This is a genomic window from Pseudomonas sp. BN515, assembly GCF_029873155.1.
In the GTDB taxonomy this organism is placed as follows: domain Bacteria; phylum Pseudomonadota; class Gammaproteobacteria; order Pseudomonadales; family Pseudomonadaceae; genus Metapseudomonas.
Map to the genome: position 1 here is coordinate 213,171 of NZ_SSOH01000092.1, position 55,865 is coordinate 269,035.

Genomic DNA, 55,865 nt, shown 5'->3' on the forward strand with positions numbered 1-55,865 from the left:
AGCACCTCCAGCAAGGTCGGGACGATGGTGTAGAGGGTCCAGTCCAGCAGATCGGAAATGGCGCTGCCGCCACGCTCCACATCCCGCGCTACACCGCCGGTGCGACGGCTGAGGTGGAACTTCAGGCTCAGCCCATGCAGGTGCTGGAATACCTTCAGGGTGATCTGCCGCGAAGCGCGCGCCATCACGCGGGCGAACACCACCTGGCGCAACTCGGTGAACAGGGTGACGCCGATGCGCGAAGCACCATAGGCCAGCAGCAGCGCTATTGGCAGCACCACCAGGCTGGGCTCGACGTTGAGCTGGTCGACGATCTGCTTGAGAGCGATGGGTACGTAGAGGTTGGCCAGCTTGGCCGCGACTATCAGGCCCAGGGCCAGTGCGATGCGGCCCACGTACGGCCGCAGGTACGGCAACAGGGTGGCGATCACCGCGGCATCGCCACGGGAGCCAGCCTTGCGCGCGATAGGCGCTGAGCCGTCGTTCTTGCTGTTGATCGCGTCCTGCGGCGTGGGGTTGTTGTCCAGGGCTGCCATCGCCCACCTGCCTTCTGTTACGGAGATGTGGCGACCTTACTCCAGCGACGGGCGCATCGCGACGTCTCCCGGCTGATACGGCTTATTGGTGCGGCTGATACCGGGGCGCTTCCGGGAAATCACGGTCACGCCATCGGCGGCAGGCGGCGCTTGACCGGGGTCTTCTTGACGATGGCGGTGTTGGTTTCGGCGTAGACGTTTATGCGGTCCAGCAGGGTGTCGAGCTGTTCCATCGAGCGCACGCACAGGCGGGCGATGAAGCAGTCGTCGCCGGTCACCTTGTCGCATTCGGTGAACTCCGGAATGTCCTGGATCTTGCGTTCCACCACCTGCAACTGGCCGGGCAGGGGGCGGATGCGGACGATGGCCTGGAACTGGTAGCCGAACGCCTTCGGGTCCACGTCCACCGTGTAGCCGGTGAGCACGCCGCGTTCCTCCAGCTTGCGCAGCCGTTCCGCCACGCTGGGGGAGGAGAGGCCGCTGATCTGCGCCAGCGCCTTGAGGGAGCGGCGAGAGTCTTCCATCAGTGCGGAAAGCAACAACTGGTCGATATCGTCGGTCATGGATGCCTCGTTAGGTAAACGGACGAAAGTGCCTTGATAGTAAAGGTAGATGGTTAATAAGGCCTTCGCTTTCGCATGGAGTCGCCCCGATGTGGCTCGGCATACTGTGCCCCATGCAGAGGAGCCCAATCATGGACAAATCAATTCATCGCGGTTCGTTGGAAATGGTCGCCGCCATGCTCATTTCCGGCACCATTGGCTGGTTGGTGATGCTGTCGGGACAGTCGGTGCTGGATGTGGTGTTCTGGCGCTGCCTGTTTGGCGCAGCGACCCTGCTGGTCATCTGCGCTTTCATGGGCTTCCTGCGCCCCGGCATCCTGACCCGCACCACCTTCCTTCTGGCGGTGCTCAGCGGCGTGGCCATCGTCGGCAACTGGGTACTGCTGTTCGCCTCCTATTCGCGTGCGTCCATCTCCATCGGCACGGCGATCTACAACGTCCAGCCGTTCATGCTGGTGGGTCTGGCGGCGCTGTTCCTTGGCGAGAAGATCACCGCGCAGAAGCTGGCATGGCTGGTGGTGTCCTTCGCGGGGATGTTGGCCATTGTCAGCGCCCACGGCGGGCAGGGCGAGAGCGGCGGCGACTACCTGGCGGGCATCGCCCTGGCGCTGGGAGCGGCGCTGCTTTATGCGATTGCAGCGCTGATCATCAAGCGGCTGAGCGGGGTGCCTCCGCACCTGATCGCGTTGGTCCAGGTCACCACCGGCGTGCTGTTGCTGGCGCCCATGGCCAACCTGTCGAGCCTGCCCCAGGGCAGCGACACCTGGTTGATCCTGCTGACCCTCGGGGTGATCCACACCGGCGTGATGTACGTGCTGCTCTATGGCGCGATCCAGAAACTGCCGACTGCCATGACTGGCGCGCTGTCGTTCATCTACCCGATCGCGGCGATCTTCGTCGACTGGTTCGCCTTCGGCCGACACCTCGAACTGCTGCAGTGGGTGGGCGTGGCTGCCATTCTCGTCGCGGCGCTGGGCATGCAGCAGGGCTGGGGCTTCAACCTGCGCCGGGCGGCACAGGCCCAATCGTAGGTTGGCGCCAAGCGAAGCGCGGCCCAACGATGGGTCCGATTCCCGCATCGTTGGGCTTCGCTGCGCTCAATGCAGTTCTTTCGAAACCTGGCCGAACTGGCGATCCGCCGTGCTCAGGCGCTCCAGTTCGCGGCGCACCATGTTGGCGAACGCCGAAGGCTTGAGGTGGTAGAGCTCGGTGGCAACCCAGGCCAGCCAGCGCGGGCCCATGGCCTCGCGCTGCGCCAGCAGGCGCAACGCTTCGGCCAGGGCCTGCTCGGCATGTTCCTGGTGGAACTGCCGGCGGCTCTGGGGATCAGTCGACTTGCAGGCCGACATAGACGTTCTGTACGTCGTCGTGGTTGTCCAGGGCTTCGAGGAAGGCTTCCACTTCCTCCAGCTCGGCGCCGGACAGGCTGACCGGGTTCTTCGCCTTGTAGCCCAGGTTGGCCGACTGCACGGTGAAGCCGAATTCCGGCAGGGCCTTGCACACGGCGTCCAGGTCGGTCGGGTCGGTGTAGAACAGGGTGGCGCCGTCTTCGGCGGCTTCGAAGTCCTGGGCGCCGGCTTCGATGGCGGCCAGTTCAACGTCCGCGTCGGCGCTGGCCGGCTCGGCCTCGATCATGCCCAGGTGGTCGAAGTCCCAGGACACGGAGCCGGAGGTGCCGAGCTGGCCCTTGCGGAACAGCACGCGCACTTCGGCAACGGTGCGGTTCACGTTGTCGGTCAGGCACTCGACGATCACCGGCACGCGGTGCGGTGCGAAGCCTTCATAGAGGGTGCGGTCGTAGTTGACCACTTCGCCGGAAAGGCCAGCGCCTTTCTTGATGGCGCGCTCCAGGGTGTCCTTCGGCATGGAGGCCTTCTTGGCCTGGTGCACGGCGAGGCGCAGCTTGGGGTTCATGTCCGGATCGGCGCCGTTACGTGCGGCGATCATGATCTCTTTCACCAGCTTGCCGAAGATCTTCCCTCGGGCGTTGGCGGCGGCTTCTTTAGGTTTGGCTTTCCACTGGGCGCCCATGTCGGCTCTCTCGCAGGTTCGGATTGGAGACGGGCGACGATTCTACTGGGGCGGCGGGGGAGGCTGCCAGTTGGCTCGTCGGGTTGGCGCGCGCCGGATGCGGGGCGCTTATCTGTGGGAGCGATTTCAATCGCGAATGAATTCGCTCCCACAAGGCCTAGCGATGCCGCTGATACCGGCCGATCAGTACCGCCTGGGCGAGGACGTGGCCGTCCATCGAGTGGATCAGCATCGCCTTGGTGGGACGGCGCATGTCGGGCAGCGTCTTGTCCAGGGCGAACAGCTTGTGGAAGTAGCGGTGATTGCCGATAGGTGGGCAGGGGCCGCCGTATCCCGTGCGTTGCCAGTCATTCAACCCTTGCAGGGTGCCCGGTGGCAGGGCGTTGTCCTGCACGCCTTCAGGCAGGATGCCGGCGGTGGGCGGCAGGTTGTAGAGCACCCAGTGGGTCCAGGTCATCTTTGGTGCGTCGGGGTCCGGAGCGTCCGGGTCGTCGACGATCAGCACCAGGCTGCGGGTGCCTGCTGGCGGTTCGGTCCAGATCAGCGGGGGCGAGAGGTCGCGGCCGTCGCAGGTGTGCAGGGCGGGAATCGTCTCGTTGTGGGTGAATGCGGTGGAGCCAAGTCGGAAGGTCATGGCCGTATCTCCCAGGTTGCCAGGTGGATTCAGCAGCTGACCGCAACGGCAACGGCCATTCCGCCGCCATTGCTACCTCAAAGCATAGTGAATCGCGTCTGGCGGACGGATGGGGCGGATGGGGCGAGAGGGTCTGCCTAGACTGTTCAGGCACGGCTTCCGTGCTCGCGAGGGCTCCGGCCCATCCACCTGAAGGTTCGACACGGCCATGCTGCAGGCGGTTCTTCTCGACATCAGCGGCGTCTTGCATGTGGACGACCAGCCCCTGCCGGGCGCGCTGCAAGCGGTGCGCCTGCTGCAGGCGCGGGGCGTGCCATTGCGCCTGATCACCAATACCTCGCGCCAGGGCCGGGCGGCGCTCCATCGGCAATTGACGGCGATGGGCTTTGCCGTGGACCCCGAGCAGATCTTCACCGCGCCGCGAGCCGTGCTGCGGCATGTACGGGCCCAGGGCCTGAGGCCGTATTGCCTGATCCATCCGGGGCTGGAGGAGGAGTTCGCCGACCTGCTGGACCTGCCCGATCCCAACGCGGTGGTTCTTGGCGATGCGGAGCTGCGCTTCGACTATGCCCACCTCAATCGCGCCTTCCAGTTGCTGGTCGAAGGTGCGCCGCTGATCTGCATGGGTGACAACCGCTACTTCCGCAGTCAGGGCGCCCTGCACCTGGACGCCGGCCCCTTCGTGCGGGCGCTGGAGTACGCGGCGGGAACGTCGGCGCTGGTGCTGGGCAAGCCTTCCGCCGCCTTCTTCGCCAGTGCGCTGGATGAATTGGGCACCAGCGCGGCTTCCACATTGATGATCGGCGACGATGTGATCGCCGATGTACTGGGTGCCCAACAGGCCGGGCTGCCCGCCTGCCTGGTGCGCACGGGCAAGTACCGCGCGGGCGACGAGGCACAGGCGCCGTCTGCCTGGGTAGCGGCGGATCTGGCGGAAGCGGTAAAACACTACTGCTGAGCCGGGCGCCGCATGGCGAATCCGCGCAAGGCCCGCTGTAATGGTGATGTGACGCTGGATTGCCATTATGGATAGACTGCAATTCCCCATGAACGATCATCGCCAGGTGTCGTCCGAAGTCCTGGCACGGCCGGAGTCCGCATGCAGCCGCTGTACTCTCTCAAGGCGTCAGAGAGCGCCAACGATGAGCGATTCGATGGTCTGACCCGCCTGGCCCGGAGCCATTTCGGGGTCATGGCCGCATTGCTGACGACAGGCGTCGGGGAAAGCCAGCAGGTTCTGACTTGCGATGGCCTGGCTCTGGGCAACGCCTCCGGGCTCTATCCCCTGGACCTCGCCTGGCGCCGCACCGACACGGTGCTCGTGGTGCCCGATGCCCATTGCGATGAACGCTTCCGCGATCACCACCTAGTGGTGGCGTTGCCCCACGTGCGCTTTCTCGCGGCTTGTTCGCTACAGGCTCCAGACGGGGCGATACTCGGCACGATATGCCTCCTGCACGACCAGCCTCGCGAGCTGGACCCGACCCAGCAGCAGGTGCTTCGCGAGCTGGCCGGGATTGCCGCCGGCCTGCTGGCGCGGGAGCAGGCGGACGCTCGTCTGGAGCGGGAACTGGATGCGCTACGCGTGAGTGAAAGGCGCATGGCCCTGGCCATCGCCGGAAGCGGCACCGGAATCTGGGACCGCAACGCTGCCACGGGCGAAATCCACTACTCCAACGGCTGGAAAGCACTGCTGGGCTACGCCGAGCACGAAGTGGGCAACCGCATCGAGGAAAGCTACACGCGCGTCCATCCGGCGGACCTGGAATACGTCAAGGCGACCATCCAGGCCCACTTCGAGCAACGAACCGAGTCATACGAGGTTGAGCATCGCCTGCGCTGCAAGGACGGCAGTTACAAGTGGGTGTGCAGCCGGGGCAAGGTGGTCGAGCGTGATGCGGCGGGCAAGCCATTGCGCATGATCGGAACGACCACTGACATCACCGCCATGCGCTTGATGTCGGAGCAGGTGCAGCAGACCGCCGCGCTGATGACCGACCTGACCAATGAGATTCCAGGGATGGCCTTCCAGTATCGGCGCCTGCCGGATGGCAGATCCTGTTTCTCCTACGTCAGTGCTGGGGTTCGGGACATCTACGGCTTGACCCCGGATCAACTGGCGGCCAACGAAGACGCATTGCTGGAGATCATCCACCCCGACGACCTGTGCCGATACCGCGCGTCCTTCGATGACTCGGCGCGCACGCTGGCGCCCTGGCACCTGGAATACCGGGTGCGATTGCCGGGGCAAGGCGACTCCTGGCGGCAGGGCGATGCACGCCCCAGGCGGCTGGATGACGGCAGCGTGGTCTGGCACGGCTTCATCACTGATGTGACCGAGCGCAAGCAGATCGAAGCCGAACTGCAGGTGTTCGCCACCACGGACTCCCTGACCCTGCTGTCCAACCGTCGGCACTTCATGCAGCAGCTCGATGCCGAGTTGGCTCGGGTGCAGCGTACGGCAGGCCACTGCGCGACGATCCTGATGTTCGACCTGGACCACTTCAAGGCGATCAACGACCGCTGGGGACATTCCGTGGGCGACCAGGCGCTGCGGCATTTCGCGGCGATTCTCTGCTCGCAGCTGCGCAAGACCGACGCAGCGGGGAGGATGGGGGGCGAAGAGTTCGCGGTGGTGCTGAGCGATGCGAGCATTGACCAGGCCGTGACGTTTGCCCGACGCATCCAGAGCGAACTCGCCAAGGCACCCGTGCTGCACGCCGAGGCCCGAATCTCCCTGGCCGTCAGCGTCGGCATCGCCGCCATCAATGCCACGGATGTGAACACCGAAACCACGTTGTCGCGTAGCGACATGGCGCTGTACCGCGCCAAGCGGGGCGGCCGCAATAGAATCGAGTGCCATTGACGCGAGCTGATCGGGCTGGATGGTTCGAGCCCGTTTCCCTTCTGAAAAGCGGTCGCCGTTTCTGGATTGAATGCACCTCGACGTAGTCATGGGTCGCCGGCCAGGTCTGTGACGATTCGATTACTCGGGCTAGCAGGATGAAGCTGATCCGGTAGGGTGCGCCGTGCGCACCAACGGTTTGAAGTGGTGCCGAAGCCGATCCCGAGATCGGTGCGCACAGCGCACCCTACGGCCCAGATCAGGCAAATGGGGGCGGCCTTGTGCACGGGGGAGGATTCGCCCGCTGTTTCCGCAGCGAGTTGCTGCCGGAGTGGGGAACCCGAGCGCCGTACCGGGTAACAAAGCCTTATCCAGGGCGCAGTAGGGTGAAGAACCGACCCGCGCGCCGCCAATTGCCACGGAGAGTGCACAGGATGGGGCGGAATCGCGCATCATTGGGCGCAGTCAGTTCGAGGGAGGTTTCCATGGAGGTCATGTCATCCGTTCTGCGTCTTGCCGCGCTGTCGCTGGGAGTGGCACTCGCCAGCACCGCGGTCGCCAGTGAAGAGACGCAGTTGGTGGAGTCCATCAATGCCTATCGCAGCCAGGCGCAGCCCTGCGCCGGCCAGGCCTCGATGGAGCTGCCTCCGCTCAAGCCCGATCCGCGTCTGATCCTGCCGGCCGGCAGCATCGGCGACCTGCAACAGGCGCTGACGCGCACGGCCTATCCGCTGGTCAACGTGCAGGCGGTCAACCTTTCCGGTCCGCGCGATGCGCAGGCGGCGATGAAGGCCTTGCAGGAAAGCTTCTGCCAGGTGGTGCTGGACCCGCAGTTCGTCGATGTCGGCGTCAGCCGCGAGGGCCAGGACTGGCGCATCGTGCTGGCGCGGCCGCTGCTGGCTGGTGGCCTGGGCGACTGGCAGGTGGAAGGGCAGAAACTGCTGGAACAGATCAACACCGCTCGGGGCCAGGCTCGCCAGTGCGGCTCCCAGTCCTTCTCGGCCGCAGGGCCACTGACCTGGAACGCCACCCTTGCCGGTGCCGCCCAGGAACACACCCGCGCCATGGCCAACCAGAACTTCTTCGACCACAAGGACCGCGACGGCCGCACCCCCGGCGACCGCGCCGAACTGGCCGGCTACACCGCCCAGCTGATCGGCGAGAACATCGCCGCCGGCCTGGATAGCTCCAGCAAGGTAGTGGAAGGCTGGCTGGCCAGCCCCGGCCACTGCGCCAACCTGATGAACCCGCAATTCCGCGAACTGGGCGCCGCCTACGCGGTGGACCCGAAAAGCGATGCGGGCATCTACTGGACGGCGATGTTCGGGGCGCAGTGAGCGCGGCGAGGCGATCAGTTAAGGCCGTTCTTGACTCGTTCGCCGAGAATGTAGGCCTTGTCCCGGTCGGGGGCGACCACGACCGGTAGCAGCGAGTAGCTGCCTTGCGGATAGTTGCCGCCACCACCGGCGCCATACTGGATAACCAGCGTCACCTGATAGCGGCCGTTTACTCCTTCCTCTCTCAGCTCCGAGCCATCGGGCGCTTGGGCTATCCAGGCGGTGATGGGGATTTCCGGGTCGCCGTGGGGCTGGAAGGCACTCGCCATCTCACCGTCATGGATCCGAACAACAGGCTCTCCGTCGCCTTCGTATTCGTAGGTGCCCTTGATCGGCGCCGGAAGGCTGGGACTCACGCTGTAATCCACACCATTGACCGTTTTGGTGAGCAGGCCGTTGGCTGCCGGGGCTGGGGCTTCCGTGCTCTCAGGCGCGGGTTGGCTGGCGGCGTTCTCTTGCTCGATCTGCGCCAGTATCTCGGCCGCCTGAGCGTTCACTTCCTCCTCGATTCCCATCTCCTGAATCATCGCCTGGTGCTGGGCCATCAAGGCGGCCACCTGGGCGTCTTGTGCAGCGCTATCCGCACTGGCTGTCGGCAGGCTGGACTCGGTTTCGACTGATTCAGGCGGAGCGGGCTCGGAGGTGGTTGGCACATCGGTCGAGATCGAGTGGATCGGCTCCATGGCGGGAACCGATTGCTCGCTGCGGGTCAGCGTCGGAGCAGCCTGCTCTGCGGCTGGTTGCTGCTCTGCCGGCACCGGCGGGGTGGACTGGGCAATCGCCGGCTTGGGCGCGTTCTCTTCCGGATAAGGCGTGGAGAACAGGACTTTCGTCACCTTGCCGTCAGCGTCCGCTTCGACGATCTCATGTACATAAGCGCCATCGGCGGACTGGCGGATACGGTAGGGCGCGACGCCGAGGAACAGCACGGAACCATCGGCTTCGAGGGTGCCCAGCCATTCGACTCCATACAGGTTGCTGATCAACTGGCCCGGCCTGGCGCCGGGGCGAATGGTTCGGCTGAACAGCACATCGCCAGCGGGGCTTCGCGCCGTTTCACGAATTTCCTGGCCGGGCTTGCTCCAGGAAAGTTCGTAGCCGGGTATGTCCTGCTGTTGGGGCGTGAAGCGATGACCCACGAGAGAGGCGTACGCGCCCCACACCGCTGGGTCTGCGTTGACGCGGATGCTGAAGTCCGCTGGCGGTATCGCTTGCATGAAGCCGGACTGGGGCGGCACGGGCGCACACGCGGTCAACAGGCAGACCGCGAACCAGAGGGCAAGGCGGGATGCCGCACGGGCGCGGAGTACGGCCAATGGCGATGTCGTGATTTTCATTGTTGTTATTCGCTCCTGTCCCTTATCGGTCGTGCTCCACGGCAACCCGGTGTTTTTACCGGAAGCCTAGACGGATGGACAGCAGGCGCGCGGCCGATCGGACCCACAGTGCGGGGCGCGGCTGGCGCCCCTTCTCGGGCATTCGCCGAATTTTCAGTCCTGGTCGAGATGGGCTCCGAAGCCCCTCTGACCTTCGGCGAGCTCTGCGCGAAGGGTGAGGGCAGGAATCTCGTAGTCGCCTGCGTTCTGCTTGCGGTAGGGGATGGGGGCCGTCTGCCAGAGGTTATCCAGGCGCTGGCCCAGTTCTTCACGTACGGCCGCGAAGCGCGCTTCGTCCATGCGGCTGGTCCGGTAGACCAGGAACGGCGGCAGCACGTCGAAGCCGGGGTAGTGCAGTACTCCGTGCTGGATGGGGAACAGCAGGTCATCCATGGGGCCATTGATGCCGCGAGGGCTGTAGTGGGAATCCCAGCCACCCGTGGTGACGATCAGCATGGCGCGCTTGCCGGCCAGGTTGCCCTCGCCGTAGCGGTTGCCCCAGCGGCTGTCGGAGTGCTCGCCCACGCCGTAGGCGAAGCCATAGGCGTAGACCCGCTCGACCCAGCCCTTGAGGATCGCCGGCATGGTGAACCACCACATCGGGAACTGCAGGATCAGCGCATCGGCCCAGCGCAGCTTGTCCTGCTCGCGGGCGATATCGTCACTCTGCCGGCCATTGGCGAAGGCCTGCTTCGAATCCCCGGACGGGGAGAACGGGGCGGTGGGCTGGTAGTCGAGGTGGTCATCGGCATCCAGCGTGGCCTTCCAGCCCATGGCATAGAGATCGCTGACTTGCACCTGGTGGCCGGCGGCTTCGAGGCGTTGTACGGCGAAATCCTTGAGGGCGCCGTTGAGGGAGCGGGGTTCGGGGTGGGCGAAGACGATCAGGACATTCATGGGGAAAACCTCCAGTGCGGGATGGGCGCAGGATGGTGATTCACCAGGTATATTGGAAATGAATATCCAGTATTCCAGGTATTTCAATGAATAATCTCAGGCGTCTGGACCTCAACCTGCTGGTGACCCTGGACGTGCTGCTGGCTGAGCACAACGTCACCCGCGCGGCGGAGCGGCTGAACTTCTCCCAGCCCTCGGTGAGCGTGCACCTGGCCAAGCTCAGGGAGATATTCGACGACCCGCTGCTGTTGCCGGGGCCGCGCGGCATGCGTCCCACCGCCCGTGCCGAGGAACTGCGTGAGCCCCTGCGCCAGGCATTGGAGGCCCTTGAGTTGGCAGTGGCGCCGGCCAGCGCCTTCGATCCCGCCCAGGCGCAACAGACCTGGCGTGTCGCCGCGACCGACTACGGGGAGTCGTCCATCCTGCTGCCGGCCATGGCGGGGCTGCGGGCACGGGCACCGGGGACCCGAGTGGCGGTGGTGGAAATGGTGCCGGCACGAATCGCCCGGCAGGCGGAACAGGGTGAAATCGACCTGGCTTTCCACACCGTCGAAGGCTCGCCGCCCAACCTGCGGCGCCGCACCCTGTTCGCCGAGCGCTATGTGCTCGCCGGCCGCGCTGGCCATCCGGCTTTGAAACGACGACCGACCCTAAAGCAGTTCTGCGCGCTGGAGCAGGTGATCGTCTCTCCCGATGGCGGTGGCTTCTTTGGCATCACCGACGAGATGTTGGCCGAGCGGGGTCTGGAGCGGCGGGTGGTGCTGTCGGTGCCGCATTTCCTCTTCCTGCGCTCGGTGCTGGAGACCACCGACCTGGTAGCCATGCTGCCTGAGCGGCTGGTGCGCGGCAGCCACGCGCTGCAAGTGGTCGAGTCTCCCGTGGAGGTGCCGGGCTACGAGATGGCCATGCTCTGGCACGAACGCTCCCACCGCGACCCGGCGCATCAGTGGCTGCGGGAGCAGATCGTTCAGGCGGTGTGAGACTTGTAGGAGCGAGCTTGCTCGCGAACCTTCTGAGCCGATCTTTCGCGAGCAAGCTCGCTCCTACACAAATCCTCGAAGGCAGAAACGACAACGGGAGCCCTAAGGCTCCCGTCGAGGTGAATCATCAGTGCGGCTGGTTCAGAGTCAGGCGCATGTGACGGTTCACATCCTTGTACAGCAGGTAGCGGAAGCGACCAGGGCCACCGGAGTAGCAGGCCTGCGGGCAGAAGGCGCGCAGCCACATGAAGTCGCCGGCTTCCACTTCGACCCAATCCTGGTTCAGGCGGTACACCGCCTTGCCTTCCAGAACGTACAGGCCGTGTTCCATCACGTGGGTTTCAGCGAAGGGAATCACGCCGCCCGGCTCGAAGTTCACGATGTTCACGTGCATGTCGTGGCGCATGTCGCTCATGTCCACGAAGCGGGTGGTGCTCCAGCGGCCTTCGGTATCCGGCATCACCTTCGGCTCGATGTCCTGCTCGTTGGTGACGAAGGCTTCCGGCAGCGGTACGCCGTCGACTTTCTGGTAGTGCTTGCGAATCCAGTGGAAGCGGGTGTGCTGACCGGTGGTGTTGCGCACCTTGTAGTCGGCACCCGGCGGGATGAAGGCGTAGCCACCCGGCAGCATGGTGTGGACCTGGCCCTGCAGGGTCAGGGTCAGTTCACCTTCCACGATGAACAGCACGGCTTCGGCGTTTACGTCCTGCTCCGGCTTGTCGCTGCCGCCGTTGGGGGCGAGTTCAACGATGTACTGGGAGAAGGTTTCAGCGAAACCGGACAGCGGGCGGGCGATGACCCACATGCGCATGTTGTCCCAGAAGGGCAGGTGGCTGGTGACGATGTCACGCATCACGCCCTTCGGGATCACGGCATAGGCTTCGGTGAACATCGCGCGGTCGGTGAGCAGCTCGGTCTGTGCCGGGTGCCCGCCGTGCGGCGCGTAATAGGTGGATTTGGCCATGGGGTATTTCCTCATTGTTGTCTTGCTGCCTGGCGCGCGGCGCCGGGTCGAACAATTCGTGCAGATCGGTGCGCCACCGGGGGCGCTGGCCGTCGCTGGGAACCACCATATCCAGCGATGAGTTCATGCACAAATTAAATGTTGGAATCCGCCGTATTCGGTTTTCAAATGCGAGATTGGCACCGCTCAGGCCCGTGTGTCCTGGGCCAGAACCCGTGAAAGCACGCGAGCGAGTTCCTTCACCATTGGGTCTGCTGCGGGGCGGTGCAGCAGCGCCACCTCGAACACATCCACTGACGGCAAGCCGGTGTTCTTCGGCACCACGGCGTGGCCCGCCGTCACCGCGCGCAGTGGCAGCAGGCCGATGCCCATGCCGTCGGCAATGGCCGACTGGATGCCGGAGAGGCTCGAACTGGTGAAGCTGATGTGCCACCGCCGGCCCACGGCTTCCAGGGCGGCGATCATCTCGTCGCGGTACACCCCGCGCGGCGGGAAGGTAACGATGGGCAGCGGGTCGAGGTCGATGCAAGGGTTCTTCGCGCTATCCACCCAGCGCGTCTTCTCCGGCCAGCAGGCCACCGCCTCGCGGCTGTTCTGGCGTTGCTTGAGCAGTACCAGGTCCAGCTCGCCACGGTCGTAGCTGGCGGAAAGGTCGCGGCTGAGGCCGCTGGTGACCTCCAGCTTCACCTGCGGGTAGCGCCGGTTGAAGGCGGCCAGCTGCTCGGTGGTGCGTCCGCTGGCGAAGTCATCCGGCACGCCGATACGCACCGTCAGCGCCACCGTGGCGCCGGACAGCGCCTCGACCATCTCGTCGTTCAGCGCCAGCAATCGCCGCGCATAGCCCAGCAGCGTCTCGCCGGCATCGGTGGGCAGCACGTCGCGGTTGCCGCGCTCCAGCAGGCGATGCCCGGCCATCTCTTCCAGGCGGCGGATCTTCTGGCTGATGGTGGATTGGGTCGAATGCAGGCGCGTCGCGGCGGTGGTGAAGCTGCCGCAGTCGGCCACCGTGACGATGGCCCGGAGCAGGTCGAGGTCGAACAGGCGTGTATTCGATTTGTCACTTTCGCTCATGGCGGTATCGATTTTATGAATGTCGATTCCGCTTTTATCAGCTCGCTTGAAGCCCGGCAATGTATTGGCCGACGGTAATGCAAAGGGCCTGGACGCAGTTGTGCGTGGAGGCCCTTCTGCAAGCTGAGGCTCAGCGGTTTTCCAGGCGGCTCAGCGAATGGCCGGCGACGAATATGGAAGCGGCGAGCAGCCCCAGGTCCTTGAGGATGAACTGGCCCGGCGCAACGCTGATGCCGGGGAAACCCACGCTGGGCTCGATCACGCCGGGGGTCGAGAACATGAAGCTCAGCGTGGTGAAGAACAGCCCGGCGGAGAGGGCGCCACCCACCAGCGAAAGCTTCGGCGACAGCAATCGCCCCGCAATCAGGAGGCCGATGGACACCTCGAGGAAACCGAGCAGGGTGGAGAAAGTCCGCACGCTGAAGAGGTCGTACAGCCAGCCCAGCAGCGGACTGTTACTCACGAGGGGTACCAGCCCCTCTGCTTCGTACTGCGTGAACTTCATGCCGCCGAACCAGAAGTAGATGACGGCGAGGGCGAAGTAGATGCCATAGGTTCCGATTGCGGTGGTGAAAGCCCCGAGGGACAGGTTGTTCGACTGAGCGGTGTTGGCATTGCTGGTGATGTTCAAAGTATTCATTTGTCGTGCTTCTCGTAACTTGGCTAGGGGCGTCCCGACGCAACTGGCTAAGCGGCCGGGGGACGATGGATCAACGTGCAACCTGCGTGAAAACAACCGAGTCGTTGTTCCGTGCCCCTCAGGCCAGGGGGCGTCAGTTACCGACCACATTCGAGCCGTTGATGGGTTATCTCCCGCTGACCCCACGCGGTATGCGTTGGGCGTGGAGATAGTGTTGCCTCGCGCGCCTAGCTTTTGGGTTCAGAAAGTACGAGTTTTGATGCAGATCGTCTAAATGCAGCGGCGGGATGTGCTGGGCCATCCGCCGGAATGAAAAGAGTCAGGCGGGCCCGGGACATCGTGGTTTTGGAGGGGATGTTTCGAGGCAGCGGGCTACGCACAGCCCGCTGCGTGACTTCTATTGCGTCCTTCAGGGACGGCCATCGGCCGACGGTGATCAGAGATCGGTGCTCTGACTCCAGGGATCGCTGCTTTTCGCGCGCCGGTCGACTTGGCGGCGGTCCTGCTCGAAGCGGATCGACTGACGACGATCAGTACCCTTGCGCCGATCACCCCCTCCACGGGTATCGATTTTGAACACCGCTTTACCTCGGGAAGAAGGCGCTGCTGCAGTTGGCGCAATGGGCTCAAGGTTGAGTTCGTCGGGGTTCAGTTTGTCGTCAGTGTTCATCGCTGTGCTCCGGTGGATCGACTTCTGAACAGAGGGTAGATCGGGGTTTTTCCCCGTACTTGGGGGATGGAACGAGCGGGCGAATTGGACGGCCGATGGGTTCCATCAGCGTGTTCGGAACAACTCAGTTGAGTCGCAGCTTGAGCAATTGTGGAACCTTGGCCAGCAGGTACAGACCGAATCCGCCCAGCAGGAAGAGCCAGAGGCAGGTGGCGTACAGCACCAGTACGTGTCTGCTGGAGAGCTGATAAAGCGCGCGTGCTCCGCGGCCGTGTGTGATGGATGGAAAGCCTTCGGACCATACGAAGGTCGCCAGGCCGAACATCGAAACAGCGAGTGCGCCTCCAAAGATCAGGCAGCCATACCACTCGAAAATGGCGACATCCTCGATATCGTCGCTGGATATCGCATGGCTGATAACTGCAATGACCGTAAACAACAGGGCAAGGTTGAAACCCACCGCAGTTGCTCCATCCTGCTTCGTGGCAAGTCCCGAACCTGACGGCGTGAGGTGGACCAGGAGATCAATGCCGTCCAATCCGGGAAGCAGGCCAAGGGCAAAGCCCAGTGTTGTGGCGGCGAATACGTAGATGTGCAGTTTGCTGGCGATCATCCTGGTCCTCCGCTGTTGCTGCTACTGCGTGGATTGGAGCGGTAGCTCATTTCCAGCTTCGCACGATGGCTTTTACATGGCGGGAAGGGATTTGCGCCTGCACCTTTCCGGGCAACCGCAGTACCAAGGTGTCACCTAGCGACCAAACAACCCGGACATCTCTCAGTGAGCACGACTGATCCAGAGCTAGCGCATCAGGAGCAGGCTTTTCGCAGTAGCTACTGTCCAAGGCGATTTCGCTCGCGTCGTAACTGCCAAGCCCCAATCCTCCAATGACTCGTTCCGGCATGGTGGTTAGCGCTCCGCTATAGAAGGTGATCGCTAAAGCCAATGGAATCGAAAAGCAGAGCAGATAGTTGATGCCACCAAATGCCGCCATGCTATAGCAGCCAATAACGACGCTGAGAATGAATGGAATGAGGACGAATCCAACTGTTTGCAGCTTGCCGGTGAGCAGGCCACCAAACACTGAGTCGGATTGGGGAAGGGCACTGAAGGCAACCAGATAGACGATGAGAAGTGCGATGTAGGTTGAGTACAGGTAGTGGAGAAAACTCCATTTCGGCAGCTTGAATTTCTCCTGTACCGCAATGCCGAAAGCCATGGCTATCAAAGCTGGAACGATCAGGTATGCGATACGCAATGATGAGCCAAAGGTCAGGAAAATGCTGGAGGCTGCCAGTGAGTTGGTGGCGTGGGGAAGCAGAAAACACAGTGCGACCAGCCAGTAGGCATTGCGCTCTTTCTCGTCCTCGGTGGCCCCTACCCGGCGTAAATAGCCCTTGATCGACTTGTGGTTCACAAAGAACTGAACGGTGAGTACGCCGGGGGCTGCGATACCGGCGGCCAACAACCCCACAACGCAGAATCCGATCAGTGCGGCCGACAGCAGCAGCGAGGAGAACTGGAACAGGTCGAAACTGGGGTAGAAATGATTGGCGAAGAAGTAGGCAAGGAAGATGGAAAAGCCTACGAAGGGGGGAAGCCATTTGATCAATTGCGGGAAATAGCGGGTTGCGTACTCGCTGGTTCTAGCGACGTAGCGGTCAAAAATATCCTGCTCCTGCTCCTGCTCCTGCTCCTGCTCCTGCTCCTGCTCCTGCTCCTGCTCCTGCGGTAGATCTACGCGCGCATCCATGTGCCGCTCCCTTGGCTCTGGTTATGGCGCGAATGGTAAAAGGCCATCATTCGGTCCGCTAGCCTGATTTGTGAACATCGGTATTCCGTTCGCAGGAAGAGGTGGAACGGGTTCCAACGCGTCCCTAAATCGGCGCCTGGCGGGGTACTGGCCCATGGCTAGACTCATCAGGCACACGCCTCGTCGTCCGGGAAGTCTGGCGTGCATTCGTCACTGTGGCCGGGCCCTTAATGGGGAGGAGGCGGGTGTGGACAAGCATCCATTGGCGGGCATCTCGCGGCGCCATTTCCTGGGCGGAAGCATGGTGCTTCTGGGCGGTGGACTGCTGGCAAGGTCGGCGTTCGCGCAGCAGGGTTGCCCCATTACCCAGGGCGACATCCTCGGTCCCTACTACCGCTTCGGCGCACCCTTCCAGTCACGGTTGGCCGGGCCCGAAGAACCGGGTGAGCGTCTGGTGGTGACCGGCACCGTGTTCAGCGCGGACTGCCGCACGCCGGTACCGAACGCATTGGTGGAGGTCTGGCAGGCCAACGGCGCCGGCCTCTACGACACCGAAACGCCCGGCAACTACACCGACAAGGGCAACTTCCGCCTGCGCGGCATGCTCTACACCGATGCCCAGGGCAAGTACCGCATCGAGACCGTGATGCCGGGCCGCTATCCCGTGCCACCGAACCTGCCGGGGCTGGAGAAGTACGGCGGGATCATGCGCCCCGCGCACATCCACTTCCGGGTCATGGAGGCGCTTCATGTGCCCGTGACCCTGCAGCTCTACTTCAAGGGCGACCCCTTCATCGCCGGCGACCCCTGGGCCCACGAGCGGACCACCAACACCATCGAGCTGGAGCAGGACGGCGAATTGCGCAGAGGCGTGTTCGACATCGTGCTGGCGCGGGGCTTTGCGTGACCTCGCCTAGCGGATGTGGCCTCCGAGGGTAGCTCGTAGGATGGCGTGGAGCGAAGCGATACCCAGCAATGGAACGCTATGGATTTCGTTCCTCGTGGTGCGCCCGATCCATCCCACTGGCTCGCCCATCACCGCTGCAACGCGCTTCGATCTGGAACCGCGCCTTGCCCCGCGCGGACGGCGTTGGCTCTGAAGGATCGATGGGTTTCCGGCTGAGTTTGTCGAGGTTCGGCTTGTCGTTCGTGTTCATCGCTTCTCACTCCGGTGGGGCGCCAACAACCAGAGGGTAGATCGGCGATTGCTCCCTCACCTGAGGGATGGCATGAGCGGGCGAAAGGGCCTGCTGATGGGCATTTGCGCGTTCCTGCGATACCTCGTAACTCCGGCTGTAGTCTGGGTTTCGCCACACCCTTGAGTTGGCTGTTCGGGTGCTCGATTGCCGCCAGAAAGTTGCACTTGCGTAGTAATCCTTATTGCACCTATTGCGTTCTTTGGTAGCGGTTTTGCTTCGTGCGCTTGACGCGTGTGACCTGTCATTACAATTCTTGCCGCCGAAAACCCATCGGAAATAACAATAACTATCCAGCAATGCCCTCCTGTGGCTGCGGAACAAGGAGTTCTGTGATGCTTGGTTACTACGCGCAATACAGCAAGGAATACATCACCACCCTGATGATCGTGACCACGCTGTTTTTTGCCCTGCCCATATTCGTTGCCCCGCTAGCCTGGGCCAGAGCCATGCGCTGGACCATTCCGGAGCATCAGCACCTGGCTATTTATTTTGGCCGATGCCTTGGCGCCTTTATCCTCATCGTTGAAATAACCATGTTGCGCTCTGTCACGACTGGCACCAGTTATAGCTATGCCTTCGATATTCTTTTTCTGGTGTTCACGCTGATGTTTGTCGTGCATGTATATGGCGCAATCAAACGCATCCAGCCGATCACCGAAACATTGGAGATAGGCTTCTGGATGATCCTCTTCGTGCTCAATGTCTTGTTCTATCCGGCTGCCACTATCACACTTTGATCCGTGTGGCCTGCAAGTCGCTCTACAGATTCGTAGGATGGGTAGAGCGGAGCGAAACCCATCACCCTTGTCGCGGTGGGCATCGCTCCGCTTGCTGAGCACCGCTTCAGATCAGCCGATCACAAGCGGCGTGCGCTGGAGCAGGTCCGGGCAATCGCCCAGATACAGCCATGCCTTGCCTTGCCAGTACAGCACCTCGATATCCCGTGCCTGCCACTGGATTACCTCGCGGTGAGGGCCTCTGCCGTCGAAGCGTTCCTCTTCCCGTAGGCGAGGAATCACCTCGCGGGTGAGCCATTGGCGGATGCAGCGATTTTCCGGGTGGTAGTAGAGGATCAGCACGGCATAGACGCCGGACTCGCTGATCAGCAATTCCTGCTCGAAGTCGCCATGGCTGTTGCGCATCCAGACGCGCTGCAACTGGTCTTCATCCAGATTGCGCGACACCCGTTCGGGCAGCGGTGCGTGGTTGATCAGCCGAGCAAGGTCGCTGGCGGAAAACCAGGGCTCTTCATCCAGCAGCACCGCGCGCAACTGGCGCTTGTGGCGGATGAAGGTGGCGGGCATCAGGACTTCGGCGTGTGGGGGAGGGGCGGGGTGAAACTGGGGGAACTCGGGCATATCCATTACCTCTGCTAGGTCTCAATCAGCTTTCTTAAGGCTGTGGCGCCGGGAGTTAAGAAACCCCACCTAGAGGGCCGGACGTATTTCCCTTTCGGGTTTTGTATTAGTCCACTCCCGGCAGAACAGAGGTTTTGTGCGGGCGCGAGTATGCCGCAGGCACAAAAAAGCCGCTGAGCTTTCGGGAGCGGTCTGGCCGCTAGGTGAGTAAGCGTTTCTTAGGCGCCGGGGACAGAGGCTATGGGCGGAGCAGGGAAGCGGCAATGCAGTTGCAGCGTGGGATTTGGCTGATTGGGATGGAGGACTTCGAGATGGCTGATTAGGTTGGTGGATGAAAATATCCACCAACCTTGTTTTTTGTGCAAATTAACTTATGGGGTTCTTGCTGATTTAATTAGATTTGATATTTGTTCCATTCCGTCGAAGGTTGAGGGGATCTTGCTTTCGTCGCTTACAAGTCCTGAAAATATGATGTTTTCAAATTTTTCCAATGAGCCGGCGTTGTTTGATTTTATTTGCTTTGAGTACTCGCTGTAGCTTTGGATGAATGCGCAAAGCGTTTTTCTGAGCTCTATTTGTAGTAGTTGGGATTTTGTTGATTTGTAATTTAAAAGAAGGATTCTAAAGAAATAGATTAATATCAGGGTTGCTGATATTGATGGTATGGCTGTAAAAATAAATATGGTCTTTAGTATTTCTGGTTCGTTGCGGAGGAGGATGACGATTATTATTTCGATTGCGGGGGGTAAAAGTATAAGGAAGCCAAATAGTATTAGCCAGGCTGAGGTTTTTTCCCTTTCCTTGTTTTTTTCTTTGGAAAGATTGTCGAACCCGTTGTATAGTCCTACAAAATTAAATGCTGTTTCATATGTGTTTAGGGTTTCCTTTAGTCCGTTTATTTTTTCCTCTCTTTCTTGAAGTTCTCTTTTCCAGCGTGCTTCTGTTTCGCCCTCTTCTTTTTTTAGTTTTGCAATATGTTTAATTGTTTTTACGTGCTCATCGCTGAAGAGTTCTTTTAATATAGCGATTGGCATCTTGTTTCTTGCGAAATCAATTATTTCAAGTGCTGATTTTGATATTTCATCTCTGTGGTCAAAAATTGTTTTGTCCAAGGATTTGATTATCTCTGGCGAAAGATTGCCAGACATTTCCATTTCAATTGTGAATCGATAAAGAATGGCATAAATAATGTCTAGGGATTCTTTGCTGTTTTTGCTTGAAGGGGCGGAGAGGTATTCTATTAAAGTTTCTCCAATTTGCTCTATATTGCGTTGGCAGTTTTCATCCCACTCTGGAGTGGAGGCTTTCATAGCGCCGAAAATATAATTAATCTGGTTGGTTTGGCTTTTTTCTAGTTCTGTTGATGGGTTTTTTGTTGTGAGGTGTTCTAGGAATTCGTTAATAGCTCTTCGTGTTTCTGCTTTTGAAAAATAGTCTTTCATTCTCTTTGTTCTTTTTCCTTTGTTGGAAGAAAAAGCCCCGCACAAGGCGGGGCTTCGTCTTTCTTCGCTACCCCGAACTTCCATTTCAGGCAAAGCGTTTATGTTTTCCTAATGTCTTGACCCTTCCTGCACCAGCAAAAACTGAAACGTGCTAATCGGAAAACCCCGCGCTAGAGGAGTTGTGATCGCCAGGTTGAAATGAGATGTGCAACAAAAATCGAAATTTGCCCGAACTGTTCCACCAAATATTGAAACGACGGGGGGAAGTCGTTAGGAGCAAGAGGCTGTGTGGAGAACCAGCTAGAGCTAGGGAAACCCAGAAGAGGACCTCCCGAATCTGATGAGATACGCCGAGGCCGAAGGGAGAGAAATGCAGCAGGAAGAGCAGACGTGGTGAGCGCGAATGAGAATCCTGGTGTAGGAAAACGGAGAGAGTTGAGCCCCGCCAAGGATCCTAGGTAATAGCGTTGGCTAGGTGTTCTACGTCATTACGGCGAATCAAGGTGAAGTTCAGAATTCCGCCGCATTCACTGGGAGGAACTGCTTGGAGTACACCTGTTCTTAAGTAGTAATGAATGCGAGCTGTTGTGACATTTAAGAATTTTGCCGCTTGGAGTGATGAAAAAAATTCGTAGAGGTGGTCTCGCATTCTTTGGGCGTCATCCTTATGAATGAAAACATAATTCATTATTCTAATCACCGGGACGTAGTAGCAAGAAAGAAATCGTCGTGATAATTCCGCGCAATTTATGCCGAATTCTTGGGATAACTCTTTCAGCGTGCAATGGTTGGATCTCCATTCTAAAGCTGCCACTAGTTGAGATTCATTGATTTTTGTTTTCATGCCATTTGCGTCCGTGAGGTCAACTTCTAGAATCTTGCCTTCAATCAATTTCTTAATAACAGAGCCTTGAATGTTTAACTCTTGAGAAAGGAAGCGAATGCCGCTCGTATTGATTTGGCGATCGTCATGTGCCCTTATGCTAAGTAAAAAATCAGTTATAACTTTCGTGTCGCTCTTAAGGTAGATCTCTCCCCATCTACGATAAGTTTCTCCATGGCCGGATGATAGTGTTCGAAAAGGACGCACGTTAGCAAAGTCGAATAATTCAGCAAGCGCAGCGGGTTTTATCCTTAGTTGCCTAGCTAGGCTGCCATGAAAGACGTACTGTTTGGCAAAAAGCTCCAGTTCAGCTGTTGGGATGACTCGTATAAAGTCTGGAGGGAATCGGTAGCAGCTTAGCAGGTTCAACTTTATTGCCAGCGTTATTTGCTCGCCCGATGCCCCAAGGTATTTAATCGAATTCGGATAATTCGTATATTCACCCTTTCGGAACATTGATGATGGAATAATTGTGTTAAATTTTAGAATTGAATTCAGTCGTCGATTAAGGCTCTTGCATAAAGAGTCGCAGCTATAGTACTTGGTTGCCTTGTTTTTGGTTAATTTGAATTTTTCTGCGGCAAGCTGTTCGTGCATTCTCGTGTGAGAAAGTTTATAAGCCAGGCATAGTTCGTTCAATGTTAATCGTAGCGTATGGCAGACGCATTCTGGGGGGCACTCCTCTGGGTATACTTCAGTATGGTTTCTCACGAATCCTGCAGCAACATTGCTAAGCAGTTGGTCTCCTGAACATAGCCAGGGCGAGCAATAGGCTAATGGGTTTAACGAAGGAAGAAGTTTCTTTCTGGCCAGCAAGTGATTCAATAATTCGTTTGTGTCGCCACATGCGATTCTGGCTGAAACTCTTATGCATTTGGATTGGTCACAGAATAGTTCAGACTCATTGCTTAATATTTTTAATGTTTTAATGAATCGATTAATGAATAGCTGATCGCCTCTCGCGGCATGTTCGACAAATGTTCTGGATAATTCTATGTCGCCAGGAGTTGAGGTGGCGGCGCGAAAATCGAAGCGACATTTGCAAATGCAATAGTCAAGTTTTGTCCAGTCAATGGGCTTGCCGCATTGGGGGCAGGCTTCTATATATTTGGAGCCATGAATTGGACAGGCATCAAGCCATGGGAGGTGGAAGCTTTTTTCAAAAAAGCCATTCCTTGCGCACTCGGGACAGATTCTAAGTTGAAATGACAATTTTCTATATGGGATGACAATTTTCCCAAACTGAACGTTCGGTTGTCTACTGTCTCCGATGAACCCAAAGAATGCCGATTCAAAACGACTAGAGTGCCTCTCACTCGAGTGCTCCTTAACATATTGTATGAAGGTGGACTTCCTCAGTTGCCAACCGTTTTTCTTGACATCCACTGCCAAGTCGAATCCGACTGCCAACGCATGCACATTTAAGTACCCGTTGCCAGCCGCTGTCCTCATCAGTACGCTGATGGGGCTTTCGTTCTTATGCGGTAATGCGACATATGTCATTTCCGACATTTCTTTTCCCCTTTGATAATTTTATGAAGTTCTTGCATGTCCAAGGTAAACGGGTCCACGGAGGCGAGTCGTGTGCGAAGAAGTGTTCGGCTCAATGCGATGCTGAAGTCACTAATCTGTAATATTCGGTCTGATCGCTTAGCTGATATTTTTAAGGCGCGCTGTAAGAGAAACCTCATGGCTCGCATATTTCCCCCGGTGGCGACAAAAAAAGCCATCTCGAGTTTTTGATCGGTAAGGCAGGGAACTGATTCAAAATAGTTCCAACTTACTATTTCACTAAGGAGGGTGCTGAGCATGGTTCGTAGTACTGATCGTGATGAGTCGATTGAACACGGTAGCGGATGAAGTTCTGCTCGTAATGGATATCTTAATGAGAGTTGTTCGTTGTTCTCTACAATGGATGCGCATGTGGGTAGGCCGACCAAAATCACCGGTTTGTTGAACTCGTTGCAAAACCAATTGATCCAGTCGCAGACTTTTCCGCGCGTTGCTTCCTGCCCTTTTTCGAGCAAATTCTGAAGTTCATCGAAGAATACTAATTCGGTTTGGCATTCCCGTAGCCTTGCAAATAACCGATGCTCTAAAATTGGGCGATGCTCAACGTTTTTAGTGGACCCAAGTTTTCCAAGCATTTCTGATACCAGATGCTTTAGAGTGGTATCTGCCGGTACTCTGCAGTAAAGTGTTGGAATGATCGATCTGACTCCGCCCTCGGATTCCCTGATCTCAGGAGGGGGGTACATAGATATCAGAGTATTACAGACGGTGGTCTTTCCGGTGCCGGAGACGCCGGTCAATACAACCCCAGATTGCTCACCTCGTTCCAATGTTAAATCGATACTTTCCTGGAGTAATGCTAGCGCATTGTCAAAGTCAGGATGCCTGGCGGTATAGTTTTTGAATTCGGTAAGCTTCAGCTGAATGTCGACTTCCATGATTGCATACCCATGCTGCCAATTTTAATTGGAATAGATTGACCGACGGGATTAATCCTGGGGCCAAAAAGGCCTATGTAGGTCTTATGCGGTAAGATTTGTATAGGTTGGGTTCATCTTCGAAGTGCTGGGCAGCAATTTTTTCTGCTATGGGCATGCCGCTGTCGTTCTCTTTTTCGTGAGATTGCTGGGCAACTTTCTTCGCGTCCTTGGCCTTCGTGGTCTTCGTGGTCTTCTTGGTAGTGGTGGTCTTCTTGGTTTTCGGGGGGGTCTTAGTCTTATTGTTTTTCTTGGCCTTCTTGCGATCCTCAATAATTTCCTCTATTTCACTATAGATTTCTCTCAATGCCTCGTGCGCGGCAGTGTTAGTGAATTCTTTTCCTTCTTCAGCGAGACGCTTTTGTACTGCATTGTGGTCTTGCAGTGAGAGGCCTTCTTGATATTGTGGATTGGTTGCAATAGCGGGAAACAGGTGGCGGGGTTCTTCTGGGTGAGCAACCCATACTGTTCCTAGGTTTGTTGGGTCGTAATAGACGATGGCGTATTCACCCTCAAGCCGTCGTGCTACGTCGGGAAGGCTGGCGCCAGTCCAAGTTAGAGTGAAGATTTCCACTCTTCCCCCCTTTATTGCTCTTCTTTTTGAGCATAAACAAGCGAAATCAAGGTCTTCACGTGAGAAGCGCTCGGGTGGCATTTGATTTGCGCTCATTTCTTTGAGTGCTTGCTTGGGCGACATATGAAGTGATGAATGTACGGTCTCGTGATAGACCTCATCGAGCCAGCGTTTGAAAAAATATCTCAATTCATTCAAGGTCAGAGTCGCGTGCTTCATAGAATCGTAGTCTTCGCGTTCAAGCGGACTCGATTTTGTTGTGCCTGGAATAAAATGAGTCAGACCGGTGTCTACCGTTCTGAAAAAGCGTTCGATAAATGATTTGGCGTTTGGTTGGCCAGGAGGCACGTAACGCAGTTCGATGCCTAGTAGGCGTGCGATGAGTTTGACCCGGTCGTTTCTCACCTCCGGACCATTATCGACGCCAAGCTCTAGCGGTTTTCCCCCAATGGCTCCCTCCGGCTTGGCCTCTACCGCCATCTTAATTGCCTTAATGAAGCTTTCCGCATTGGGTGCACCGAGTGAAATATCCCAGCCCGTACATGCTCGGCATCCTAAGTCCAAAATGGCACTGAGTATTGGTCTTCCCATGACAATGCCATGCTCATCGACTACGAAAAGATTCATTAGGGCGGTGTCTCCTTGAGCCTGGCCGTACAACAATTCGGAGACTTCGGATTTGACGCCAAAATGGTATTTTTTATTGACGAAATCGCGGCTGTGCCTGTGAGAGTCAACCAGATAGCCATCAAGTTTCATGATTTCGCGCCTCACGGTGGAGTAGGAGGGGGCTCTTAAACCCACAGCGTTGTACTTGAAGCGTTCCAAGTTTGTTGCCTGTATCTCTCCGCAGATCAGTTTGTGTATGGTCTTGACGTTGGGTCGCTCAGCTTTAAAGAACTCGGTGTGGATGAAGTGTTGGATTAGTTCATGTGCTTCTTCGGACAACAAATTCCCTCTTGGTCTATTGGGGGCGGCCCTAATCAGGGCCAATGGATTTCGATTGTTCCCGTCAAAAATCCTCTTCCAGTTATAAACGGTTGAGTAATTGGGTGGTTTCGGATCGTTTATTTCAATGGCTATTGATTTAATCGCGGCCTCAGTTTTTTTGCGGGGAAGGCGGCCTGCGAATAGGTGTTCAAGCTTTTGAATGTACGCATGCTTTCTGATGTATCTGGATTGGTGAATCTTGTTTAATGCAAGCAAGAGCGGCGCAGAGGTCAAATCGATGGGGGCATTCTGGTATTTCGTAATAGTTTTATTTGCCAGCATTGCGGCAAAGTCATTAATGCCGATATGCCTATGTAGTTTCGTGTTTATGGAGCGAAGGGTAATCAAATCGGACGAGGTTACGACCTCGTAAATGTCATTGTTAAACGAGTATTGCGCGCCAGGGATGACCTGCAGTTCATTGCTCATGATGCGTGTCCACAGTTGAGGTCGCACTGATTGGTTCATCTAGGTTCATATCCAAACCGGTGTCGGCCGTTCTGAAAAAACGCTCAGTAAATGCCTTTGCGTTTGGTTGGCCTGGAGGCACGTAGCGCAGTTCAATACCTAGTAGGCGTGCGATAAGTTTTACGCGCTCATTTCTAACCTCGGCACCGTTATCAACGACAAACTCTTCCATCTTTGGTGCTGAGGTCAAATCGATGGGCGTATTCTGGTATTTCGTAATGGTTTGATTTGCCAGCATTGCGGTGAAGTCATCTACGCCAATGTGCCTATGAATTTTTGTGTTGATCGATCGGATGGTGATTAAGTCGTCAGAGGTTACGACCTCGTAGATGTCATTGTTAAATTTGTACTGCGCGCCTGGAACGATTTTTAGTTCATTGTTCATGATTTGAGTCCACGGTCGAAGACAGGCTGATTGGTTCGTTCAGGTTGACATAAAGTTTGTGCGTAAAAATGGCTTTGAGTATGGCGTTCAGCGTTGGCGCGTTCGGGGTTGAGATGAGGCGTTCTATCGAACAGGGAAATACGTTCTCTTTGATAAAGTCCTGTAGGTAGTCATCTTCGAGTTTTGTCGTATTGTGAATACGGCTGTAGATCGTCCTGAGGTTGTTCAGTTTGTGGTGGGTACGGATTTTTTTAGCGTCTATTAGCAGGAGATCTGCCCCTCTTTTCTGGAATTTCGCTTTGGCCTGAAGGATATACTCGAGATAGTTATTGCTCAGCAGTTGGGCGTCAGGCTTTATTTCGACGTAAAGGTCGTGTTGATAGCGTCGTTTTACGAGGAAGTCCGGGGTGTATCTTCTCTTTTTGTCGCCCACCACCGTACTAATAGTGATTGGCTGGGGGTGGTAGGAAATGATGTTTTGGTCGAATTCTAAGAGTAGGCAAAAGTCAGCTTCGAGTTTGCTTTCGCAGACGATTTGACGACAGTTTTTTAATGAAGGAAAGTAGACGAGATGCTTGCCAAAGTGCCCGCTTTCAATGTTTCTGGATGGCGGGTTTAGTTTTGGTGAGTTGTTTTTAAGGCCCATGATGGATCTCCCGATTTATCACATGATCGGTTATTTTTTATTGCAAAAAGTGCTTAGCTGATGTCTGCGGTTTTACGTGGATTCTTCTGCTTTACGCAGCGGCGGCCGACGTGTGATCAGCGAGGGGATCCAGAGCGTTTTCGGCGCCCTGTAGCGAAGGGAGCAAGCGTGCGCGATCTTTGAAGTAATGGAGACTTACGCTCTCCCATTGGGTTTGGAAGTAAGGCTCTAGTGAAGATGTGCATGATGCCTACCTCAAACTGTACCTGGCATTGGGCTTTTCAGCCCTGAACCGCATTCCTTGTCTATTGCCGAGGACGAATAAAAAACGAAGCCTTAGAACACATCCTGCTAAGGAGTCGGTGATGAATACCTTGCTCCCAATACTACGTACCGACAAGACCGTTGACTAAATGCGTCAACCCGTCTAGAACGCTGCGTATCATGTTTCACAGTGGCTCGGAGTGTTTTTATGTGGGAATCTGGGAGGGTTCCCGGCGAGCGAAGTCTCGATCGGGGCGCTCGCGTCCTGAGAGGCATGTTTTTTGCCCACATGTTGGCTGATTTGGCATGTTGTAAGCATAACGGGACCTACTTAGCGCGCTGCTTCGAACGGCTGTGCAACCAGCTCCCGGGAACACAGCGGGACCAGCAGTGGCGTGAGTTCTTTTTGGGGCGTTTCCCCAAAGGCGGGTTACTGAATCAAATCCTCGATCTCTTTGAAGAACTTCGTGAAGTTCCTAAAAATTTGCTTTGGTTGAGTTTGGTGATTTATCCGGGTAACAAGATAAACTGGGACGTATTGGCCAACTCTGCACCTGTCAATTTGTTTACCTCACCAGGCTGTCGTGGCGAGCTTCCGGCGTTCTTTTGTCCCGATTGGAAACGATTGGGTGCTTTATTGATTTTGTTGCGCACACGGTCCACTCAGTTTTCTCTACATCGCAGATGGGCTGCAAAATCTATCTTCCCTTATTTGCAGATTGCCTGTATGTCACCACCACTTTCGTATGTCGGTCTGGTGCTCTTTCGCCGAATTTTAGAGATTTATGGAACGGGCCAATTTGGACAGCTTTATCTTTCTCATTGGCCAGCAAACGAGCGTGAGTTTCAGAAAAATGTCCGCTTATACCGGTTGATTGCAGGCCGTGCTGTTCAGAGGGGATGGGTGTCAGAGTTAATGCCAGGTGGGAGACTGCTCTTGATGATTTTATTGACGCAGCCTAGGGAGCTTAGCGTTGAGACTCTTTATGCATTAAGTAAGCATCGCGGTGACCCACGCTGCCCGCGTAACCTTCGTCGACAATTGGACCGCGCTCGTAGGGCCTATGTGGCGAATTGACCTAGCCGGAAATTTCCCCCAGGAGCAGGGGCTAGTTAACTAGTAGGGATGGTCATCGAACCACGGCCCTGCGCTTCAGCCGGGTGTTCGGCAGATAGCGTACGTTCGAGGGTAGAAGCTCGGCGGGAGGCATGCTGCTTTCGATCCTTAGGTGTGTCTCGGCATTGCTGATCACTCGCAGCACCACATTTGGGGCGCTTGATCAGTAGACTTCGGCTCGGTCGAAGCAGAGGAAGTGCCCGTTACCTTGCAGGGGAGGGTAGGGGAACGACCTCGGGAGGGGGGGCTACCGCTGCCAGGGTGACCAGTCGATCTTGCAAAACTTCGAGCTGCCGGGCCTGCTGCTGCACCTGATGCTTCAGTCGTAAGCGCTCCACATTATGCTGTTTCAATCGCTCCTCCAATGCGGCTTTCTCCGTGCTCCGTGCCGTCAGTTCTTGGCGAAGCGATTGTAACGCGCTGCGCTGCATCGCCAGTTCACTCTCGATCGCCGATTGGTGTTTCACCAAGTTTCGGGCTTCGACCAAGAGGCGCTCGTTGTCGCGATTTAGCGTGGAAAGCTCGTCCTGTTTACTCAGCAAACTCTGACGAAGCTGGCGCAGCTCCGCCTGCAGCTGTTGCACTTGCGCGTCATGATGTTGGTGTTCTTGCTCGCGCTGCTCTTTTCGGGCCTCTCGATAGTGCTCCAGCGCTTGGCGGGCCATCTGGTGCTTATCCTCCAGCGACCGCAACTGGTTGGCGCGCTCTTCCAGCAGTTCCTGCAAGCCGTGGAGGCTTTGCTCGGCTCGCCCACGTTCAAACTCGCTGGTCTGGTAACGCTCTCGCAGTTGCTCCAGGTCCTGTTGGCACTCGTTTAATTGCTCGGTCAAGCGCATATTTCCTGCTTGCAGTTCTTGAATTCGCTCCTCGCTGTAACGCCGTTGGGCGAGATTTTCGTTGTGCTGCCGGGCAACGGCTTCCCGTGCCGTACTCACTTTGGCCTCAGCTTCCAGAACCAGGCGGTCGGCTACATGGGCAATCAAAGACCCAAGCTCTTCGCTAAGCGAGGGCGGGGGTGCTTCCGGCAACCTTGCCAGTTCTTGCAGGTAGCGATGAATGGTGGACTTAGAACCCGTATTGCCCAGCTCCGTGCGCACTGCATCGATGGTCGGCCGGGCGCCGCGCGCCTGCAATGCTTGCTTGGCCTTCAGGACCAGGGCTTTGTTGATGCCGCCGCGTGCCATAGCACCCTCCGACGATTTCGTAGTGTGTTCCAGAGTATGGGAGTACAGCTGTATGGACGGGAGGCGGTTGGCTCAGGAGGGCGACAGGCTAACCGTGGATAAACTAGATTTATCCACGGTTAGGGGACTTCTCTGGCCAATCGGCCGGGGCGGGCAGTACAACCCAGGGGAATCGCCATGACCGAGCTCGATCGCTACCTCGAGGCCGCCGAACGGGACAACACGCGACGCTCGTACCGGACCGCGCTGGCGCATTACGAGTTGGTGTGGGGTGGGCTGTTGCCCGCCAGCGCTGAGAGCGTGGCACGCTACCTGGCCTGTTACGCCGAGTCCTTGTCGACCAGTACCCTGCGCCATCGGCTGGCGGCCTTGGCGCGCTGGCATCGGCAGAATGGCTTCAGCGATCCGACCAAAACCGAACTGGTGCGCCAGGTGTTCAAGGGCATCCGCGCCTTGCATCCCAACCCGGAGAAGCAGGCCGTGCCGTTGCAGCTGCAGCAGCTGGAGGCCGCGGTCGGCTGGCTGGAATCGCAAGCCGCGGCCGCGCAGGCAGCCGGCCAGCGCGGTCGCTATCGGCGCAGCCGGCGTGACCGTGCCCTGATTCTGCTCGGCTTCTGGCGGGCGTTTCGCAGTGACGAGCTCTGCCGCTTGCGGGTCGAGCTGATTCAGGCGCGCGCGGGAGAGGGCATGGAGCTGTTTTTGCCGCAGAGCAAAGCGGATCGGGAGAATCTCGGGGTGACCTATAAGGCGCCGGCGCTGCAACGCCTCTGTCCAGTGCAGGCCTATCTCGACTGGCTGGAGGCAGCTCCCTCCCACGAAGGACCGGTGTTTCGCGCAATCAACCGCTGGGGACAGGTGAAGGCGTCGGCGTTGCACCCCAACAGTGTCATTCCTATTTTGCGGCAGGCACTGCAAGGCGCCGGTGTGGACGTCCAGGGGATCAGCAGCCATTCCCTGCGTCGCGGCTTCGCGACCTGGGCCACCCGCAATGGCTGGGACCAGAAAGCGCTCATGGAGTACGTCGGCTGGCGGGATGCGAAGTCGGCCTTGCGCTATATCGAGGCCGCGCCTGTTTTCCCGCTCAGTGCGGTAGGCAGTGTTCCGGCAGCAATTTCCGGACGCACCTGAGCTACCGGATGGGAGGGGCCGGGGCGGTTGCTGAGCCTCAGGCAGGGGCTCTCGTCACGGGAGCTCCGCAGGGCAGGGCGGCACGGTTAGCCGTCAATTGATCCGCCGCGGAGTTGCGACAGCGGCGGGCTCCGAATCCCGTCATTGCGAACATGAGGAGATATGACGACAGCGACTTGTCCTGGGCACCTGCGCCTCTTCCTGCTATCAGCGGTCTTGCGTCGAGACTTGGGTGATGTCGCAGCCCGCGTGGCTTGCAGGTTGGCGGCTGCGGAACCCCTTTTTTTAAACAAAATTGGTCGACTTCTGCCAGTCGTGACCGGCAGAAGTCGACCCCAAGCTGTCTGTCGCATCAGGCAAAAACCGGCCAATAGCAGACATCCATAAGGCTTGTAAATGACTGCGGAACTAGGGTCAATTCACTGGACGACCGCTATGATGCTTTAGGGATCCCGGGTAAGTTCAGAGGGCTCCGAGGCCAAGCCATTTCCGAGCTAAAGAAGTCTTGTGGCTTATGGGTTCGCCCGGCAGCTTTGAGTCTGTGTTTCTTTATGGGAAGCTAGGAAACTGTTGCCAGCCAACTCCGCTATTGGTGCCTGGGTTTTGAATCATAAAAGCCCTAGCAGCGTCGATTACACCGTCATATCACACGGAAGAAGAAGATGGCATTTTTTACTAAAGCTGAGGCGCGATCTGCAGCCAAGCGAGCGATGAAGAACCGCAGCCTCGGTGAGATGATTACCGAGTCGATGGAGTCCAGCAAGCGTGCGACCAAGTTCGACATTTTTCTATCTCACTCGATCAACGATGCAGAGTTGGTGCTCGGTGTGAAAGTACTTCTGGAGGAGATGGGAAAGAAGGTCTATGTCGACTGGGTCGATGATCCTGAACTCGACCGTAGCCAAGTCACCAAACATACCGCAGAGCGGTTGAGGGGACGGATGAAACAGTCAGACTCACTCCTGTACATCGCCACGGAGAGTGCTTCGGGCTCTAAGTGGATGCCTTGGGAACTGGGGTATTTTGACGGCCATAAGCCTGGCAATGTTGCAATTCTTCCGGTGTTGGACAGCGATAATCAGAAATTCGAAGGGCAGGAATACTTAGGTTTGTACCCGATCGTCGATAAGGACAGCATGACTGGCCCACGTAGACCGACTCGTGATCCTCTCAGTGAAATTGCTGCTCTGAGGGGGCATATAGGAGGCTACCCAATCCCAGGTATTGGCAAGATATTCCTCTGAAGCGCTTATGGCCTTAGACATGGGGAGGGAGTGAGGTCTATTTGCTCCCTGAACTCATCTAGCCCACTCCCAATCGCGGGCTTTTTTGCTCACAATTTCTGGGGGTGCAGATTCAGTCAATGCCATGAAGACCAGAGAGTTTTCGGCATAAAAGCCATGTAGCCATGGCTTTTTCTACTGAACAGTCGGTTACGCGGCAGTGTGATCCTTCACCACGTAAACCACTACCACTGTGGTGACGGCTACCAAAACCGCTCCGTGAAAGACGATCAACGTCTTGGATAGGGTCGCTTTGAGCCAGTTTTTCCAACCCTGACCTTTATCAATCACCATCAGAAAGTCAATGCTGTCTTTGTCAGTTGCTCGGACCTTGTCATAGAGCTTCCGGTAGCAGCGTTCGAGCGCCAAGAAATAGCCGTCCAGGCCCCAGAAGGCAATACCAGGAATGTAGGCCAGAAGCGCGAAGCCTCTATCAGCATCCTTTGCAGACAGCGCAAACAGCGCTGAGATCAGGATGATCGACCAGCCCTTAAGCAGAAATGAGTTGGTGGACAGGCGATTGACCACACCTTGAACGAACTCGAGGTGTTTGAGCTTTGCATCCATAGAGTGTATCCGTTAAAAATTGCGGTATAAGTGATCGATAGCTTTCGAGCCTTTGAGGTTAGACGCCTGCAGCATCCACTTTCTGAACTGGCTCTCGGCAATAGGGGTAAGGTGGTTGGTAGGAGCGTCATGCGCAACTTTAAACTGCTCGTTCGAAACGACTCCGTCGAGCGCATGTTTGCTCTCCACTACCATTCTGTAGCGGGAGCGGCGCCGCACCAGACTACTGAAATTGAGCTCCATATGTATCCATGGGGACAACGTCTTTTGCTCTCCATTTACCGAGTGCTTAAGCGAAATCGATTGGTCTGTGTTCATGAAAATGATCGTGTCAGTCTGATCAATCATGCGTTGCAGCGCGGTGGTCAGGATCATATGCACGTGGGCCGTGGAGCGATTGCGCTCATCGTAATCGTAGGTGGTGTTACCTTCACGACGGCAGTATTTATTGTCGATGGCCTTCAGCAAATCGTAGATCGAACCCCAGATACAAGAGTCGATAAATACATTCAGGTCGCAATTTTCCTGAAGCTCCAGAGCGATTTGGATTGCCTCGTTTTCGTCTTTTGACGAGTGAGACAGGAAGATATCAGCGTTCACGGCTGGAAAGAGTGAGTCCAAAATGAGCGACGCATCGAATGTATCTTTGTCGATCATTAGCTGAGCTAGGTTGTCGACGCGTTTCTGGTTCGCAGCCTTGTAGGAATTGACTTTCGAAAAGTTGACGGGGTAAGGGCCGGTATTGATGCTAAGGTTGAAGCCGCGATCCATCTAAAACTTCCTTAATTTGTTAAAATCCACTACTCGGATCGATATCGAGAATGCTGGTGTAAAGGGCGAAATAGTCCCTGGACGCCTCAAGCACTTTGAACTGAGCATCTGCGTGATTAGGGGGGGAGGAGTCGCTGTGGTTCCGCGCCCCCTCGATGTGGTTCTTCATCGCCTGCGATTTCCGGTACCCGCTCGTTGGCCATGTCCACGATTCGGTTGGCTTACGCCATCGCCGACTGGAGTTTTTCCTCGGCCTTTTCGAGGCGATTGCGGGCACCTTGCGCCAGGTCGTCCCGTTGCTCCTCGCGCTTCGATTCGCAGGTGCTTGGCTTCAGTTTCGATGTCGTGGATGGGCTTGAAGCGCTGAAGTTCCTGGAGTTGCATCTGCAGATCGCTGCACAGTCGGACACCTTCGCGTTCGAGGTCTGCAACCTCGTTCTGGCGAGTCTTGAGGTGAACGTCCGCTCTGAAATGCGACCATTAGCTTTGGCGTGCTTGACCAGCAATAGGAATGCCGCGACTGCGACGATGACCAGCAAGAGCTCCATACCGGCGTCCTTTCCCTTTACTCCGGGCAATGGTACACCGATCATGGTGGCGCTGGGCTATCTCGCTCATGAGTAATTGATTTGGCTCAAAAGGTGGGGCTGTTTCCCTAGCCGCCGCTTTCGGCCAAACGAAGTCATTAACTTCTGTGCAACTACGGCTATTTCAGATGCTGCTGGTCGCGCAGGTATGTTGACCTGGGACAACCCAGATGCCTTGAGCAACGCGGTAAAAAATGGCACTTTGCCCACAAAAAGCTAGGGAAGCTCGCTTATGCCGATTCGCCAGTCAGATCTCATTAACGCCAGCCAACGTCGCTCCATGCAGGCGCGATATTCCAAGCGGTTCGGGCAACCTACAGCCTTTCTAAGCCATAGCCACAAGGACGCAACTCTCGCTCTGGGCTTACAGGAGTTGCTGAAGACCCAAGGATGGGACGTCTACATCGACTGGCAGGATCAGACAATGCCTGACACCCCGGACGTTGAGACTGCCCTGACTATCAAAGCAGCCATAGTCAGTGCGGATTGGTTCCTCTTTCTTGCAACGCAGAACTCTACGGCTTCACGCTGGTGTCCCTGGGAAATTGGTTTTGCTGATGGCAAAAAGCCCCATGACCGCATTGCGATTGTTCCCACCCAGGACAACCAGGGGCATTTCTACGGCAATGAGTACCTGAAGCTCTACAACAGAATCGATGTATCTACTGGTGTACCCGGCCTTGCTCTCTTCGACACTCTGGGCAATGGAAAGTGGGTACGCTCGCTTTAACTCCAACCTCACGTTGCACCCTATACCTCCAGCTCCTCATTCAAAGGACTAGATCATGGCGAGAAAGGTCTTCTTCAGCTTCCAGTACGAAGATGTGCACCGTGCGATGAACGTGCGAAACAGCAACGTCATCGCTTCTGACACCAAGTTAGGTTTCATCGACAAAGCAGAATTCGAAGAGGTTGAGCGCAAGGGCGATGCTGCTATCAAGAAATGGATCAATGATCAGCTAAACGGCACGAGCGTCACTGTTGTTCTGGTAGGTGCCACAACCAACAAGAGCAAGTGGGTGAAGTACGAGATTGAGCAAAGCATCGAGCGCGGAAATGGCATCCTGAGCATCGATATCAGTAAAATTGCCGACCTCAAAGGAAGTACTACCGACTGCTGTTCGCTTCGGGTTCCTGGCGCTCCCCACTACCTTTGGAACAAGCAGAACGGCCGTGACAATTTGGGCAAGTGGGTTGAGGCTGCGGCGAAGGCAGCAGGCAAGCCATAAGGCTTCGCGCTTTGCCTTGGCAGCTACTAACGCCGCCCCAGTCGCAAGGGAAGAATCATTAGAAGGTTAGATTTCATGGCCCGACGCTGCTTTTTCAGTTTCCACTACCAGGACGTTATCGACTTCCGCGCGAACGTCGTGCGAAACCACAACATCACGAAGGACGACAACGGTGGCTTCTTCGATGCTTCGATATGGGAAACCGCAAAGAAGCAGGGCGACCTTGCGCTGAAGCGGCTGATTAACGGCGGCCTCGATAACACCAGTGCCACGGCGGTACTGATTGGATCCGGCACATATGCCAGACGATGGGTCCAGTACGAGATCATGAAGAGCATTGAACGCGGGAATCTCGTCATCGGGATTCATATCAACGGCATCCGTGATCGTTACAGCAATGTACACTCCCAAGGGCCAAACCCGTTCGACTACTTGGGCCTAGGCATTAGTGCAGACGGCTGTACCGGCACTCCGATGATTTGGAGCGGACAGGCCTGGGTGGTCTACGGCGACCTAGGCGCATTCAGCATCCATCAACAGCCCGCAGAAAAGCGCGGGAAGCTCTTCCAGCTGTCCCACTGGCTACCCACCTACGATTGGGTCACCGACAGGGGCTTCGACAATTTTGCGAACTGGATTGCGTAAGGGAAAAGGCTATGGCGCTGTATGAACTAGCGGTGTTAGGACATCCAGCCGATGCGCAGATTCAAGAACTGCAGCGTTTAGTGGCCGAGGTGCAGGAGCAGTTTGGGTTCGACGCAGTCGAAATCGCATTGCACATTTGTCCGGACAGCTTCCGGCCGAACCGCCGATCCTGCGCAGCAGCTCTCTTCATCGGCGGCGCAGCGGGCGCCGACGTCGACATCACAGCCGTAGTCGACCCCAAGATTGTTCCAGTCCTGCCGGTAGTCAGTACGGAGAAGCTGGTGCCCGTCGAAGTCCCCCCTTCGCTGCGCGCGTTCAATTGCATCTTTCTCGACCAAGTACCCATGGAACGAGTGTTTTCGGCCCTGCTGGAATGCCTCGGACTGCTACCTCGGCAGCGTAGAGTCTTCCTCAGCTATCGCCGTGCCGAGTCGACAGCGGTCGCAGTTCAGTTGTTTGCCGAACTGTCTGCTCGCCAGTTCGACGTCTTCCTGGATACCCACAGCATTGGCGCAGGCGTCGACTTCCAGGAACAGCTGTGGCATCAGCTATCCGACGTCGATGTGCTGTTGATGCTGGATACCCCCGAATACTTCAAAAGCCGTTGGACCGACGCCGAGTATGGGCGTGCATTGGCGAAGGGAATCGGCGTGTTGCGGGTCCAATGGCCTGACTCCACGCCTTCCCCTGTGACAAGCACAGCGAGTCGGGCTGAGCTGCTGGCCGAGGAATTCCTGGCCGACGGCCAACTTTCAAATGAGGCAGTGCAGCGGATCTGCCGACAGCTCGAAGCCGTGCGTAGCCAGAGTCACGCGTTGCGAACAATGAGTCTCATAGAGTCCGTGCGCAATGCGATCGAACAAATCGAAGGCCAGGTCAACGGTGTTGGTCCTGGCCGTCTGATGCAGGTCACCCTGCGCAATGGACGCCAGCTGTCCGTGCAGCCGACACTGGGGGTTCCTACGGCTGTGACGCTCCAGGAAACGCTGCTCCGTGCGGGTCACGATGACTGCGCAGTGGTATACAACCACTACGGAATGATGAAGAGCTGGCAGGAGCACCTCGAGTGGCTTGCTCAAAGGGTGGGCGGATCTCGCTGGATACGCCAAAGTGACGCGGCTTGGGACTTTGCGGGTTGGGACGCCACGTGATGAAGCGAATCTTCCTATCTGCGAGCGTTCCTCGACCTGACCGCGGCAACTTCCATGAGACCGCCGACCCGTTCTTGATTCAATTCGCGGTACGCGAACTGATGACGGTTGCACTCGGCCGCCGACAGATTGTTTGGGGTGGCCACCCAGCGATCACTCCGATGATTTGGGCAATCTGTGCAGACTTGGGGGTGACTTACTCCGATGCCGTACATCTATTCCAAAGCAGGTTTTTCTCAGCGGTATTCCCAGAGGAGAACGATCGCTTCTCGAATCTCACGGTCGTCGATGCGGTCGAAAATGATCGAGAGGGGAGCCTGGCACGTATGCGAGAACAGATGCTCTCGGGCCCTTTTCACGCAGCAGTGTTTATTGGTGGAATGGAGGGAGTGCTCGAGGAGTACAAGCTCTTTTCCTGTATGCATCCTGAAGCTTTAGTGCTTCCCGCTTTCGCTCCAGGGGGAGCCGCACAAGATTTGGCAAAGCAGCTCGGAATGACTGAAGACCGTGTGGACTTCGCACGCTTGTTCTCGGAAACACTTGGCATTTCTCAGGCAGAGCCACGGAACCAAGTCTAACCAACTAGGTTTGACCCTTTGGTGTTTTCATGTGGGGCTGCTGCGCTTTCGGTACCTCAAGCGCCCGAGCTTAGCTGTGCGCCGAGCGGCTACTGGCGGCAAGTCCACTCGGCCGAGCGTACTCATTGCGCGGGGTCTGCCCTATGACTGCTCTTGGCCGGTTTCTGCCGGTTTAAACAGGAAGAAACCGGCCAATAGCAGCCCATCTTCGCCACTGAGCAGTAACGAATAGCCACGTCAAACTAGGGGCTTCGTCCACACAGGGAAACGCAAGCCCGCTGCTTTCTTGTCCGGCACGACGAACCCCAGGCTGTACCTCGCCCGTGTTATGGCAACGTACATCTTGTTCTGCGCTGTCTCGGCATCCGCAGGGAAAGGGGCCACGCCATCCAAAACGAAATGCATCTGGCTCTCCGCCGGCAGAATCAGCACTCGATCAAAACCCAATCCTTTGCTGCTGCCAAAGTTGTAGCAGCGAGCCTGAGCAGGAAGAATCTTTGCTCCAGAGGCCACGTTCCAGCGCAGTACCATTGGGTCATACGCTGCGATGTAGTCATTGACGTCGGAATGCTTAACGATGAAAGCGCCAAGGTGGTGGGTGAGTTCAGGCGGGATCTTTTCAACGGCTGATTCAGTCGCCTTGTAGGCGCCCTTATGCACCGCATCGGCGATCGTACAGATCGTTTGAATGCACCTCCAATTTCGCACGAGCGCCTCTTCTTTGAAGCCCATGGATTTGAACGCTGCAATCTTTTCTGCGGCCGCTTGAGGCGCCTTGTGGCCAAAAGTTGTTTCATACACAGTCTGTCGGAAGTCACCCACGCAGGTGATGGGGGACTTCATTACCTTGCTCAGCGCCTTGAGCATCTCATAATCCCATCCAACCAAGTCTTGCACCTCATCGAAGTAAACTTGGCTATAGATATCGCCGAGACGAATCGCAGCAGCATTCTTCGTGGCCTTCGCCACCCGGGCGGCTAGCTTTGCCAGGAAGCCTGTGTGGGCTTTCCTCCCACCCTGAGTCAGAAAATGGTCTGGGTTGTAACTTTTGTCTTCCAGTTGTTCTTTGCGCCCAGGCAACATATAGGTCGACCCCGGCTTTAGATGAGGATTGCGTTCGTTGAAGAATATTCCGTCAATACGCTCCGCAAATAGCACTTGCTGATACGGCCTCACCATGTCTTCCAGGTAGAACGAGAATAGGCCTTTCACCACGAACCTATCACTGTGCCTACCAAAAGCCTCCAGGAATCGGCGCCGCAATTCCTGCTGATTGCTAGTGGTGTAGGTCACCACAAGTACCTTGCCACCGCGCTCGATCTCCGCGATCGACTCAGTAATGATCTTTTGGGTCTTTCCTGATCCCGCGCCGGCTATGCACAGAGTGTTAGACAAAGCTCAGTACCTCGCCAAGGAAAGCGGGATACTTGAATGGCTCAGTGGTCTCAAACAACCTGATAGCTGAGTCGACCTTCTTTTTTCCTTTGCCATCGCCATCAGCGCTCTTGAACCAGTCGACGATAAAGGCACGTTTGTCATCGAATGTCGGTTTCGCGGCTAGCAAATTGTAGGTCACAGATGAAAGCACGATTTTCGCAAACGCCAGAAGTTCTTTTTCCGACGTAGCATTTGCCGAGATCATGGCCGGCTCGAGCGAAAACTCGTTATTGTCCGTAGATGAGATAAGTTTGATATTTGGGTACGCCGCATACTCTTTTTGCGCTTCGACCACGTTCTTAGCGTAATCACCATCGTTATCCCGCAGTACATTCACTGCGGTACCAATCTCTTTTCCGATCTCGATGAATGTCTTGAAACCCACGCCTCGCACTACGATGATATCGATCCCATCCTGTTCAGGAAGGCGGCCCTTGTTGTTATCCTGATAAATTCTCTTGAGAACCAATTCATCAGACGGGCCTTCTACCAACACCACCTTTCTGGACAAAGCAACACGTAAGGTATCGTAGCCTGGTAGCCGCTTCAGCGTCTTCACCACTCCTTTGTCTAATAGGTGCAGTCGCTTATATGAGCCATGGAGCAAGCAGATCTTGTCGATGCTCAGTTTATTTAATACATACGAACTGTGAGTAGTAAGGAATAGTTGTTTGCCGTCTCGCTGATCTTCAATGTCTTGTATAAGCCTGCTTAGCTCGACGTGTGACAAATGATTTTCTGGCTCCTCCATCATCACAAGGTCAATATCTTTTGACTTGTTATGGAGAGCTAACTTTATCTGCACCTTGCTCTGTTCACCCTTTCCAATCATATGAAAAGGCACGGAGTCCACCTCAAGCTGCAAACCACTCTGTAGAGCACCCGCCGGCATCGTGTTGGCGGCAATGGTTAATTTCTTGTCGGTGATCTTATTATCGGAATCCAAATCCTTGTTGACTGTTCTCACTTCATCAGTAGCGTTAAAGGACTGTAGGGTCTCACGATAATTGAGACTCAGGCGGTACTCCTCGTCCTTCTTGAGCGCGGTATTCAGGACATTCGAGATGTATTGATTTTTTCCGAGTGTAGGATGGATCCGAGTCGGATCGATGTAGAGTGCCCGGAACTGCTTCGTCAACGGTTTGATGATGTTCCAAGAAAAATCCATCCACTCGATTTTGTAAAACTCCACTGGAATGCTGCTAATTGGAGCCCCAGCGGCCAAGTAATCTCGATAGGCATCTGTGAAATCTGGATCGAAGCTCGCTTTGACTTGAACCCCCTGAGTGTCTTTCAGCAGGCTATTGTTCGTGCCGCGGTAATCTGGCACGTTCTTCATGTACGCCTCGATCACGAGAACGGGTAAGTCTGCAGGGGCCTTCGGGGAGGCTAGAAATTTAGCAACCGCGTCACTATTGAATAAATCGGGAGAAAATTCATTGCTGAACGATCGACCGCGATGCTGGAAGTTGAGCACGATCTCCAATGCTTCTAAGATTGTGCTTTTGCCAGCGTTGTTATCGCCAACGAATATATTTACATCTTCATTGAACTCAAAAGTTTGATCTTTGAATTTTTTGAAATTGAGTAAACGAAGCGACTCTACAAGCACAATTCAACTCCCTCTGAGGTAACGGCGACCAGGAGGAGCCAGGCCCTCGTGGCAAAACGCTATTGTGCAACACCTGCCCCGTCCAGTGTGAAGCGTCGTTGGCCGGAGACTCGGTTTACTTCGGAGACAAAAAAGCCCCGCTTAGCGGGGCCTTTTTGTAGGAAGCCGATTTGTTCACTGCGTCTTTCAGGCCTTTGCCTGGCTAGAAGCCCGGCCGTTAGGCTGCAGCGATGTTCAGCTCAGCTCCAGTTTGGGGATTGCGGCCAGTGCGAGCGGCGCGCTCCTTAACTACGAAAGTGCCGAAGCCCACGGGGGTGATGCTGCCGCCGGCCTCGGGGTGCTGGTAACAGTGTTGATGAAGGGCTCAAGTGCACGGCCTGCTACGGCTTTTGGTAGGTTAGCACCAGCGGCGATAGCCCATTCTTCGCCGCCCAGGGCTTCGAGCAAAGACACGGTTTTTTCGGGTCTTTGCTATCTGGCTCGTCATGTTCGCTGGAGCCTTATGGGAGAACCATCGACAGCATCAGCATCTTGCATGAATGGCTTAGAGGACGTACCCGGGCGCAAGCACCAAGTTGGGGACTCCGTACAATGCTTCCCGATTACGCAGCCAGAGCTGGTACTCGCGCGCTGATCCAGAGTGATCGAGCGAGCAGTCAACGCCCCACTGTCTGAGAGCGTAGCCAGCGACGGCAGCGCGAACCTTTACGAGCATGACGCCGTCTTTGTTGAAGGGGTAGTCGCATAGCACTGGCTCTTTGCGTTCAAGCTCGGGGTGAGGGACCAGCTCAAGCACGACTCGGCGGGACCAGTGGTCATCCTCATCGGCACATTCGGCCTCGCGGGCCGGTCCAGCATCTTTTACCGATCCCACCCGGGTTATCACAAAATCCCTGAATTCCGAGCTTTCCCGATCGTATGCCCTCGCGTGCCATCGCCGGCCATCGCTGTGCAGGCCGAACGGCGCGATAACCCTGGTGCTGCATCGGGTGAGTGACTCGTACGTGATCTCGATGGCGCGCTGTTGCCTGATCGCGCGGCAGACAGCCGCCAGGATGCCAATTTTGGGTTGTGCCAAGGATTCGCTGGCGGTGCATGGGATCCCCGTCGACCAGCTCAAATGCTCCTCATCTCCAAACCCCTGACTCAGCCAAGTTGTGATGCGGGAAACCGAGTAGGTGAAGATAGGGTTAAAGCCTTCGCTTGGGCGGTACACCTTCTCTCGATGGTCGAGAAACAGGTTTTCAGGTGCCAGTTCGCGGTATAGCGACAGATCCCTGGTTGCTGCGGCCGTCTGGATGTCGAAGCGACTGACAACATCCCGCCGAGAAACCGCGCCGCAGAACCATGCCTGTTGCTCAATGAATGCCAGTCTGTCCCGTTGCTTCTGTGGGATGCCTTCAAGGGGGGATGGGTTGGACACTGTATATAACCTCAGCTTGCCACTGCCTGATGCGATCTTATATTTTTAGATTCCACGTCAGAATCAAAAAGATTCGATAGCCGCTTTGCTTGTATCGACTATCGCGTCCGCGCTGACACTTGTCCACCTTTCTGCGCGCGGAGGCCCTGTGGCCAAACTTCTCCGGGTCATCCTGATTGACTCGCTTTGCCGAGGCGAGATCGTCGAGGTGAAAACCGACGACAACACCTGCCTGACAGGCACCAACGGCATCGGCAAGTCGACCTTTCTGAAGCTGATCCCCCTGTTCTACGGCGCCCCTGCTGGCCGAATGGTTCGCAAGGGCACCAATACCACCAGCTTCGCTGATCACTATCTGCCTCATGCGTCGAGCTACATCGTCTTCGAGTACGAGAACCACGAGGGTGCTCTGCGCTTGGCCATCCTGCATCGGGCTTCTAACGGTTACGCCTACCAGCTGGCGGCTACCGGCTGGAAGCCCGAGCTGCTTTATGTGGATCAAGGCTCAGGCGAGTTGGTTCTGCCTGGCAAGGTTGGTAGCCGCATCCAGGGTATGGGCATCGACTGCACACCTGAGTTGAGCTGGAGCCATTACAGTAAGATCATCCAGTACAACACCGGCTCGGCAGACATGGATGGCATCACCGATGCTTCCGTGAAAAAGATGATCAACCTTTTCCGGCGCATGTATTCGCTCGCACCGTTGAGGCGCAACTTCGCCGGCATCGACAGCCTGATGTTCTCCCTGCTGGAGTCCAAGGGCACCTTTGACTCCATGGAGTCCGCTGTCGGGGAGATTATCCGGCAGGAGACTATGCGCAGCGAGATCGACCTTTCAGGTATTGATGTCCAGTCTTTCCTGAGCGCGATCAGCAACCGGGCGAGTTACCTGGTGATGGATCGCGAGGTCAAACCCAAGATTCTTGGTCTGGCGACTTTGCGTAGCCGCCTGATGGCTTGCGACCTGCAGCTGGGTCGCATGAAGACGGTCGCCGTGACGCGGCAGCTTTCCGTCAAGCAGGAGCAGGAGGCTGTTGCTGCAACCATGGAAGCGCAGCGTAAAGAGGAGCTTGCTGCGCAGGATGCTTCTCGTGACGAGCAGCGTCAGCTTGATTGCCGCCTGGGTGATGCCCGGGCAGCCTCTACTGAGCAATTGCGACTACTGAAGACACTGGAGGATCAGAAAACCGGCTATGACAAGGCCGGCATGCCAGCATTGCTTGCTGAGATCGACAACCTTCCCTCGATGCAGGAAAACCTGGCTGCCAAACGAGAGCAACTGGCACTGTTGACCAGCAAAAGTGCGGATATCGTTTCTCGTTTTTCGGCCATGGAACGCGCCGCCATCGACTCGTTGTCTTCGCGTCGCGAAAATCGCCGTGGCGAGGCCCAGGGGCGCCTCTCTGAGCTTGATGCGCAACTGCGCCTGCACAACGAGGCCTCGGAAGATACGTTTGGGCAGGCCCACAAAGCACACACCGAGGACCTTGCTCAGTATGAGCGAACTCGCAGCGAACTAGCGGCGCTCGCCGCTTCTTCGGCGGCAGAGGTGGCCTTTCTGTCTCGACAGAAACATCTGCCAGATATGGCTGAGCAGATTGATGCGGAGCAGACCGCTCTCGCTCAACTCTATGAGTTGCAGGAGCAAACGCGAAAGGATCTGGACCGCCTCGACAGAGAGGTTGCTGAAATCATCACTGAGCAGCAGGACCTCGCCGCCGAGATGTCGGGCCTTGCCCGAGGGCGCGATGACCTGCGGGCAGAAGTTAAATTGCTCACCGCTCGCTTGAATGCAGCTGACGATACCCTGCTGTCGTTCCTTCGCGGCAGCATGCCTGACTGGGAGTCCACGGTCGGGCTCGTCATCGATCCTCGACTGTTGATGCGTGAAGACCTGTCACCGTCGCTTTCGGCTCCGTGTGCCGGGCTCTTTGGCTTGCAGCTTGATCTTGAGCGTCTTGATCCTGTTGACGTGCTCAATCTGGAAGAGCTGGAGTCTCAGATTGCGCGGCTGAATCTGCGCATCGAAGAGAGCAATGAAGCCGAGGCGGCTCTCGGTCGTCGATCAGCAGCCGCTCAGGTTCGCCGTAATACGCTTCGCGAGGAGCGAATCCCTCTCGACTCCCGTACGGCAAGCATTGAAGCGGATATTTCGGCCAGAAAACAGCGCCTGGAGTCGCTTCGTGATGAGGGTGCAGAGCTGCTTTCCCTCGCTCGCGCCAAGGCGCAGGAGTCAGCCGAAAAGGCCGCGATCGCCCTCTCGGAAACGATCGCTGAGATCGAAGACCTGAAGGCCGCTTTCGGGCGGCACAAGTTTGAATTGAAGAGCATCGCAGATCAGGCCCGGCAGGACATTGCTGCCCAGCGAAGCTCCGTTGAAGTGGCTCTTGCCGCTGCCCTGGCTGATCTTGCGCGTGCTCATGGCGAAGAGATCAAGCGCATTGAGGCTGACCGATATTCTGCCCTGCAGGGCGCCGACATTGATGCGGGTGCGGTTCGCCGGTTGGAATCGACGGTCAACGGCCTCGATCAGTCGGTTCGACACCTGGTCGAGCAGCTGCCCCGTATTCAGGATTACAGAGCCTGGCTTGAAACGGCTTGGCCTCACATGGCTGCTCGTGAGGCGGCCTACGCAGAGGCGGAACAGGTGGTTAGCCGTCTTGAGCGCGATCTGCAGGCAATGCGCACAGCGGACGAGGAGCGGCAGAAGGCTTACAAGGTGCGCCAAGCCGAGCTGGCAGCCCGGAACAGCGCGCTGTTCGATCAGGCCAGTGCGCTACGTTCGGTCTTGGAGCGCCTGGGCCAAGTCGCTGCGGCATCCTCCGGCACCGAGAGTCTGGAGAAGCTGTCTGCAGCGGATATCGAGTCGGAGGTTGGCCGGATATTCAGGGATGCTCACCAGATTAAACAGGAGGGGCGTGGACTTCTCCGTGATGTGGAGGGACCTTTTAATTTCGCACATCGGGCCACCCCAGAAGCCGGGGTCGTGCACGACATCATCATGCGGGCCAGGCATGCCGACAGCTCGGGTGAGCGGGTCTGGTTTTACGCAGCACCTGAGCTGCAGATGTACATCGATGACGGCCACGATGTGCAGAGGAGCAAGCTGGTTACCTACATCCGCACGTTGTGCAACCAGTTGGTTGAGGGCGGCAAAATCCTTGCAGAAGTCGACCGCACGATTCAGGACGTTGGCCGGCGAGCAACACTGAAAGTCTCTGAAGTGCTCGGGCGCTTCCCGGACTTCACCAACTTCCATCTTCATGTCGTCTCGAAGATCAAGGATCTGAAGATCAACGACCTGCCGATCTGGGAGCACATCCGGGCGATTGAGATGCAGTCGGCCCGATGGGATGCCATGGGCAACGACGCCTTCCCGCCCGATGGGCTTGATCATGCTCTGCGCATTCTGCACTCGGCCATGGTTGATAAGCAGTGGCGGGGCGCGCAGATCGAAGAGTGCTTTGAGGTCAGTTTGTCCTGGCAGGTGAATGGTCAGCCGCGCGTCGCCCGCAATACGACAGACTTAGGCGATGGCTTGAGTACCGGTCAGCTGAAGATTGTGGTTGGGATGATCTACCTTGCCCTGTTCGAGATGATCCGGCGTGGCGCCGACTTTGAGCTGATCGTGCCTGTGGATGAGGCGCTGGAGCTTGAGGTCAACAACGCGGCGAAGCTGGTGGGCAATTTCAACTCGCGCAACGTCAAGCTGATGCTGGGGTTCCCGGGTGGGGCGCCAGAGCTGATGAGGCACTTCAAAAATCTGTACGCCCTCGACCGGCGCCGCTCAGGCGGGGTTTATCTGAAGGAGTATCGCGGCGCTGACCCTGTGGCTCTGGATGATCTGAATGCCGGTCTTCCAGAGGAAGAGGTGGTTTTTGCATGAGAGCAGTTCTCGAGGGGCTAATCGCCGGGCGGTTCTTCTGTCCGTACTCCAGTCGCGAGGTTTACGAACAGCTTCGCCAGCCAGAATTTGCGGCCGCCATTGATGCCGCGCTTCGCCCTTTTGGACGGGCGCTGGCGCATCTGGGTGAAGGCGACGACGTGACGGCGTTCTTTGCCCGCTACGTCGATCTGTCCGATTCTGGCGATCGGCGCGAGGCTATGGAAGAGCTGAAGTGCATTCGCGACCAGATAATGCCAGTGTTGGATTTCATTCACCTCTGCGGCCGGGCAGGGCAAGGGGATGTTTGTCTGTCACCTGGCGAGGAGGTTTCCTTTGGCGGCCTTCTGATGCACATCGATCAGTTCCCGGTCGCCCGTGACCAGCTTCGTGATCTCTGCGTTTACCCGTTGTTCGCTCGGGTAAAGGCTGTCGAAGGCAACAAGGAAAAACTGGCTGTTGTGTTCAAGGCGCTGGTGGATGCCGGTTACCTGGTTCGCAAGGGCGCTGAGTCGAGCCTGTATGTGGCCACCGGCAAGATGGGCTACCTCTATCATGTGGTGTCTTGGATCGCCGACAGTCAAAAATTGCTGCCTGCAGAAGAGCCTGAGGCTGACCCGTCACAGGGTACGGGAGAGCTTCTGTGAAGGCGGAGAACTGGCGCGAGTTCGGTGCTCATCTGGTCGCGAATGCGGACATCATCGAGGATATTTGCCAGGCTGACGAAGAGGGTGTGCCAAAGCCGGAGAAGATGACGGCCGGGCTGTCTTGGTTGGTCAGCCAGCGGCTTATCGATGACTGTGACGGCTGCCTTCACCCGTCGTCGATGTTGCTTGACTTGGGGTCTCGTATTGGCGCGCAGCGCTTTGAGCTGTCGGCCCCCGACCTGCAGGAACTGCTGATCCGGATTGAGCATGGCTGTGAGCGATTCCACTCGTCCAAGGAAGGTGCGCCTTCTGAGCTGGATCGAGAGCTGCAACAGGTGCGGCTCTCTGTTCGCCAGGTCGTCACGCACCTGCGTGATGAGCACCGGGCTGCAACTGACTTCATCGAGGCCCGCTACGGGTATTCCTCGCGATTCAAGGACCGCCTGAGGGACATCGACAGCGCGGTGAAGCGCCTCGGGCGTCTTTCTGAAAAGCTCATGGCCTTTGATCGCGACACGCTGAGTCACTGGTGTCGGGGTGATCGCTCTCTTCGTCGTCTGTTGCTGAGTAGTTTGTATGAGTCGGTTGACCGCTGCAAAACGGGTATCCGGGATCTGATCGACAGGTTGAACCAGCTGGGCACCACCATGCGTCGGCGTAATCATTATCGCCGGATGGCACAGAGCGTCTTCTCCTGGCTGCAAGATGGCAACAACCCCGACTTGGACGGCATCCTTGAGCGTGTGGATGCGGAGAACTGGATTCGTGCTGCGCGTTTGCCAAATAGCGCCTACCTGTTCCCGCCTGTCGAGGATGAAAAGGCCATTCAGGAAATGTCGGCTCTGATTCAGGCAATGCCTTTGCCGAAGGTCAGAAAGTCACTCCACGATCCGTTGGTTAGTCGCGAGCCCGTCAAAGTGGTCCCCGCGGCGCCGGAGGTCGAGGATGCGCCAGAGCCGTTTGTTGAACCGCATTTTTATCGAATGCTTGCAGCGCTAAAGCGTGATCTCTCGCCTCAAAGCGCGCTGGCTTACTGGGATGAAATCGCCGATGAAGGTTTCCGAAACGCCATCTGGCTTTATGCGTTGGATGCCTACTACCTGACGCTTATGGCCGATGCCGCCCGAGTCGGGAAGATGCCACGCTTCGTGTTGGCACCGGTGCTGGCGCCATCACATGAAGGCTTTGACAATAAGGTCGTGGTGGATCTGGTTCTTCGCCTTAGAAAGAATGGGGAGCGTTCATGACTTCGTTGCTGCACAGCAAGCGGGTCGTTGAAATGGTTAGCCGTGCTATTCGTATGGCTTCAAATGAGGTCGCGCTGGGCGCCGTATGGATGGAAATTCATCAGCTATACGGAGTCGGCAGGATCAGTGGCAACAGACTCCTACTGGACGCAGCTGACAGGAAGGCACTTCGCAGCCTTGCTGAGCGGCACGCTGGTTGGGACCCTCATGTGGCAGGTAGCAAGGTTCAGGGCAGTCGAGCTGTTCTGGCGTCTTCCACTCGTGATGAGAAGCTGGCACGTGAGCCTGTTGCCAGGAATCTCGTTCTGGTTTCGGCGCCTTCCGGAGAGATATTGCTGGGTGACACCGTTCAGCCAGTACTGCCTGGATGCATGTTGACGGTGCCTTCGGAGCTACTTGCCGGGCAGCGTCGGATTATCGTTGTAGAGAACCTACAGGCAATGCTTGATGCGTCGCGCTATGTGCTTCCGGAGGCGCTGATTGACGTTCCTTTCGTGTTCCGAGGGTCGCCTCAGTTCTCGATAGGGGCTGTGGTGGATTTGGCTAAGCGCGTGCCCGAGGTTTACTACTTCCCTGATGCGGATCCACAGGGCTTGGTAAACGCCAACAAGGAGATCCTATCGAAGGGCACCCTTGGGCCGAGTCCTGAGGCATTCCGGACCATGCACGATAAAGGTGTTAGTAAGCCTCAGGATTATGAGAAACAAGCGAGCCTCATGCCCGGGCTCCTGGCAGCCGGCAATCCGTTGGCGAAGATCATTCATCATTACCGAGCTGGGTTTTCCCAAGAGTCGATGGCGGCGTTCTCGTGCCCGCTACTTTGCTACGTATGAACCGTTTCTGAGGCAAAGAAAATGCCCCTAAGAGGGGCATTGTTTTGGGTGGGATTTCAGCGCTGATGATGACCCAGCCGTCCTGCTTTGGGTTGCTACAGCTCATCCTTAGGCGGTGCTATTAGTCTTGCTGGCGTGCTCTCGCATCATGCCGATGACGGTATTGTGCAGGGCGATCGCAAGCTTGGCCCTGGTCACGGCCACGTAGTTGAGGTTGATTTCCTCACGCTGCGAGTCGATGTCCAGATCCCCATCCAGAGGGTCGATAAAGTCGTCGGCCAGGTGAACATAGTCCCACTCCAGCCCCTTGCTACGGTGTGCCGTAGTGACGATTACGTCCGCTTCGTCCTGGCTCTTCACGCACATTTTGCGCATTTGCTGCAGGCGAGAGCCGAGGTTGCTGTAGCTGCAGGACAGTCTGCTGTTGGCCGCTTGCCGCCGATGCTGAAGGGCAGCAAGGACCCAAAGCAGACCATGATTGGCGAGCAGGCTAACGGGCGCACTTCGGCAGGGTGCTCTGCCTACGAAATTGATGATGAAAAGCACCGGCTAGTGGCTAGATCAGCCAGTCGTTGTGCGTCCTGTTAGGCGAGGGTTCCCCCGACGATTTCGTGGTGTGTCATGGAGTATGGAAGTACCGCTGAACCGGCCCCGGATTACCGCGATAGATCCAGACGAACTGGCGTTTGAGAAGCGGGCATTCTCAAACCTCAGCGGGGGTGGACGGGCGGAAGGGCAGTTTTTCCAGTACGCAGGAGGGCGGGACGGTGACGGAGAAGGTGGATCGCTACCGGCAGGCCGCGCGGCGCGAGAGCACCGAGCGTCGCTATCGGCAGGCGCTCGCCCATTTCGAGGAAACCTGGGGTGGTTTCCTGCCCGCCAGCAGTGAGGCGATTGCCCGCTACCTCGCGGATTACGCCGAGACCCTGGCCAGCTCGACCTTGCGGGCGAATCTCTCCGCCCTGGCCAAATGGCACCTGAGTCAGGGCTTTCCCGATCCGACCAAGGCGCCGCAGGTGCGCGAGGTGCTCCGCGGCATCCAGGCCCTGCATCCCCGGCTGGAGCGGCAGGCGGAGCCGCTGCAGTTGACCGAGTTGGCCCGCTGCATCGACTGGCTGATGGCGCAGGAACAGATCGACCGCCACGCCCTGCTGAGCTGCCGCCGCGATCGCGCCCTGATCCTGTTGGGGTTCTGGCGGGCGTTTCGCAGCGATGACCTGTGCCGGCTGCGTGTGGAGTTTGTCGAGGCGCGGCCAGGGGAGGGGATGGACCTGTTCTTGCCCAGCAGCAAGGGCGACCGTGACAACACCGGGCGGTCGTTCACGGTACCGGCGTTGAAACGTCTGTGTCCGGTGGAGGCCTATCTCGAGTGGATTGCGGTCTCGGGATTGCATCAGGGCCCGGTGTTTCGTGCGGTGGACCGTTGGGGCAACTTGGCGGATGAAGGGCTGCACGCTTACAGCATCTCGCGCATCCTCCGTCGGGCGATGGTACGCAGTGGCTTGGAGGGGGAGCGCTACAGCAGCCACTCACTGCGGCGCGGCTTTGCCACCTGGGCCAGTCGCAACCAGTGGAGCGTCAAGGCGCTGATGAGTTATGTCGGCTGGCGCGATGCCAAGGCCGCTTTGCGCTATGTTGAGCCGGAGATGCCGTTCGGCGAGCTGCGCCGCGAATAGCGAATGCGGAACTCGTCTCATGTGCTGGGCTCAGCGTGGCATTGCTTTTTCCTGGTCGATAGATGGAGAAGCGAAATGTTGCCATATGACCAAATTCACCCGACCACCCTGGTCGGGATCAAGCGTCTTGCTAAGACAATCAAGAAAGCCAAGGGAATTCTGCACGCGCAGGCGCTGGATGAGGCTGCTAAGCAGGCGGGGTACCAGAACTTTAGGCACGCCCAACGCGCTCTTTCCTCGAGTGCCGAACCAGGAGCTACCAATGGTCGCGTCTAGGCGCGCGCATCAGAGACGGGCGAATTGGTAGTTGAACGGTATCAATTAAGAGATGCTCTCGGCTCCTCGCAGAGTCATTTACGAGCGGCTTGGCGAAGCCGGATGAACTTGCTGTGCGAGGGTAGACTCGTTCTAGGCCGTTCGACATCTGACCGCCCCATGCGCAGCGGCTCCAGTGCACGGGCGGAGGGCGGGGGAACTGGCTTAAACTTGACTTGCCGGGACCGAGTCGCAGTATCGTCCGATTGAAGGGGATTGCCATGACATCGACACTTGATGGGCCGTATACCGAAATACTGACGCGCGCTACGCAGGTTCTGGGGAGTCGGGACAAGGCCGAGCGCTGGATGGTGACGCCGGCCCTAGGGCTCGAGCGGCGTCGTCCAATTGACCTGCTCGCCAATGCAGAGGACCTGGAAGTGCTCGAGACTTTTCTCGGGCGCATCGAGTATGGGGTCTATCACTGATCCTAAGATTTAGGGCCGCCGTTAACGGCCTGGCGTGACTGCCAGTGAGCCCCTTCGCTAACCCGCTTCGAGGGTTCCGGCATGCGTGAACGACCTGTCCCGTTGCCACCGGGGGCGTTAGCTCGCCAGGCCGTCGATCGCGCTCTGCTCGATGCGGTGATCGCGCTGGTTCGGGAAGCGGGATGCCTGATCGCTGCTGAGGTGGTGCGACCTGGTGGGCCGAGAGGCGCCGGGGACAAGGCCGAAATTGATGGCGAGGTCGAGGTCATGCTGCGCCAGGGACTGACGAAGCTGCTCCCCTGCGATTTTGTTGGTGAGGAAACCGGTGTGCAGCTGACGGGGCATCACTATTGCTGGGTCGTGGATCCCAATGATGGCACCCGTGACTTCCTGCAAGGGCACCTGGGCTCGGCGATATCCGTGGGCTTGCTACGAGAGTGTGTACCGGTGCTGGGCGTCGTCTATGCGCCGATGACGGAGCGCGGGGCGGATTGTATTGCTTGGGTTGAGGGGTTGCCTCAGTTGCTACGCAATGGCGTGTTGATCGTGCCGAGTGTCGCGAAAGGCGGGCTGGCGGAGGGCGTCCATGTCTTTGTCAGCCTCGCCGCGCGTGCCCGACCCACCCAGAACGCCGAGCTCTGTGCGCCTGCATCCTTCCACCCGATGCCGAGCATTGCCTATCGGCTTGCCCGAGTGGCGGTGGGGGATGGGATTGCAGCGGTGTCGTTATACGCGGTGTCGCCCCACGATGTGGTGGCGGGTCACGCGCTGCTGCGGGCAGGTGGCGGTGGCCTTTGGAACGAACGGGGACAGGCCCTGGGCTACGCGACGGCGGCGACATTCAATCAACCAGTCGGGTATTGCTTCGGCGGCGGGGAAATAGCGTGCCAGGAATTGATGAGGCGCCCGTGGCAGATTGTTCTCGCAGACAGAGCATAGGTGTGTGGCGAGCCTACAAGCGGGCAGTCTCCCCCAGACTATGTGAAAACCACTGCTGAGCTCTGCCGCGGGGCCGGAGCACCGAAGGGCCGTATTCGGGGGAGCACGTCACCCCACCGAGCAAAGCTCCTACAGGAGTATCGTGTGCCAGATAAACGAAGGCGTACATGTACCCTGGTGGGAGGTTCTCGATGAAGATCACTGCGATAGAACAGGCCGAATCGGTCAGTGATGTCCTGTGCGACGTCTGTGGCGCTAGCACGCGTGTTGAAGGGGACGGATTGCAATTTGGCACGCTTCGCGCCAGTTGGGGTTATGGCTCGGCCCATGATGGCGAGTGCTATGAGGTCCATCTGTGCGAGCCCTGCTTTTTCAGCACGCTTTCAGGCCTCAGACGTGACCGAATGGTGAACTTCATGTTCAGTGAGGAGGATCAGGACCTCAGCGATTTTGGGCGCGTTGCTCGCGATGATCTGTTCAATGACGGGGGCAGCTCGGCCACCTGATTTCCCTTCTGTGGCAGAAACCATGTGATTGCATTTTCACCCGGGGCGGACCTCGTGCCGGCATGGAAAGGATCCAACACAAAATCTAGAAGCACTAGCAGCAGAGGCAGCCGCTCGAGGAAATGGAATGGCAGCTACGTGAAGCACCGGACGGAACCGTCTCGCCCAAACAACCGAGTTGGTGAATGACAGCGGTCACTGACGTTGGCTGGATTCGAGTCAACTGGCGGCTTTGCGCTGTCTGACCGGCCGGTAGCTACCTGTGGTGAACGGCAACAATCGGCCAAAAGCAGTCTCGCCCATACCAAGCTGAGCACTATTTCACCGAAATAGCACTTGAATGGGCCGACATGGCCTAACAGCAGCACATCGTGCGCCCCTTGTGGGCAACGACTTCTAATCACCGCTCAATGCGTGCCAGTGGAGCGATGATTCTATGCAGCGCCGGTACTTAGTATCAATCTGCCGCGAGGCGAGGCGAACGTATCGTTCGGCTCTCTCACGCTGATCGCCGGATAGATTCTCCAGGTACTCCACGACCTGCGCGGCTGAAGGTGTGGTTTCCGCGCCGTTGAATTTTGGAGGAAGGCCGGTCCATATCACATGATTTACGCCGCGGGCGTTAGCCCATTCGGATAGACCCGGAATCAGTACTGGAGAAGGCTGGCCGACGGACCATCTGCAAACGTGCTTATCGGCATTTTTCTCCGGGATGCCTTCGCGGTAGCGAAGAGCCTCAACGGCGGAGGGGAGATCCGCTGACTCCATCACTGCCCACAGGGAGGGAACCAGCCGTTCGGTTTCGACTAGCACAAGCGTAATTCGCCCATCTTGCGATTGCCTGGCGAACTCCGCTGGTATCAGAGGGCCGTCCTCGAACCATTGCCCCTGAATTGGAAAACCTCTTGGCTCCCAAATTAGGGAGCCCCATCCAAGACAAGCGATGCAAGCCAATGTGCCTCCGTTGAGCTCTGAGTATTGGTTGATGGTGGGGGCTAGCGCGCCAATCGTTCAGCGATCGAAGGGGACGATCTCACGTCTGCTGACTGCGCTTATAAAGCTCAGCGACCCAAGGTGAGTGATTTCCCTTCTGATAAACCAGACAGAGCTCTTTTCGAGGCCGGGTCACGCCGACATAGAAGAGCCGCCGAGCTTCGCGCATGGCCCGCTCCGACTGAGCATCGCGCCAGTTTGGAAAATCTTCGCTGTTGATACCAAACAGGATAGCCGCATCAAACTCGCGGCCTTTGGCGCTGTGGAGGGTGCTCAAGGTCACTCGACCGGAGCCATCTATCCGCCCAGAGAAGACATTAAGTGGCATGTCATGCCCCAGTGCCGGATCGGTCCGCGCTACCAGCTCCGAGCACACCTCCCATTCTTGATGGGTGTTTCGGGCAATTCCCTGCCATAGCGCGATCAGCTCGCGACAGAAGCGGGTCAGCCAATCATGGGTGGTCTCGTTACGATCGATTCCACTGCGCAAAAAGGCCATTAGCTGGCGGGTCATCGCCTGCTCCTCAGCCACGCTTACCCGCCCGCCATACACGATCGCGAGAGCTTGGCTGAGTAGCCGGTGATAGGGTGGTGAGGCATCACGCCATCCTCCTGTGACCCACCGGCTACAAGCTTCGACGAATCGGGCAAGACGGGAATTGCGTTTCACCAGCGCATTACCATCCGTGCGCAGGATGGCGATATCCGTCCCCTTGAGTGCGTCGGCGACCTTGTCTCCGAGCCAGGCAGCACGATAAAGAATCGCAGTTTGCTCAGGTTGAAACCCACGGCCTAGCAGTGAAGGCAGGACGACCTTAGCGATGTGTCGGGCCTGCATGTCGTGGTCGCCCTCTACTGACCAGAAGCTCAGCTCCCCATCGGGAGCCCCTTCCACACCGCAGTAATCGCGTTCTTCGCCAAGCGCCCCCAAGGAGGCCCTGATGATCTTCGCACCTGAGCGGTAGTTGAAGCGGAGGCGGATCGTCTTGACGTCGCTGCGCCCGGTGAGGCTTTGCAGCAAACCAGGATTGGCACCGGTGAACCCATAGATCGACTGATCAGCATCACCGACCGCAAAGAGTCGAATTCCGCTTTCAAAGCAGAGCAGCAGTACCAGCTCATGAAGCGCGTGGCCCAGATCCTGATATTCATCAACAAACAGGACGGGGAAGCGGGCCCTAAGCGCATCGCGAATCCAACTGTGTTCCTTGATCATTCGAAAGGCGATTAGCGGCATGTCATCGAAGTCGATAAGCGCCTTGCGACGTAGCTCCGCCTCGTAAGCCTCGATAAAAGTGGCGAGCTCAGAATTCTTCCCCTTCCAGGCGGGCAGAGTGCGATCAACCTCCCGGCGCCGTTTCTCTTCCGCGAAACGCCAACGATTCTGCGCATTGCCCGCATCGCCGAAAACAGATTTGTAAGCGACTTCGACCGCCGCATGGCACTCGCTGCTCGTCGCAATGCGAAAGTCGCCTGGGAGAAGCTGAGCAATGCAGCGGGCATAGGGCGCAATGACTTGAGTGAGAGCGAAGCTGTGGACAGTGCCGATGAAGCTGCGGTCGCTGTTAGCAACACCGAATTTGGCTAAACGCTCCTCTAGCTCCGTCGCGCACTCGTTGTTGTAGGTAATGCAGGCTACCCCACGCGGATCGACGACATCGTCCATCAGCGCACGCGCCATCGCGGTGGTCAACGTCTTGGTCTTCCCGCTGCCAGGACCAGCCAGAACTACGCAATGCTCGCGCTCAAGGGCTGCATCGTACTGCTCCCGATTGGGCATGAGTTCCGCAAGCGCTTGCGCCAGCGCGAGACGATTAGACATGGGATGCCACGTGCTTGATGGCCGCAGCGATATAGTCCGGCGGAGTCAGCCCAGGCAGCTTGCTCGCGAGCTTTGCACCAAGCCGCCCCTTACCGATATCGGAAACCATGGCGAGGAGCTGAGCAGGATCGACGGGCGTACCCGAACGCCAAGCCTTAATGCGCGCCGAGCGAACAGATCCGAATCCTTGCTCGTCAAGGATGTCCAGCAGTGCCCCTTGGAGACTGGGCGTGTTTGCCACAGCTACTTCGAAGGTCTGATCGTTCAGAAAGATGCCGTACGACGCCCAGGCCTCACTGAAGCTATCGAAGTCAGCTGCTTCACACCATGTGCGATTCTCGGGCGTCAATTGAGTCGCTCCGGGGGCAACTGCACAATAGGCGTCCCAAATTCCCATTGTCCGCGCCTTACCGAGCGGAGGTTTTGTGCCGTCTAGCGGATCCCAATCAGTGACGACCGCAAAAGGCAAGCCGAGACTACCTGCCAGCTTCACGTAGGGAACGAAATTCACACCCGCCACGTTGCAAACGGTGATGCCAAGTTCGTCCAGGCTGTACCCCAGCGCATCTGCGAAGCCCGGGAGCAATGCCTCTTCTGCATCACCCTCGACGAAAATCACGCCTCTCGCGAAGAGCAACTCAGACCGCGTAGCAGTGAGATACCGCTCGATATCGTCGAGCTCCTCAATTGTCACCGGCAGCGCGGCAAGAGAGTAAGCCTGAGACAAACCATCTGGCTTTCGTCGCAGGGTTACGATTGAACGCAACGGAGCGATCGCGGCCAGAGTCGGAGAGTGGCTGGTTACGATCAGAGCCTGCGCGTCGTCAGGGTTCTTGAAGAGCTTGTCGAAGACCGCCCGCTGCAACTGGGG

At 57.3% G+C, this 55,865-nt stretch carries 54 protein-coding genes and 1 pseudogene (2 of these 55 cut by a window edge); 24 read left to right on the forward strand and 31 right to left on the reverse strand.

Going from position 1 to position 55,865, the window contains the following annotated elements; genetic code table 11:
• A protein-coding gene (locus E8E91_RS26620) for an ABC transporter ATP-binding protein/permease (RefSeq protein ID WP_280380040.1) crosses the window boundary here: on the reverse strand, positions 1–536 show its beginning. 1,312 nt of this gene lie to the left of the window's left edge; only the first 536 of its 1,848 coding nucleotides appear in the window; the start codon lies at positions 534–536; its stop codon lies off the left edge, out of view.
• 125 nt (positions 537–661) lie between these two features.
• Positions 662–1,099, reverse strand: a complete 438-nt coding sequence (locus tag E8E91_RS26625; RefSeq protein WP_280380042.1) for an Lrp/AsnC family transcriptional regulator — start codon at positions 1,097–1,099, stop codon at positions 662–664.
• A 131-nt stretch (positions 1,100–1,230) separates the two neighbouring features.
• Between E8E91_RS26625 and E8E91_RS26630 the strand changes: the two genes are divergently transcribed.
• Positions 1,231–2,130 (forward strand): DMT family transporter, encoded by a 900-nt coding sequence (locus tag E8E91_RS26630; protein ID WP_280380043.1) that lies wholly within the window; start codon positions 1,231–1,233, stop codon positions 2,128–2,130.
• Between the two features lie 66 nt (positions 2,131–2,196).
• Here E8E91_RS26630 and E8E91_RS26635 read toward each other — a convergent pair whose 3' ends face one another.
• From E8E91_RS26635 to E8E91_RS26645, 3 genes are all read right to left on the reverse strand, one after another.
• Positions 2,197–2,448 (reverse strand): hypothetical protein, encoded by a 252-nt coding sequence (locus E8E91_RS26635; protein ID WP_280380045.1) that lies wholly within the window; start codon positions 2,446–2,448, stop codon positions 2,197–2,199.
• Positions 2,426–3,130, reverse strand: coding sequence for a YebC/PmpR family DNA-binding transcriptional regulator (locus E8E91_RS26640; protein ID WP_151132535.1), 705 nt, complete (start codon positions 3,128–3,130; stop codon positions 2,426–2,428). The genes E8E91_RS26635 and E8E91_RS26640 overlap by 23 nt, the downstream gene beginning before the upstream one ends.
• 157 nt (positions 3,131–3,287) lie before the next feature.
• On the reverse strand, positions 3,288–3,764 hold the full coding sequence (locus tag E8E91_RS26645) for a YbhB/YbcL family Raf kinase inhibitor-like protein (protein ID WP_280380047.1): 477 nt from the start codon (positions 3,762–3,764) through the stop codon (positions 3,288–3,290).
• 208 nt (positions 3,765–3,972) lie between these two features.
• On the opposite strand from E8E91_RS26645, the gene E8E91_RS26650 reads away from it, so the two are divergent.
• The 3 genes from E8E91_RS26650 (at position 3,973) to E8E91_RS26660 (ending at position 7,946) form a co-directional block, all read left to right on the forward strand.
• Positions 3,973–4,722: a TIGR01458 family HAD-type hydrolase gene (locus E8E91_RS26650; RefSeq protein ID WP_280380049.1), complete on the forward strand. Its 750-nt coding sequence runs from the start codon at positions 3,973–3,975 to the stop codon at positions 4,720–4,722.
• Positions 4,723–4,863: 141 nt separating this feature from the next.
• The gene (locus E8E91_RS26655; protein ID WP_280380050.1) at positions 4,864–6,630 is read left to right on the forward strand and encodes a diguanylate cyclase; all 1,767 of its coding nucleotides are present in this window, start codon (positions 4,864–4,866) and stop codon (positions 6,628–6,630) included.
• A 464-nt stretch (positions 6,631–7,094) separates the two neighbouring features.
• Entirely contained in the window at positions 7,095–7,946 is an 852-nt protein-coding gene (locus E8E91_RS26660; protein WP_280380052.1) for a CAP domain-containing protein, read from the forward strand.
• A gap of 14 nt (positions 7,947–7,960) precedes the next feature.
• Here E8E91_RS26660 and E8E91_RS26665 read toward each other — a convergent pair whose 3' ends face one another.
• Positions 7,961–9,262 (reverse strand): hypothetical protein, encoded by a 1,302-nt coding sequence (locus tag E8E91_RS26665; RefSeq protein WP_280380053.1) that lies wholly within the window; start codon positions 9,260–9,262, stop codon positions 7,961–7,963.
• A 174-nt stretch (positions 9,263–9,436) separates the two neighbouring features.
• Entirely contained in the window at positions 9,437–10,219 is a 783-nt protein-coding gene (locus tag E8E91_RS26670) for an NAD(P)H-dependent oxidoreductase (protein ID WP_280380055.1), read from the reverse strand.
• Positions 10,220–10,305: 86 nt separating this feature from the next.
• On the opposite strand from E8E91_RS26670, the gene E8E91_RS26675 reads away from it, so the two are divergent.
• A complete protein-coding gene (locus E8E91_RS26675; protein WP_280380057.1) occupies positions 10,306–11,199 on the forward strand; it encodes a LysR family transcriptional regulator in 894 nt (297 codons plus the stop codon).
• 127 nt (positions 11,200–11,326) lie between these two features.
• On the opposite strand, the gene E8E91_RS26680 is transcribed toward E8E91_RS26675, so the two are convergent.
• The 6 genes from E8E91_RS26680 to E8E91_RS26705 form a co-directional block, all read right to left on the reverse strand.
• Positions 11,327–12,163: a bifunctional allantoicase/(S)-ureidoglycine aminohydrolase gene (locus E8E91_RS26680; protein ID WP_280380059.1), complete on the reverse strand. Its 837-nt coding sequence runs from the start codon at positions 12,161–12,163 to the stop codon at positions 11,327–11,329.
• A gap of 186 nt (positions 12,164–12,349) precedes the next feature.
• Positions 12,350–13,234, reverse strand: a complete 885-nt coding sequence (locus E8E91_RS26685; protein ID WP_280368883.1) for a LysR family transcriptional regulator — start codon at positions 13,232–13,234, stop codon at positions 12,350–12,352.
• A 130-nt stretch (positions 13,235–13,364) separates the two neighbouring features.
• Complete coding sequence (locus tag E8E91_RS26690; RefSeq protein WP_280380060.1) at positions 13,365–13,874, reverse strand: DUF417 family protein; 510 nt, start codon at positions 13,872–13,874, stop codon at positions 13,365–13,367.
• Positions 13,875–14,310: 436 nt separating this feature from the next.
• Positions 14,311–14,544 carry a hypothetical protein gene (locus tag E8E91_RS26695; RefSeq protein WP_280368887.1) on the reverse strand — a complete coding sequence of 78 codons (234 nt, stop codon included), beginning with the start codon at positions 14,542–14,544 and terminating at the stop codon, positions 14,311–14,313.
• A 124-nt stretch (positions 14,545–14,668) separates the two neighbouring features.
• Complete coding sequence (locus E8E91_RS26700; RefSeq protein WP_280380062.1) at positions 14,669–15,157, reverse strand: hypothetical protein; 489 nt, start codon at positions 15,155–15,157, stop codon at positions 14,669–14,671.
• A gap of 46 nt (positions 15,158–15,203) precedes the next feature.
• Positions 15,204–16,295 carry a hypothetical protein gene (locus tag E8E91_RS26705; RefSeq protein WP_280380064.1) on the reverse strand — a complete coding sequence of 364 codons (1,092 nt, stop codon included), beginning with the start codon at positions 16,293–16,295 and terminating at the stop codon, positions 15,204–15,206.
• Positions 16,296–16,542: 247 nt separating this feature from the next.
• Here E8E91_RS26705 and E8E91_RS26710 point away from each other — a divergent pair, with 247 nt between their 5' ends.
• Complete coding sequence (locus tag E8E91_RS26710) at positions 16,543–17,202, forward strand: twin-arginine translocation pathway signal protein (protein WP_280380066.1); 660 nt, start codon at positions 16,543–16,545, stop codon at positions 17,200–17,202.
• Positions 17,203–17,826: 624 nt separating this feature from the next.
• Complete coding sequence (locus E8E91_RS26715; protein ID WP_226282373.1) at positions 17,827–18,231, forward strand: hypothetical protein; 405 nt, start codon at positions 17,827–17,829, stop codon at positions 18,229–18,231.
• A 111-nt stretch (positions 18,232–18,342) separates the two neighbouring features.
• On the opposite strand, the gene E8E91_RS26720 is transcribed toward E8E91_RS26715, so the two are convergent.
• The 7 genes from E8E91_RS26720 to E8E91_RS26750 form a co-directional block, all read right to left on the reverse strand.
• Positions 18,343–18,798 (reverse strand): BRO family protein, encoded by a 456-nt coding sequence (locus E8E91_RS26720; protein WP_280380068.1) that lies wholly within the window; start codon positions 18,796–18,798, stop codon positions 18,343–18,345.
• A gap of 425 nt (positions 18,799–19,223) precedes the next feature.
• On the reverse strand, positions 19,224–20,387 hold the full coding sequence (locus E8E91_RS26725; protein WP_280380070.1) for a hypothetical protein: 1,164 nt from the start codon (positions 20,385–20,387) through the stop codon (positions 19,224–19,226).
• A 361-nt stretch (positions 20,388–20,748) separates the two neighbouring features.
• A complete protein-coding gene (locus tag E8E91_RS26730) occupies positions 20,749–22,689 on the reverse strand; it encodes a TniQ family protein (protein WP_280380071.1) in 1,941 nt (646 codons plus the stop codon).
• On the reverse strand, positions 22,677–23,627 hold the full coding sequence (locus E8E91_RS26735; protein ID WP_082073159.1) for a TniB family NTP-binding protein: 951 nt from the start codon (positions 23,625–23,627) through the stop codon (positions 22,677–22,679). Before E8E91_RS26735 ends, E8E91_RS26730 begins: the two co-directional genes overlap by 13 nt.
• A gap of 73 nt (positions 23,628–23,700) precedes the next feature.
• Positions 23,701–25,659 (reverse strand): hypothetical protein, encoded by a 1,959-nt coding sequence (locus E8E91_RS26740; RefSeq protein WP_280380075.1) that lies wholly within the window; start codon positions 25,657–25,659, stop codon positions 23,701–23,703.
• Positions 25,649–26,083 carry a hypothetical protein gene (locus tag E8E91_RS26745; protein ID WP_280380077.1) on the reverse strand — a complete coding sequence of 145 codons (435 nt, stop codon included), beginning with the start codon at positions 26,081–26,083 and terminating at the stop codon, positions 25,649–25,651. The genes E8E91_RS26740 and E8E91_RS26745 overlap by 11 nt, the downstream gene beginning before the upstream one ends.
• Positions 26,073–26,729, reverse strand: coding sequence for a TnsA endonuclease N-terminal domain-containing protein (locus E8E91_RS26750; protein WP_044871366.1), 657 nt, complete (start codon positions 26,727–26,729; stop codon positions 26,073–26,075). The genes E8E91_RS26745 and E8E91_RS26750 overlap by 11 nt, the downstream gene beginning before the upstream one ends.
• A 538-nt stretch (positions 26,730–27,267) precedes the next feature.
• Here E8E91_RS26750 and E8E91_RS26755 point away from each other — a divergent pair.
• A complete protein-coding gene (locus tag E8E91_RS26755) occupies positions 27,268–28,071 on the forward strand; it encodes a hypothetical protein (protein WP_280380079.1) in 804 nt (267 codons plus the stop codon).
• Positions 28,072–28,313: 242 nt separating this feature from the next.
• Here the strand turns inward: E8E91_RS26755 and E8E91_RS26760 are convergent, their stop codons facing one another.
• Positions 28,314–29,294 (reverse strand): DNA-binding protein, encoded by a 981-nt coding sequence (locus E8E91_RS26760; RefSeq protein WP_280380081.1) that lies wholly within the window; start codon positions 29,292–29,294, stop codon positions 28,314–28,316.
• Between the two features lie 177 nt (positions 29,295–29,471).
• Here E8E91_RS26760 and E8E91_RS26765 point away from each other — a divergent pair, with 177 nt between their 5' ends.
• Together E8E91_RS26765 and E8E91_RS26770 are read left to right on the forward strand one after the other, a co-directional pair.
• Complete coding sequence (locus tag E8E91_RS26765; RefSeq protein ID WP_280380082.1) at positions 29,472–30,422, forward strand: site-specific integrase; 951 nt, start codon at positions 29,472–29,474, stop codon at positions 30,420–30,422.
• A 662-nt stretch (positions 30,423–31,084) separates the two neighbouring features.
• A complete protein-coding gene (locus E8E91_RS26770; protein WP_280380084.1) occupies positions 31,085–31,666 on the forward strand; it encodes a toll/interleukin-1 receptor domain-containing protein in 582 nt (193 codons plus the stop codon).
• Between the two features lie 189 nt (positions 31,667–31,855).
• Here E8E91_RS26770 and E8E91_RS26775 read toward each other — a convergent pair whose 3' ends face one another.
• The 3 genes from E8E91_RS26775 to E8E91_RS26785 all read right to left on the reverse strand — a co-directional run bounded on the left by E8E91_RS26775 (position 31,856) and on the right by E8E91_RS26785 (position 33,591).
• Positions 31,856–32,272, reverse strand: coding sequence for a hypothetical protein (locus tag E8E91_RS26775; RefSeq protein ID WP_280380086.1), 417 nt, complete (start codon positions 32,270–32,272; stop codon positions 31,856–31,858).
• 12 nt (positions 32,273–32,284) lie between these two features.
• Positions 32,285–33,043, reverse strand: coding sequence for a hypothetical protein (locus E8E91_RS26780; protein WP_280380087.1), 759 nt, complete (start codon positions 33,041–33,043; stop codon positions 32,285–32,287).
• Positions 33,044–33,264: 221 nt separating this feature from the next.
• Positions 33,265–33,591, reverse strand: coding sequence for a hypothetical protein (locus E8E91_RS26785; RefSeq protein ID WP_280380089.1), 327 nt, complete (start codon positions 33,589–33,591; stop codon positions 33,265–33,267).
• A 271-nt stretch (positions 33,592–33,862) separates the two neighbouring features.
• Here E8E91_RS26785 and E8E91_RS26790 point away from each other — a divergent pair, with 271 nt between their 5' ends.
• From E8E91_RS26790 to E8E91_RS26810, 5 genes are all read left to right on the forward strand, one after another.
• Positions 33,863–34,360 (forward strand): toll/interleukin-1 receptor domain-containing protein, encoded by a 498-nt coding sequence (locus tag E8E91_RS26790; protein ID WP_280380091.1) that lies wholly within the window; start codon positions 33,863–33,865, stop codon positions 34,358–34,360.
• Positions 34,361–34,415: 55 nt separating this feature from the next.
• A complete protein-coding gene (locus E8E91_RS26795) occupies positions 34,416–34,859 on the forward strand; it encodes a TIR domain-containing protein (protein ID WP_280380093.1) in 444 nt (147 codons plus the stop codon).
• A gap of 75 nt (positions 34,860–34,934) precedes the next feature.
• On the forward strand, positions 34,935–35,504 hold the full coding sequence (locus tag E8E91_RS26800) for a TIR domain-containing protein (protein WP_280380095.1): 570 nt from the start codon (positions 34,935–34,937) through the stop codon (positions 35,502–35,504).
• Between the two features lie 11 nt (positions 35,505–35,515).
• Positions 35,516–36,655 (forward strand): toll/interleukin-1 receptor domain-containing protein, encoded by a 1,140-nt coding sequence (locus tag E8E91_RS26805; protein WP_280380096.1) that lies wholly within the window; start codon positions 35,516–35,518, stop codon positions 36,653–36,655.
• Positions 36,655–37,233, forward strand: coding sequence for a hypothetical protein (locus E8E91_RS26810; RefSeq protein ID WP_280380098.1), 579 nt, complete (start codon positions 36,655–36,657; stop codon positions 37,231–37,233). Before E8E91_RS26805 ends, E8E91_RS26810 begins: the two co-directional genes overlap by 1 nt.
• A gap of 237 nt (positions 37,234–37,470) precedes the next feature.
• On the opposite strand, the gene E8E91_RS26815 is transcribed toward E8E91_RS26810, so the two are convergent.
• From E8E91_RS26815 to E8E91_RS26830, 4 genes and pseudogenes are all read right to left on the reverse strand, one after another.
• Positions 37,471–38,628, reverse strand: coding sequence for a UvrD-helicase domain-containing protein (locus E8E91_RS26815; protein ID WP_280380100.1), 1,158 nt, complete (start codon positions 38,626–38,628; stop codon positions 37,471–37,473).
• Positions 38,621–40,282 carry an AAA family ATPase gene (locus tag E8E91_RS26820; protein ID WP_280380102.1) on the reverse strand — a complete coding sequence of 554 codons (1,662 nt, stop codon included), beginning with the start codon at positions 40,280–40,282 and terminating at the stop codon, positions 38,621–38,623. Before E8E91_RS26820 ends, E8E91_RS26815 begins: the two co-directional genes overlap by 8 nt.
• A gap of 217 nt (positions 40,283–40,499) precedes the next feature.
• A pseudogene (locus E8E91_RS26825) lies at positions 40,500–40,717 on the reverse strand (HU family DNA-binding protein).
• A 109-nt stretch (positions 40,718–40,826) separates the two neighbouring features.
• Positions 40,827–41,705, reverse strand: coding sequence for a WYL domain-containing protein (locus E8E91_RS26830; protein WP_280380104.1), 879 nt, complete (start codon positions 41,703–41,705; stop codon positions 40,827–40,829).
• Positions 41,706–41,853: 148 nt separating this feature from the next.
• Between E8E91_RS26830 and E8E91_RS26835 the strand changes: the two genes are divergently transcribed.
• From E8E91_RS26835 to E8E91_RS26850, 4 genes are read left to right on the forward strand one after another with little or no spacing between them, the layout of a single operon-like run.
• Positions 41,854–45,591 (forward strand): ATP-binding protein, encoded by a 3,738-nt coding sequence (locus E8E91_RS26835; protein WP_280380106.1) that lies wholly within the window; start codon positions 41,854–41,856, stop codon positions 45,589–45,591.
• Entirely contained in the window at positions 45,588–46,235 is a 648-nt protein-coding gene (locus E8E91_RS26840) for a hypothetical protein (protein WP_280380108.1), read from the forward strand. The genes E8E91_RS26835 and E8E91_RS26840 overlap by 4 nt, the downstream gene beginning before the upstream one ends.
• Complete coding sequence (locus E8E91_RS26845) at positions 46,232–47,482, forward strand: hypothetical protein (RefSeq protein ID WP_280380110.1); 1,251 nt, start codon at positions 46,232–46,234, stop codon at positions 47,480–47,482. The genes E8E91_RS26840 and E8E91_RS26845 overlap by 4 nt, the downstream gene beginning before the upstream one ends.
• Positions 47,479–48,315, forward strand: a complete 837-nt coding sequence (locus E8E91_RS26850) for a hypothetical protein (RefSeq protein WP_280380112.1) — start codon at positions 47,479–47,481, stop codon at positions 48,313–48,315. Before E8E91_RS26845 ends, E8E91_RS26850 begins: the two co-directional genes overlap by 4 nt.
• Before the next feature lie 108 nt (positions 48,316–48,423).
• Here E8E91_RS26850 and E8E91_RS26855 read toward each other — a convergent pair whose 3' ends face one another.
• A complete protein-coding gene (locus E8E91_RS26855) occupies positions 48,424–48,690 on the reverse strand; it encodes a 3'-5' exonuclease (RefSeq protein WP_280380113.1) in 267 nt (88 codons plus the stop codon).
• Between the two features lie 392 nt (positions 48,691–49,082).
• Between E8E91_RS26855 and E8E91_RS26860 the strand changes: the two genes are divergently transcribed.
• The 5 genes from E8E91_RS26860 to E8E91_RS26880 all read left to right on the forward strand — a co-directional run bounded on the left by E8E91_RS26860 (position 49,083) and on the right by E8E91_RS26880 (position 52,179).
• On the forward strand, positions 49,083–49,991 hold the full coding sequence (locus E8E91_RS26860) for a site-specific integrase (RefSeq protein WP_280380115.1): 909 nt from the start codon (positions 49,083–49,085) through the stop codon (positions 49,989–49,991).
• A 75-nt stretch (positions 49,992–50,066) separates the two neighbouring features.
• Complete coding sequence (locus tag E8E91_RS26865) at positions 50,067–50,267, forward strand: hypothetical protein (protein WP_280380117.1); 201 nt, start codon at positions 50,067–50,069, stop codon at positions 50,265–50,267.
• A 260-nt stretch (positions 50,268–50,527) separates the two neighbouring features.
• Positions 50,528–50,734, forward strand: a complete 207-nt coding sequence (locus tag E8E91_RS26870) for an antitoxin Xre/MbcA/ParS toxin-binding domain-containing protein (RefSeq protein WP_280380119.1) — start codon at positions 50,528–50,530, stop codon at positions 50,732–50,734.
• An 81-nt stretch (positions 50,735–50,815) separates the two neighbouring features.
• The gene (locus E8E91_RS26875; protein ID WP_280380121.1) at positions 50,816–51,673 is read left to right on the forward strand and encodes an inositol monophosphatase family protein; all 858 of its coding nucleotides are present in this window, start codon (positions 50,816–50,818) and stop codon (positions 51,671–51,673) included.
• A 191-nt stretch (positions 51,674–51,864) separates the two neighbouring features.
• Complete coding sequence (locus E8E91_RS26880; protein ID WP_280380122.1) at positions 51,865–52,179, forward strand: hypothetical protein; 315 nt, start codon at positions 51,865–51,867, stop codon at positions 52,177–52,179.
• A 1,033-nt stretch (positions 52,180–53,212) separates the two neighbouring features.
• Here the strand turns inward: E8E91_RS26880 and E8E91_RS26885 are convergent.
• Positions 53,213–54,994, reverse strand: coding sequence for an ATP-dependent helicase (locus E8E91_RS26885; RefSeq protein ID WP_280380124.1), 1,782 nt, complete (start codon positions 54,992–54,994; stop codon positions 53,213–53,215).
• A protein-coding gene (locus E8E91_RS26890) for an AAA family ATPase (RefSeq protein ID WP_280380126.1) crosses the window boundary here: on the reverse strand, positions 54,987–55,865 show its final stretch. It continues 906 nt past the right edge of the window; the window shows 879 of its 1,785 coding nt (coding positions 907–1,785); its start codon lies off the right edge, out of view; it ends in the stop codon at positions 54,987–54,989. The genes E8E91_RS26885 and E8E91_RS26890 overlap by 8 nt, the downstream gene beginning before the upstream one ends.

Bases quoted from the DNA above. Each gene is read 5' to 3' on its own strand.
- E8E91_RS26750 (WP_044871366.1), bottom strand. From the start codon at position 26,729: ATGGGCCTTAAAAACAACTCACCAAAACTAAACCCGCCATCCAGAAAC.
- E8E91_RS26850 (WP_280380112.1), top strand. From the start codon at position 47,479: ATGACTTCGTTGCTGCACAGCAAGCGGGTCGTTGAAATGGTTAGCCGT.
- E8E91_RS26790 (WP_280380091.1), top strand. From the start codon at position 33,863: ATGCCGATTCGCCAGTCAGATCTCATTAACGCCAGCCAACGTCGCTCC.
- E8E91_RS26660 (WP_280380052.1), top strand. From the start codon at position 7,095: ATGGAGGTCATGTCATCCGTTCTGCGTCTTGCCGCGCTGTCGCTGGGA.
- E8E91_RS26855 (WP_280380113.1), bottom strand. From the start codon at position 48,690: ATGCGCAAAATGTGCGTGAAGAGCCAGGACGAAGCGGACGTAATCGTC.
- E8E91_RS26685 (WP_280368883.1), bottom strand. From the start codon at position 13,234: ATGAGCGAAAGTGACAAATCGAATACACGCCTGTTCGACCTCGACCTG.
- E8E91_RS26645 (WP_280380047.1), bottom strand. From the start codon at position 3,764: ATGACCTTCCGACTTGGCTCCACCGCATTCACCCACAACGAGACGATT.
- E8E91_RS26745 (WP_280380077.1), bottom strand. From the start codon at position 26,083: ATGAACAATGAACTAAAAATCGTTCCAGGCGCGCAGTACAAATTTAAC.
- E8E91_RS26650 (WP_280380049.1), top strand. From the start codon at position 3,973: ATGCTGCAGGCGGTTCTTCTCGACATCAGCGGCGTCTTGCATGTGGAC.
- E8E91_RS26805 (WP_280380096.1), top strand. From the start codon at position 35,516: ATGGCGCTGTATGAACTAGCGGTGTTAGGACATCCAGCCGATGCGCAG.
- E8E91_RS26770 (WP_280380084.1), top strand. From the start codon at position 31,085: ATGGCATTTTTTACTAAAGCTGAGGCGCGATCTGCAGCCAAGCGAGCG.
- E8E91_RS26865 (WP_280380117.1), top strand. From the start codon at position 50,067: ATGTTGCCATATGACCAAATTCACCCGACCACCCTGGTCGGGATCAAG.
- E8E91_RS26840 (WP_280380108.1), top strand. From the start codon at position 45,588: ATGAGAGCAGTTCTCGAGGGGCTAATCGCCGGGCGGTTCTTCTGTCCG.
- E8E91_RS26810 (WP_280380098.1), top strand. From the start codon at position 36,655: ATGAAGCGAATCTTCCTATCTGCGAGCGTTCCTCGACCTGACCGCGGC.
- E8E91_RS26640 (WP_151132535.1), bottom strand. From the start codon at position 3,130: ATGGGCGCCCAGTGGAAAGCCAAACCTAAAGAAGCCGCCGCCAACGCC.
- E8E91_RS26740 (WP_280380075.1), bottom strand. From the start codon at position 25,659: ATGAGCAATGAACTGCAGGTCATCCCTGGCGCGCAATACTCGTTTAAC.
- E8E91_RS26885 (WP_280380124.1), bottom strand. From the start codon at position 54,994: ATGTCTAATCGTCTCGCGCTGGCGCAAGCGCTTGCGGAACTCATGCCC.
- E8E91_RS26670 (WP_280380055.1), bottom strand. From the start codon at position 10,219: ATGAATGTCCTGATCGTCTTCGCCCACCCCGAACCCCGCTCCCTCAAC.
- E8E91_RS26720 (WP_280380068.1), bottom strand. From the start codon at position 18,798: ATGCCCGCCACCTTCATCCGCCACAAGCGCCAGTTGCGCGCGGTGCTG.
- E8E91_RS26705 (WP_280380064.1), bottom strand. From the start codon at position 16,295: ATGGATGCGCGCGTAGATCTACCGCAGGAGCAGGAGCAGGAGCAGGAG.
- E8E91_RS26690 (WP_280380060.1), bottom strand. From the start codon at position 13,874: ATGAATACTTTGAACATCACCAGCAATGCCAACACCGCTCAGTCGAAC.
- E8E91_RS26715 (WP_226282373.1), top strand. From the start codon at position 17,827: ATGCTTGGTTACTACGCGCAATACAGCAAGGAATACATCACCACCCTG.
- E8E91_RS26775 (WP_280380086.1), bottom strand. From the start codon at position 32,272: ATGGATGCAAAGCTCAAACACCTCGAGTTCGTTCAAGGTGTGGTCAAT.
- E8E91_RS26760 (WP_280380081.1), bottom strand. From the start codon at position 29,294: ATGGCACGCGGCGGCATCAACAAAGCCCTGGTCCTGAAGGCCAAGCAA.
- E8E91_RS26680 (WP_280380059.1), bottom strand. From the start codon at position 12,163: ATGGCCAAATCCACCTATTACGCGCCGCACGGCGGGCACCCGGCACAG.
- E8E91_RS26735 (WP_082073159.1), bottom strand. From the start codon at position 23,627: ATGGAAGTCGACATTCAGCTGAAGCTTACCGAATTCAAAAACTATACC.
- E8E91_RS26795 (WP_280380093.1), top strand. From the start codon at position 34,416: ATGGCGAGAAAGGTCTTCTTCAGCTTCCAGTACGAAGATGTGCACCGT.
- E8E91_RS26780 (WP_280380087.1), bottom strand. From the start codon at position 33,043: ATGGATCGCGGCTTCAACCTTAGCATCAATACCGGCCCTTACCCCGTC.
- E8E91_RS26875 (WP_280380121.1), top strand. From the start codon at position 50,816: ATGCGTGAACGACCTGTCCCGTTGCCACCGGGGGCGTTAGCTCGCCAG.
- E8E91_RS26870 (WP_280380119.1), top strand. From the start codon at position 50,528: ATGACATCGACACTTGATGGGCCGTATACCGAAATACTGACGCGCGCT.
- E8E91_RS26675 (WP_280380057.1), top strand. From the start codon at position 10,306: ATGAATAATCTCAGGCGTCTGGACCTCAACCTGCTGGTGACCCTGGAC.
- E8E91_RS26635 (WP_280380045.1), bottom strand. From the start codon at position 2,448: ATGTCGGCCTGCAAGTCGACTGATCCCCAGAGCCGCCGGCAGTTCCAC.
- E8E91_RS26625 (WP_280380042.1), bottom strand. From the start codon at position 1,099: ATGACCGACGATATCGACCAGTTGTTGCTTTCCGCACTGATGGAAGAC.
- E8E91_RS26880 (WP_280380122.1), top strand. From the start codon at position 51,865: ATGAAGATCACTGCGATAGAACAGGCCGAATCGGTCAGTGATGTCCTG.
- E8E91_RS26630 (WP_280380043.1), top strand. From the start codon at position 1,231: ATGGACAAATCAATTCATCGCGGTTCGTTGGAAATGGTCGCCGCCATG.
- E8E91_RS26765 (WP_280380082.1), top strand. From the start codon at position 29,472: ATGACCGAGCTCGATCGCTACCTCGAGGCCGCCGAACGGGACAACACG.
- E8E91_RS26755 (WP_280380079.1), top strand. From the start codon at position 27,268: ATGTTTTTTGCCCACATGTTGGCTGATTTGGCATGTTGTAAGCATAAC.
- E8E91_RS26785 (WP_280380089.1), bottom strand. From the start codon at position 33,591: ATGGAGCTCTTGCTGGTCATCGTCGCAGTCGCGGCATTCCTATTGCTG.
- E8E91_RS26800 (WP_280380095.1), top strand. From the start codon at position 34,935: ATGGCCCGACGCTGCTTTTTCAGTTTCCACTACCAGGACGTTATCGAC.
- E8E91_RS26655 (WP_280380050.1), top strand. From the start codon at position 4,864: ATGCAGCCGCTGTACTCTCTCAAGGCGTCAGAGAGCGCCAACGATGAG.
- E8E91_RS26730 (WP_280380071.1), bottom strand. From the start codon at position 22,689: ATGTCGGAAATGACATATGTCGCATTACCGCATAAGAACGAAAGCCCC.
- E8E91_RS26700 (WP_280380062.1), bottom strand. From the start codon at position 15,157: ATGATCGCCAGCAAACTGCACATCTACGTATTCGCCGCCACAACACTG.
- E8E91_RS26695 (WP_280368887.1), bottom strand. From the start codon at position 14,544: ATGAACACTGACGACAAACTGAACCCCGACGAACTCAACCTTGAGCCC.